Source organism: Actinoplanes sp. NPDC051343, from assembly GCF_044455125.1.
Taxonomy (GTDB): domain Bacteria; phylum Actinomycetota; class Actinomycetes; order Mycobacteriales; family Micromonosporaceae; genus Actinoplanes.
Map to the genome: position 1 here is coordinate 1 of NZ_JBITEL010000018.1, position 57,671 is coordinate 57,671.

35 protein-coding genes (1 of these 35 running past the window's edge) are annotated in these 57,671 nt (G+C 72.3%); 18 read left to right on the forward strand and 17 right to left on the reverse strand.

What is annotated here, in order from left to right; translation table 11 throughout:
- Window positions 1-110: 110 nt before the first annotated feature.
- From ACIA5C_RS42030 to ACIA5C_RS42040, 3 genes are read right to left on the reverse strand one after another with little or no spacing between them, the layout of a single operon-like run.
- On the reverse strand, window positions 111-1,103 hold the full coding sequence (locus tag ACIA5C_RS42030) for an SDR family NAD(P)-dependent oxidoreductase (RefSeq protein WP_396065616.1): 993 nt from the start codon (window positions 1,101-1,103) through the stop codon (window positions 111-113).
- A complete protein-coding gene (locus ACIA5C_RS42035) occupies window positions 1,100-1,837 on the reverse strand; it encodes a VC0807 family protein (RefSeq protein WP_396065618.1) in 738 nt (245 codons plus the stop codon). Before ACIA5C_RS42035 ends, ACIA5C_RS42030 begins: the two co-directional genes overlap by 4 nt.
- 1 nt (window position 1,838) lies before the next feature.
- On the reverse strand, window positions 1,839-2,438 hold the full coding sequence (locus tag ACIA5C_RS42040) for a TetR/AcrR family transcriptional regulator (protein WP_396065620.1): 600 nt from the start codon (window positions 2,436-2,438) through the stop codon (window positions 1,839-1,841).
- Window positions 2,439-2,629: 191 nt separating this feature from the next.
- On the opposite strand from ACIA5C_RS42040, the gene ACIA5C_RS42045 reads away from it, so the two are divergent.
- Window positions 2,630-3,922 (forward strand): ammonium transporter, encoded by a 1,293-nt coding sequence (locus ACIA5C_RS42045; protein ID WP_396065622.1) that lies wholly within the window; start codon window positions 2,630-2,632, stop codon window positions 3,920-3,922.
- A 34-nt stretch (window positions 3,923-3,956) separates the two neighbouring features.
- On the opposite strand, the gene ACIA5C_RS42050 is transcribed toward ACIA5C_RS42045, so the two are convergent.
- The gene (locus ACIA5C_RS42050) at window positions 3,957-5,006 is read right to left on the reverse strand and encodes an iron-siderophore ABC transporter substrate-binding protein (RefSeq protein WP_396065624.1); all 1,050 of its coding nucleotides are present in this window, start codon (window positions 5,004-5,006) and stop codon (window positions 3,957-3,959) included.
- 88 nt (window positions 5,007-5,094) lie between these two features.
- On the opposite strand from ACIA5C_RS42050, the gene ACIA5C_RS42055 reads away from it, so the two are divergent.
- Genes ACIA5C_RS42055 through ACIA5C_RS42075 form a run of 5 tightly spaced genes read left to right on the forward strand, consistent with a single transcriptional unit; the run spans window position 5,095 to window position 11,281 of the window.
- Window positions 5,095-6,126, forward strand: a complete 1,032-nt coding sequence (locus ACIA5C_RS42055) for a FecCD family ABC transporter permease (RefSeq protein ID WP_396065626.1) — start codon at window positions 5,095-5,097, stop codon at window positions 6,124-6,126.
- Entirely contained in the window at window positions 6,123-7,148 is a 1,026-nt protein-coding gene (locus ACIA5C_RS42060) for a FecCD family ABC transporter permease (RefSeq protein ID WP_396065628.1), read from the forward strand. The genes ACIA5C_RS42055 and ACIA5C_RS42060 overlap by 4 nt, the downstream gene beginning before the upstream one ends.
- Complete coding sequence (locus tag ACIA5C_RS42065) at window positions 7,145-7,951, forward strand: ABC transporter ATP-binding protein (RefSeq protein ID WP_396065630.1); 807 nt, start codon at window positions 7,145-7,147, stop codon at window positions 7,949-7,951. Before ACIA5C_RS42060 ends, ACIA5C_RS42065 begins: the two co-directional genes overlap by 4 nt.
- A complete protein-coding gene (locus ACIA5C_RS42070; protein WP_396065632.1) occupies window positions 7,935-9,548 on the forward strand; it encodes an ABC transporter ATP-binding protein in 1,614 nt (537 codons plus the stop codon). The genes ACIA5C_RS42065 and ACIA5C_RS42070 overlap by 17 nt, the downstream gene beginning before the upstream one ends.
- Window positions 9,545-11,281, forward strand: a complete 1,737-nt coding sequence (locus tag ACIA5C_RS42075; RefSeq protein ID WP_396065634.1) for an ABC transporter ATP-binding protein — start codon at window positions 9,545-9,547, stop codon at window positions 11,279-11,281. Before ACIA5C_RS42070 ends, ACIA5C_RS42075 begins: the two co-directional genes overlap by 4 nt.
- Here ACIA5C_RS42075 and ACIA5C_RS42080 read toward each other — a convergent pair.
- The 10 genes from ACIA5C_RS42080 to ACIA5C_RS42125 form a co-directional block, all read right to left on the reverse strand.
- Window positions 11,262-11,360 carry a hypothetical protein gene (locus ACIA5C_RS42080; RefSeq protein WP_396065636.1) on the reverse strand — a complete coding sequence of 33 codons (99 nt, stop codon included), beginning with the start codon at window positions 11,358-11,360 and terminating at the stop codon, window positions 11,262-11,264. The two genes, ACIA5C_RS42075 and ACIA5C_RS42080, sit on opposite strands and share 20 nt — an antisense overlap.
- Window positions 11,361-11,458: 98 nt before the next feature.
- On the reverse strand, window positions 11,459-12,190 hold the full coding sequence (locus ACIA5C_RS42085; protein WP_396065638.1) for a hypothetical protein: 732 nt from the start codon (window positions 12,188-12,190) through the stop codon (window positions 11,459-11,461).
- The gene (locus ACIA5C_RS42090; RefSeq protein ID WP_396065640.1) at window positions 12,187-14,124 is read right to left on the reverse strand and encodes a M48 family metalloprotease; all 1,938 of its coding nucleotides are present in this window, start codon (window positions 14,122-14,124) and stop codon (window positions 12,187-12,189) included. Before ACIA5C_RS42090 ends, ACIA5C_RS42085 begins: the two co-directional genes overlap by 4 nt.
- On the reverse strand, window positions 14,121-14,561 hold the full coding sequence (locus ACIA5C_RS42095) for a hypothetical protein (protein ID WP_396065642.1): 441 nt from the start codon (window positions 14,559-14,561) through the stop codon (window positions 14,121-14,123). The genes ACIA5C_RS42090 and ACIA5C_RS42095 overlap by 4 nt, the downstream gene beginning before the upstream one ends.
- 206 nt (window positions 14,562-14,767) lie before the next feature.
- Complete coding sequence (locus tag ACIA5C_RS42100; protein ID WP_396065644.1) at window positions 14,768-15,127, reverse strand: MmcQ/YjbR family DNA-binding protein; 360 nt, start codon at window positions 15,125-15,127, stop codon at window positions 14,768-14,770.
- 40 nt (window positions 15,128-15,167) lie between these two features.
- Window positions 15,168-15,377, reverse strand: coding sequence for an MbtH family protein (locus tag ACIA5C_RS42105; RefSeq protein WP_396065646.1), 210 nt, complete (start codon window positions 15,375-15,377; stop codon window positions 15,168-15,170).
- Window positions 15,374-25,867: an amino acid adenylation domain-containing protein gene (locus tag ACIA5C_RS42110; protein ID WP_396065648.1), complete on the reverse strand. Its 10,494-nt coding sequence runs from the start codon at window positions 25,865-25,867 to the stop codon at window positions 15,374-15,376. The genes ACIA5C_RS42105 and ACIA5C_RS42110 overlap by 4 nt, the downstream gene beginning before the upstream one ends.
- Window positions 25,864-36,186 carry an amino acid adenylation domain-containing protein gene (locus tag ACIA5C_RS42115; RefSeq protein ID WP_396065650.1) on the reverse strand — a complete coding sequence of 3,441 codons (10,323 nt, stop codon included), beginning with the start codon at window positions 36,184-36,186 and terminating at the stop codon, window positions 25,864-25,866. Before ACIA5C_RS42115 ends, ACIA5C_RS42110 begins: the two co-directional genes overlap by 4 nt.
- The gene (locus ACIA5C_RS42120; protein ID WP_396065652.1) at window positions 36,183-40,355 is read right to left on the reverse strand and encodes an amino acid adenylation domain-containing protein; all 4,173 of its coding nucleotides are present in this window, start codon (window positions 40,353-40,355) and stop codon (window positions 36,183-36,185) included. Before ACIA5C_RS42120 ends, ACIA5C_RS42115 begins: the two co-directional genes overlap by 4 nt.
- Before the next feature lie 26 nt (window positions 40,356-40,381).
- The gene (locus ACIA5C_RS42125) at window positions 40,382-41,335 is read right to left on the reverse strand and encodes a methionyl-tRNA formyltransferase (protein ID WP_396065654.1); all 954 of its coding nucleotides are present in this window, start codon (window positions 41,333-41,335) and stop codon (window positions 40,382-40,384) included.
- Window positions 41,336-41,419: 84 nt separating this feature from the next.
- Here ACIA5C_RS42125 and ACIA5C_RS42130 point away from each other — a divergent pair, with 84 nt between their 5' ends.
- Window positions 41,420-42,691: a lysine N(6)-hydroxylase/L-ornithine N(5)-oxygenase family protein gene (locus tag ACIA5C_RS42130; protein ID WP_396065656.1), complete on the forward strand. Its 1,272-nt coding sequence runs from the start codon at window positions 41,420-41,422 to the stop codon at window positions 42,689-42,691.
- A gap of 32 nt (window positions 42,692-42,723) precedes the next feature.
- Entirely contained in the window at window positions 42,724-43,449 is a 726-nt protein-coding gene (locus ACIA5C_RS42135; protein ID WP_396065658.1) for a helix-turn-helix domain-containing protein, read from the forward strand.
- A gap of 28 nt (window positions 43,450-43,477) precedes the next feature.
- Here ACIA5C_RS42135 and rfbD read toward each other — a convergent pair whose 3' ends face one another.
- Together rfbD and rfbB are read right to left on the reverse strand one after the other, a co-directional pair.
- On the reverse strand, window positions 43,478-44,311 hold the full coding sequence (rfbD, locus tag ACIA5C_RS42140; RefSeq protein ID WP_396065877.1) for a dTDP-4-dehydrorhamnose reductase: 834 nt from the start codon (window positions 44,309-44,311) through the stop codon (window positions 43,478-43,480).
- The gene (gene rfbB, locus ACIA5C_RS42145; RefSeq protein ID WP_396065660.1) at window positions 44,311-45,288 is read right to left on the reverse strand and encodes a dTDP-glucose 4,6-dehydratase; all 978 of its coding nucleotides are present in this window, start codon (window positions 45,286-45,288) and stop codon (window positions 44,311-44,313) included. Before rfbB ends, rfbD begins: the two co-directional genes overlap by 1 nt.
- Window positions 45,289-45,334: 46 nt before the next feature.
- Between rfbB and rfbA the strand changes: the two genes are divergently transcribed.
- The 6 genes from rfbA (at window position 45,335) to ACIA5C_RS42175 (ending at window position 52,361) form a co-directional block, all read left to right on the forward strand.
- Window positions 45,335-46,219, forward strand: a complete 885-nt coding sequence (gene rfbA, locus ACIA5C_RS42150; RefSeq protein ID WP_396065662.1) for a glucose-1-phosphate thymidylyltransferase RfbA — start codon at window positions 45,335-45,337, stop codon at window positions 46,217-46,219.
- Window positions 46,216-46,830 (forward strand): dTDP-4-dehydrorhamnose 3,5-epimerase, encoded by a 615-nt coding sequence (rfbC, locus tag ACIA5C_RS42155; protein ID WP_396065664.1) that lies wholly within the window; start codon window positions 46,216-46,218, stop codon window positions 46,828-46,830. Before rfbA ends, rfbC begins: the two co-directional genes overlap by 4 nt.
- A gap of 392 nt (window positions 46,831-47,222) precedes the next feature.
- Complete coding sequence (locus ACIA5C_RS42160) at window positions 47,223-48,650, forward strand: sugar transferase (RefSeq protein WP_396065879.1); 1,428 nt, start codon at window positions 47,223-47,225, stop codon at window positions 48,648-48,650.
- Between the two features lie 140 nt (window positions 48,651-48,790).
- Window positions 48,791-49,828 carry an NAD-dependent epimerase/dehydratase family protein gene (locus ACIA5C_RS42165; protein ID WP_396065666.1) on the forward strand — a complete coding sequence of 346 codons (1,038 nt, stop codon included), beginning with the start codon at window positions 48,791-48,793 and terminating at the stop codon, window positions 49,826-49,828.
- The gene (locus ACIA5C_RS42170; RefSeq protein WP_396065668.1) at window positions 49,828-50,871 is read left to right on the forward strand and encodes a hypothetical protein; all 1,044 of its coding nucleotides are present in this window, start codon (window positions 49,828-49,830) and stop codon (window positions 50,869-50,871) included. The genes ACIA5C_RS42165 and ACIA5C_RS42170 overlap by 1 nt, the downstream gene beginning before the upstream one ends.
- Complete coding sequence (locus tag ACIA5C_RS42175) at window positions 50,868-52,361, forward strand: oligosaccharide flippase family protein (RefSeq protein WP_396065670.1); 1,494 nt, start codon at window positions 50,868-50,870, stop codon at window positions 52,359-52,361. Before ACIA5C_RS42170 ends, ACIA5C_RS42175 begins: the two co-directional genes overlap by 4 nt.
- Before the next feature lie 537 nt (window positions 52,362-52,898).
- Here ACIA5C_RS42175 and ACIA5C_RS42180 read toward each other — a convergent pair.
- On the reverse strand, window positions 52,899-54,284 hold the full coding sequence (locus tag ACIA5C_RS42180) for an O-antigen ligase family protein (protein ID WP_396065672.1): 1,386 nt from the start codon (window positions 54,282-54,284) through the stop codon (window positions 52,899-52,901).
- Between the two features lie 293 nt (window positions 54,285-54,577).
- On the opposite strand from ACIA5C_RS42180, the gene ACIA5C_RS42185 reads away from it, so the two are divergent.
- The 4 genes in view from ACIA5C_RS42185 to ACIA5C_RS42200 are tightly spaced (at most 16 nt apart) and all read left to right on the forward strand, a layout consistent with a single transcriptional unit that may run on beyond the window.
- Window positions 54,578-55,252: a polysaccharide deacetylase family protein gene (locus tag ACIA5C_RS42185; protein ID WP_396065674.1), complete on the forward strand. Its 675-nt coding sequence runs from the start codon at window positions 54,578-54,580 to the stop codon at window positions 55,250-55,252.
- 16 nt (window positions 55,253-55,268) lie between these two features.
- Window positions 55,269-56,192 (forward strand): glycosyltransferase family 2 protein, encoded by a 924-nt coding sequence (locus ACIA5C_RS42190; protein WP_396065676.1) that lies wholly within the window; start codon window positions 55,269-55,271, stop codon window positions 56,190-56,192.
- Window positions 56,189-57,241 carry a GNAT family N-acetyltransferase gene (locus ACIA5C_RS42195; RefSeq protein ID WP_396065678.1) on the forward strand — a complete coding sequence of 351 codons (1,053 nt, stop codon included), beginning with the start codon at window positions 56,189-56,191 and terminating at the stop codon, window positions 57,239-57,241. The genes ACIA5C_RS42190 and ACIA5C_RS42195 overlap by 4 nt, the downstream gene beginning before the upstream one ends.
- A gap of 11 nt (window positions 57,242-57,252) precedes the next feature.
- On the forward strand, window positions 57,253-57,671 hold the 5' end (the start) of the coding sequence (locus ACIA5C_RS42200) for a nucleotide sugar dehydrogenase (protein WP_396065680.1). It continues 898 nt past the right edge of the window; only the first 419 of its 1,317 coding nucleotides appear in the window; it begins with the start codon at window positions 57,253-57,255; its stop codon lies off the right edge, out of view.

Here is a 57,671-nt window from a genome sequence, read left to right on the forward strand (position 1 = left end):
CAGCTCAGCAGACTCGACGACGGGTTACCGAGACGATCACCCGCAAGCGTCACAGTGGATCTGCGCCAGACCCCCAACCCGAAAGGTGTCTAGACACTCGCCGACCTGTTTCATCGACCCGGCAGTTCCACCTCGGGCAGTTCGGTCGGGCGCGCCGGCTCGCCCGCCTGAACCGTCCACGCCAGGCCGGTGCGGTCGTCGGCCAGCACGACTTCGACCGCGTCGGCCACCTCGGCGGGGTCGGCCAGCCGGAAGCCGTGGGCGCGGAGGGCCGGCGCGAGCGCGGCCAGCGCCGGAGTGTCCACCAGGCCGGGGCAGAGGGCGTTGATGCGAATACCGTCGGCCGCGAGCGCGGGAGCGGCCGAGCGGACCAGGCCGATCAGCGCGTGCTTGCTTGTCGCGTAGAAGACGTCCGGCGAACCGGTCAGGCCGGCGATGCTGGCGGTGACGATCACCGAGCCGTGGCCGCGCAGGTGGGGCCGGCAGGCGTGCAGGCCGTAGACGACGCCGTCGAGGTTGGTGCCCATGGTGGCCCGGTAGCCGTCGACGGTGAAGTCGCCGAGGCCGCAGCGACCGGGGATGCCGGCATTGAGGACGGCCAGATCCAGGCGACCGAAGTGGGCCACGGTCGCGGCTACCGCGGCCAGATTCGCGTGCGGATCCGAGACGTCGGCCCGGAAGACGAACGCGGGGCCCACCGGCTCGGCCGGGCCGGGCTCGGCGCGGTTCCCGGACTGGCCGGGCTGACCCCGGGCAGCGAGCACGTCACGCTCGTCGGGGTCCGCGAACAGGTCGGGCTCGGCGCGGGCCGCGAACAGGTCGGGCTCGGCGCGGGCCGCGAACAGGTCGCGCTCGGCGCGGGCCGCGAACAGGTCGGGCTCGGCGCGGGTCGCGCGCAGAGGCGACTCGGGGCCGCTCGCCCACTGGCCGGGCTCCCCTTGGGCCGCGGGGCGGGCGGAGGGCGGAGGCGGCTTGCGGGCGTCGGGGGTGGGGTGGGTGCGGTCGACTGCGGCGACTCGGTAGCCGCGGGCTGTGAGCCGGGCGGCGATGGCGGCGCCGATGCCGCTGGCGGCGCCGGTTACCAGCGCTACCGGGGCGGTCATGGGCGCGGTCCGGCGGAGTCAGGGCGGGGCCGGGCGGGCGGTGGGGTGCCGGTGCGGGCGGGCGGTGGGGTGCCGGTGCGGGCGAGGGGTGGCGGGGTAGAAGGGCGGTCCTGTGGGTACGGCTCCAGGACTACGCCGCGGAGGCGGAGGCCGTGGCGGTTCAGGTAGGCGCGGCCGAAAGTGCGCTGGATCAGCATCAGCAGGATCAGCGTCACGACGAGAAGGGCCGCGTCGAGGGCCGGCACGCTGTCGACCGGCAGAGTCAGGGCGAGGGTCAGCCGGATCGCCGCGTCGAGCAGGCAGCCGGCCGCCCACACCGTACCGAGCAGGCTCAGCACGCGGCGGAACGGTGGGTGGCGGTCCCAGTTGTCCTGCCAGATCCGCTGCTTGTCGGGCGGGAGGACGGTGTGGGCGGCGGTGTACAGGAAAGAGCGCCTCGTGAGCAGGAGGAAGACGCCGAGGGCGGCCATCAGCACGGCGCTGCGGACCAGCAGGGCGCGTGGGCTGCCGGTGATCAGCGAGGCCGCGACGGTCGAGGCCATCACGGCCAGGACGAAGAGGCGTACGCCGTCGGGCCGTCGCCGGGCGGCCAGGTCGCGCGCCGCGCCGGCGAGCGGGAGGACCGCCCCGGCCACCAGGGCGGCCAGCGGGGAGGCGCCGGCCGCTCGGAGGCCGTAGAAGACGGCGAGCGGGGCCACCACGTCGAGCAGCAGGGTGCGGCTGAGACGGTTCACGTCAGGCCTCCCGGCGGGTCGCGAGGACGAAGGTTGTGACGACCTCCCCCGCGTACGCGGGGAAGCTGAAGCCGGGCTCCTCGCGCAACCGGCGCGCCGCGCCGTCGATCGCCCCGCGGATGATGACCGCCATCGAGCGGACGTCGAAGTCGCGGAACTCGCCTCTGGTCTGGCCCTCGGACAGCAGTTTCTCGAGCGGGGCCACGCTGACCTCCTGGGCGCCGGTCGAGGTGTAGGGCCGGCCGGTTCCGGTACGCAGGTGCGGGCCGATCTCGGTGAGCGTGGCGATGTCGGCCGGGTGGTCGCGCAGGAACTCCAGGTTGGCCTCGAGATAGGCCCGCAGCTTCCCGGACACTGTCGAGGCGGCCGCCATCCGCTCGGCCATGTACGCCGCGCCGGCCGTGAAGACGTGCACCACGATCTCGTGGATCAGTTCGTCCTTGTTCGCGAAGTGGTACGAGATCAGCCGCGGGCTGCTCAGCCCGGCCCGCTCGGTGATTTTCGCGAACGACGCCTTCGCGTACCCGATGTCGGCGATCGTGTCGATCGCGGCCTGCACGATCTGGGCCCGCCGGGCCTGGTTGGTGAAAGTCCGATCCATCGCTCCCCCGATTTATTCAGCCAGATAAATTCCACTATGGCTGAATAAGGAGCCGGAGCGCAACCCGAGTCCGGCGGGTCACCGCCGTAACGCGCCGGAAACAAGGGCTTCGCGGGAGCGAAACGAGGGTTGGTGAGGCTGGGGTCCGCGGCAGCGCGGCCGGCCATCCCGTACCGAGAAGAGGAGGCCGCATGTCGGCTGGTGATACCGCCTGGCTGCTGGTCAGCGCCGCACTGGTGCTGCTGATGGTGCCGGGGCTGGCGCTCTTCTACGGCGGCATGGTGCGGGTCAAGAGCACGCTCAACATGCTGATGATGAGCTTCATCTGCCTGGCCGTGGTGACGCTGGTCTGGGTGCTGTACGGCTATTCGCTGGCGTTCGGGCCGGACGCCGGCGGCGGGCTGATCGGCACGCTGAAGTTCGCCGGGATGGCCGGGATCGGGCCGCAGAGCCTGACCGGGTCGGTGCCGACGCTCGTGTTCGCCGGGTTCCAGCTGATGTTCGCGATCATCACCGCGGCGCTGCTCAGCGGCGCGATCGCCGACCGGGCCAAGTTCGGCACGTGGGTGGCGTTCGTGGTGATCTGGGTGACCGTGGTCTACGCGCCGATCGCCCACTGGGTGTTCACGGCGCACGGCTGGATCGCCGCCCACCTGCATATCCTCGACCTGGCCGGCGGCACCGTTGTCGAGATCAACTCGGGGTCGGCCGGGCTGGCGCTGGCGCTCGTGCTCGGGCCGCGGCTCGGGTTCCGGTCCGACCCGATGCGGCCACACAGCATGCCGCTGGTCGTGCTCGGGGCGGGGCTGCTCTGGTTCGGCTGGTTCGGGTTCAACGCCGGGTCGGCGCTGGCCGCCAACGGGTCGGCCGGGGTCGCGTTCTTCAACACGCAGGTGGCGGGCGCGGCCGCGGTGGCCGGCTGGCTGCTCGTCGAGCGGATCCGGGACGGCAAGGCGACCACGCTCGGCGCGGCCTCGGGCGCGGTGGCCGGACTGGTCGCGATCACGCCGTCCTGCGGGTCGGTGAACCCGCTCGGGGCGATGCTGATCGGGGTGATCGCGGGAGTGGTCTGCGGTTACACGGTCGGTCTCAAGCACCGGCTGGGCTACGACGACTCGCTCGACGTGGCGGGGGTGCACGGGGTCGGCGGGTTCGTCGGGACGGTGCTGATCGGGCTGCTGGCCACGGCGTCGGTGACCGGCGGGCCGCGAGGGCTGCTGTTCGGCGGCGGGGCGGGGCTGCTCGGGCGGCAGGCGCTCGCGGCGGTCACGGTCGCGGCGTACTCGTTCACGCTGACCTGGGTGATCGCGACGGTGCTGACGAAGACGGTCGGGTTCCGGGTCGACCGGGACGAGGAGCACGGCGGCCTCGACCTGGCGGTGCACGGCGAGACGGCGTACGACCTGGTGCCGCACGTGGTCGGCGGCGGCGGCCGGACCGCGGGTCAGCACCAGCCCGGCCGGATCCCCGCGGCCCAAGGCTGAGGGCGCGGGGTCCGGCCGGGGCTCATCGGCCCGGTCAGGAGGCGCGCTGCACCTCGGTGGCCGGGTTGCCGTCGACCGCCGCCGCCATCTGCGGCACCAGCTTGTCGAGCAGGTACGGCAGGCTGAGCGCGGTCACGAACGAGGTCGCCGACCCTTCGAGCTCGGTGTTCGTGAGGTAGATGTCGCGGCCGGCGGTCTTCACCGCCAGCTTCGCGTAGAGCGGGTCGGCCTGGACCTTCGCCTTGTCCTTGGCGTAGTCGTCGACCAGCCAGACGAGGACGTCGGTGTTCAGCATGTCGGTGCGTTCCCGGCTCAGGTTGGCCCCGAAGTCCTTGCCGGTGACCGCGGCCAGCCCGTCCGGCAGCGTGAAGCCGAGGTCGGTCAGCAGCCGGCCGCGGGCGTCCTCCGGGCCGTAGACGTAGTAGCCCTCGTACGTCGTCGCCATCAGCGCGGTCCGGCCGACGAACTCGGGATGGGCGGTCCTCACCGCCGCGAGCTTCGCCTGCACGTCACCGACCACCTGATCGGCCTGGGCCGAACGACCGACCGCCTTGCCGACGGTGCGGGTCACGTCCTGCCACGAGGCACCGAAGTCGAGGGCGCCCGGCGGCTGCGCGACGGTCGGCGCGATCTTCGACAGGGTCTTGTAGTCCTGGTCGGTGAGTCCGGAGTAGAGGCCCAGGATGAGGTCGGGCCGCAGCGCCGCGACCTTCTCGAACTGGATGCCGTCGGTGTTGGTGAGCACGGCCGGCTTGGCGGCGCCGCCGAGCTTGCCGGCGGCCCAGGGCCAGATCGCGCCCGGCTGCTCGCCGAACCACTCGGTCGTGCCGGCCGGGACCACGCCGACCGAGAGCAGGGCGTCCTGTTCGACGAGGCCGACGACGACGATCCGCTTCGGCTCCGACTTGATCGTGGTGCTGCCGAACTTGTGGTCGATGGTGACCGGGAACGCCGCCTCGGCCGCCGGACCGTTGCTCCCGGCGGCGGCCGGCGTCCGGTCGTCGTTGCTGCCGCAGGCGGCGAGCAGGAGCACGACTCCCGCTGCCGCGGCGAGGGCGCTGCGCCGGAGGGTGGATAGCCGCACGGCTGGTCCTTTCGGAGGTCGTATAGGTTAGGCTCACCTAACCACACGAGGCCTACCTAAGCACATCCACCCCATCGGAGAAGTAGACGTGACCGCTGGCACCGTCGTACGACAGCAGCTGCCGATCGAGAAGGCGTCTCGCTGGACCGGCCTGGTCATAGTGGCGGCCGCCCTGATCGTCGCGGCCGCGCTGAGCATCGCCGTCGGCAGCCGCACGATCGGCCCCGGCAAGGTCTGGCACGTGCTCTGGCACGACGACGGCTCGCCCAGCGCGGTGATCGTCCACCAGTTGCGCCTACCGAGAACGGTGCTCGGCATCGCGGTCGGCGCCGCGCTCGGCCTGGCCGGCACGCTGATGCAGGCCCTCACCCGCAACCCACTGGCCGAGCCGGGGCTGCTCGGCGTCAGTCTCGGCGCCTCGACCGGCGTGGTGCTGGCGATCGCGTTCCTCGGCGTCACCAGCGCCACCGGCTACGTCTGGTTCGCCTTCATCGGCGCCGCGCTCACCTCGCTGGCCGTCTTCTTCCTCGGCGGCGCCGGCAAGGCACCGACCCCGGAACGCCAGGTGCTCGCGGGCATCTCGTTCACCTCGGTGCTCGGCGCGATCGTCTGGGCGGTCCTGGTCACCAATCGGGAGATCTTCGACCGCTACCGGCACTGGGACGTCGGCTCGCTCGCCGACCGGGACAACTCGACCATCGTTCAGGTCCTGCCGTTCATCGCCGCCGGGGTGCTGCTCGCGCTGGCGCTCGGCCGGCAGCTGAACGCGCTCGGCCTGGGCGACGAATCGGCCACCTCGATGGGCGCCCGGCCGACCCGGATCCGGCTGCTCGGCATGCTCGCGATCACCCTGCTGTGCGGGGCCGCGACCGCCGCGGCCGGGCCGATCGGCTTCCTCGGGCTGGCCGTCCCGTACGCCGCCCGCCTCTTCACCGGCTCCGACCACCGCTGGATCCTGGCCTACTCGGTGGTCCTCGGTCCGGCCCTGCTGCTCGCCTCGGACGTGCTCGGCCGGGTGCTGGTCGCGCCGGCCGAACTGCCGGTCGGGGTGGTCACGGCGTTCCTCGGCGCGCCGCTGTTCATCGCGATCTGCCGCCGGCGCCGACTGAGTGCCCTGTGAGTTATCTGGTCTCCCGGCGCGGCCGCTTCTCGGTGCGCGTCCACGTGCGCACGCTGATCGCCTCCTGTGCCCTGCTTCTCGCCGCCGCCGTGGTGGCCGTGGTCAACCTGTCCAGTGGCGACTTCCCCGTCCCGGTCGCCGATGTGCTGAAAAGCCTTGCCGGGCAGGGCGATGCGGGAACCGACTTCATCGTCTACGACCTGCGGTTGCCCCGGGTGCTCATCACCCTGTTCGTCGGCGCCGCTCTTGGCGTCAGCGGCGCCACCTTCCAGGGGTTGACGCGGAACCCGTTGGGCAGTCCCGATTTCGTCGGCCTCACGGTCGGCGCGTCGTCCGGCGCTCTCGTCGTCATCCTGCTGCTCGGCGGCAGCGGCCTGGCGATCGGCGCCGGGGCGCTCATCGGGTGCCTGGGTACCTCGATCACGATCTATCTGCTGGCGTTCCGGCGCGGCGTCCAGCCGTTCCGGCTCGTGCTGATCGGCATCGGGGTGTCGGCGCTGCTCGACGCGTTCAACTCGTTGTTCGTCTACCGGGCCCGGCTCGACGAGGCGGTCGAGGCGCAGGTGTGGCTGATCGGCAGCGTCAACGGGCACGGCTGGACCGAGGTGGCGGTGGTCGGGATCCTGCTGGCCGTGCTGCTTCCGGTGGCGCTCTACTTCGGACGGCACCTCGACCTGCTGGCGCTGGGCGACGAGACCGCGGTGCTGCAGGGCGTACGCGTGGAGCGCAGCCGGGCGTTCCTGGCCCTCGCCGGCGTGGGCCTGGCCGCCGGGGCGACCGCCGCGGCCGGCCCGATCTCCTTCGTCGCCCTCGCCGCCGGCCCGCTCGCCGCCCGCCTCACCCGCTCGCCGCGCGCCGGGCTGCTGCCCGCCACGCTGATGGGCGCCGCCCTGCTGGTGGCGAGCGACTGGCTCGCCCAGCGGGTGCTGCCGGGCAACGACGTCCCGGTCGGTGTCGTCACCGCCGCTCTCGGCGGCATCTATCTGACCTGGCTGCTGGCCGGACAAGGAGCCAAGCGATGAACGACGGGCGACTGCGCGGCGACGCGCTCACGCTGGCCTACGACCGCCGGGTGGTGGTCAAGGACCTCGACGTACGCATCACCGACGGCTCCTTCACCGTGATCGTCGGCCCCAACGCGTGCGGCAAATCGACGATGCTGCGGTCGCTGGCGCGCGTGCTGAGGCCGCAGTCGGGGTCGGTTTACCTGGATGGGCAGGCGATCGCCTCGTACCCGTCGAAATACGTCGCCAAGCAACTCGGCATGCTGCCGCAGTCGCCGATCGTGCCGGCCGGCATCGTGGTCGAGGAACTGGTCGCCCGCGGCCGTTTCGCGCACCAGCGCCTGCTTCGCCAGTGGTCGGGCGAGGACGAGGCGGCCGTGAAGGACGCGATGCGGCAGACCGAGGTCACCGATCTGGCCGACCGGTTCGTCGACGAGCTGTCCGGCGGCCAGCGGCAGCGGGTGTGGCTCGCGATGGCGCTGGCCCAGCAGACGCCACTGCTGCTGCTCGACGAGCCCACCACGTTTCTCGACCTGTCCCATCAGTTCGAGGTGCTCGATCTGTGTGCCGAGCTTCACGAGCAGGGCCGCACGGTCGTCGCGGTGCTGCACGACCTCAACCACGCGTGCCGCTACGCGACCGAGCTCATCGTGATGAAGGCCGGCTCGATCCTGGCACAGGGGCCGCCCTCGTCGGTGATGACCCCGGCCCTGGTCGAGGAGGTCTTCTCGATGCCGTGCCGGGTGATGGACGACCCGGAGACCGGCACCCCGATGATCGTTCCGGCGAGTCGTGCGCGGCGGCATGCGCTCGCTTCGTGAACAGCGCCGGTGGATCGCCCTGAGCACGGTCTTCATCGCGCTGTGGCAGGCCGGTGAGGTCGCGGTCCCGGTGCTCATCGGCGTCGTCATCGACCGGGCGCGGCACGGCGGGCTCGTTCCCTGGCTCGCCCTGCTCGCCAATGTCTACATCGGACTGTCGTACAGCTTCCGTTACGGCGAGCGGTTCGGGGAGCGCGCGTCCGAGCAGGCCGCCCACTCCCTGCGCCTGCGCGTCACCCGGCGCGCCCTGGACGACCGCGGCGGCGCCGAATCCCTTCCCGGCGCCCTGGTCTCGATCGCCACCAGCGACGCCGCCCGGGTGGGTGCGGTCGCCGTCGCCCTCTCGTCCGGGGTGGCCGCGCTGGTCGCACTCGTGCTGGCCGCCGCCTTCCTGCTCGGGATCTCCGTGCCGCTCGGGCTGCTCGTGCTCCTCGGCACCCCTCCCCTGCTCTGGCTGACCCACCGGCTCGGCGGCCCGCTGGAGGAACGCAGCGAGGAGGAACAGGAACACGCCGCCCAGGCGTCGGGCATCGCGGCCGACCTGGTCGCCGGACTCCGCGTCGTGAAAGGCCTGCGGGCCGAGGACGCCGCCGTCTCCCGCTACCGGCGCCGCAGCCGGGCCGCTTTACGGGCAACCGTCCGGTCCGCCCGCGCCGAGGCCGCCTACCAGGGCGTCGTGGCGACGCTGAGCGGATTTTTCCTCGCCGTCGTCGCGGTGGTCGGCGGCCTGCTGGCGCTGCACGGCCACCTCAGCGTCGGCCAGCTCGTATCGTCGGTCGGCCTCGCCCAATTCCTGGTCGGGCCGATGTCCACGTTCGGCTGGGTCGGCTCGGATCTGGCTCAGGGCCGGGCCTCGGCCCGGCGCATCGCCGCGGTCCTGCAGGCGCCGCCGGCGGTCACCGGAGGCGATTCGGCGCCGGCATTCCCGGTCGTCGGGCAGATTTCCGTACGCGACGTGACCGCCTCGCCCCTGCAGGAGCTGACCCTCGAGGTCGCCGGAGGTTCGATGGTCGGCATAGTCACCCCCGACCCGGCCTCGGCCCGCGAACTGGTCCGGCTGCTGGGCCGCGCCCACGACCCGTCCTCGGGCTCGCTGCACCTGGACGGGATCCCCTTGACATCGCTGGCGCCGGACGCCCTCCGGGCGGCGATCCTGGCCGTCGACCACCACACCGAACTCTTCGCCGGCCCGCTCCGCGACGGCATCCCGGACGCCGCGCTGGCCGCGGCCGCCGCGGACGAGGTGGCCCGCGCCCTGCCGGACGGCCTCGGCACCGTGCTCGACGACGGCGCCCGCACCCTCTCCGGCGGCCAGCGCCAGCGGGTGGCCCTCGCCCGGGCACTCGCCTCGGACGCGCCGGTGCTGGTCCTGCACGACCCGACCACGGCCGTCGACACCGTCACCGAGGCCCGGATCGCCTCCGGCCTCCGCGACCTGCGCGCCGGCCGGACCACCGTCCTGGTCACCACCAGCCCGGCCCTGCTCGCCGTCACCGACCGCGTCATCGTGCTCGGCTCGGGGGCGGTCCGCGCCGAGGGCACCCACACCGATCTGATCGCCACCGATCCGGCCTACCGGGAGACCGTCCTCTCATGACGACGCAGCCGCTGCCGACCGCCACTCCGCGCCGCACCCTCGGCCACCTGCGGATCCTCGCCCGGGCCCACCGCGGCGGCCTGACCGGTGCGCTGCTCCTGCTCGTGGCCGGTACCGCGGCCGGGCTGATCACGCCGCCGCTGCTCGGCCACATCGTCGACCTGGCCGGCACCCACGGCAGCACCGCCGCGATCGTCCGGTCGGGCGCCGGGCTCCTCGCCGGAGCAGTCGCCGAGGCCGCCCTGGCCGGGGCCGGCGCGGCGCTGCTCGCCCAGGCCGGCGAGAGCATGCTGGCCCGGCTGCGGGAACGCTTCGTCCGCTCGGCCCTGCACCTGCCCCTGGAACAGGTCGAGCGGGCCGGGGCCGGCGACCTCACCTCCCGGGTCACCAACGACGTCACGGTCGTCGCCGAGGCCGCCCGCAGCGCCCTGCCCTCGTTCGTCCGGGCGGTGCTCACCATCGCGCTGACGCTCGGCGGCCTGGCCGTGCTCGACTGGCGGTTCCTGCTCGCCGCGCTGATCGCCGTGCCGGTCCAGCTCCACACCGTCCGCTGGTACGCCCGGCGCGCCGTCCCCCTCTACGCCGAGCAGCGCGTCGCGGTGGCCGGCCAGCAGCAGCATCTGCTCGCCACCATCAACGGCGCCTCGACGATCCGCGCCTTCCGCAGCGCCGGCGAGCACCGCAACCGGGTCGCCGCCCAGTCCCAGCGGGCGGTCGACCTGCTGCTGCGCGGCGTCGCCCTGCAGACCCGCTTCTACGCCCGGCTGCACGTGGCCGAGTTCGCCGGCCTGGCCGCGGTGCTGGCCACCGGCTTCTATCTGGTCCGCGCCGACCTGGTGACGATCGGCACGGCGACCGCGGCCGCCCTCTACTTCCACGGCCTGTTCGAGCCGATCAACGTCGCCCTGGCCCTGGTCGACGACGCCCAGGCCGCCGCCTCGGGCCTCGACCGCCTGGTCGGGGTGGCCGAACTCGACCCGCCCGCGCGCGCCGCAGCGACCGCCACCACGGCCGGGAACGCCGTCGTCGTCAGCGGCCTCGGCTACGCCTATCACGCGGACCGGCCGGTGCTGCACGGGATCGATCTGACGATCGCGCCGGGCGAACGCGTCGCCGTGGTCGGCTCCAGCGGCGCCGGCAAGACCACGCTGGCCAAGGTGATCGCCGGCGTCCACCCGCCGTCCACGGGCACGGTGGCCGTACCGGCCGGCGAAGTCGCCCTGATCACCCAGGAGGTGCACGTCTTCGCCGGCACCCTGGCCGACGACCTCCGGCTGGCGCGGCCGGACGCCACCGACGACGAGATCCGGTCCGCGATGGCAGCGGTCGACGCGCTCGCCTGGGCGGAAGGCCTACCGGACGGCCTCGGCACCGAGGTCGGGGCGGGCGGCCACACGCTGACCGCCGCCCAGGCCCAGCAGCTCGCCTTCGCCCGCGTGATCCTGACCGATCCCCCGGTGGCCGTCCTCGACGAGGCGACGGCCGAGGCCGGGAGCGCCGGTGCCCGCCTGCTGGAGCGGGCCGCGGCCGCCGCGCTCGCCGGCCGTACGGCGCTGATCGTCGCCCACCGGCTGACCCAGGCCGTCGCGGCCGACCGCGTGCTGGTCATGGAGAACGGCCGCATCGTCGACTCGGGCACCCACGCCGAGCTGGCCGGGCGCGCGGGCCCGTACGCCACCCTGTGGCAGGCCTGGTCCGACCAGCGACCGGCGGTCACCCGGGATTGTCGATGAACCTCTGGTTGCTGCCGCCGTTCCACGGCCACGCGTCGATGGCCCCGCCCTGCGTGCGGCTGCCGCCGTAGACGTCCATGTACAGACCGCTGGCCGGGCTGTGCAGCGAGAAGGTGAGGGTCGCCGTTGTCGGTGATGCCGGCGCACCGGATCAACCGTCCTCATAGGGCGATCGGCCTAGCCCTTGTAGTACTCGTCCTTGGCGTAGCTGTCGCCGTCGAGCAGCAACGTGTGTATGGCTTCGCCGTAGACCTCCGTGCCTTCGACGCTCCAGCTGCGGGCCTTGATGAACACGCGGCCGTCATTGGCGTACAGCGTGATCTTCTGGCCGGCCACCCGGCTGTAGCCGGCGAAATGGATGTTGGTCTGGCGGTTCTCCATGGTGAATTTGCCGGAGGCGGTGAAGGTGTACCAGAACGCGTCGTTCGCGCCGCCCTGCCACCGGCCGACGAGGGCGGACGGCGTCCGGGTCGGCGGCAGCGCCGCCACCGTCTTCTTGGGGGACGGAGGCGGGGTCGTCCGGTGCGTCGCAGGGGCGGTTGTCGCCGGAGCCTTGCCGTCGCCGGTGCAGCGCGCGGTCAGCGTACGCACGCCGCTGGTCATCCTGGTCTGGTCCTTCTTGAGGTAGCCGTCACCCAGGTCGACCACACCGCGCATGAGGTCCAGATCCTGGCTGACGCCGGCGCTGTCGGACATCGTGTTGATGAGGGCCTGCCGCTGCTGGTCGCTGAGCGAGGCGTAGTTGGTGCGGAAGTTGCCGAAGTCGGTGCACGTCCGGGCGACCGGGTCGGCGTTCACCGTCGGGGTGGCCGGGCCGGGTGCCGGGTCGTGCGAGGTGGTGCAGGCGACCGAGAGCAGCGCGACCGCCGCGAGTTCGGCGGCGACGACGGCCCGGGTGGGGGTTCTCATGGGTACTCCCGATTGATGATCGGCGACGCGGACGGTCCGCGCCGCACCAGATGGGCCAGCCCGATGCCGGGCAGGGCGAGGAGCACGGCGGCAAGACCGCCTTCGAGGACGGTCCAGCGGAGTACGAGTTCGACGTACGCGCGGTCCAGATCCCAGGCGCACGGGCCGGGCCGCAGGCTCATCGCGGGAATGCAACCGCCGAGCGGGATCGCGGCCAGTTGCGCACCGGCCGCGAGCAGCCCGGTGACGAACGCGGCCAGGACGGCCGGGGCGACCCGGCGGGTCCGGGCCGCGACCACGGCCGCGACCAGCGCCTGCGCGGCGACCGCGAGCATCGTCTCCAGGTAGGCGAACGCGAGCGCGAACTGCGGTCCGTTGCGGACGGCGGCCGGCCGGTTCGTGTGCAGGTTCAGCCGCCAGACGACCAGCGCGGCAGCGAAACCGGCGCCGCCGGCTGCAGCGGCGAACAGCGCGAACCGCACCCGGGCCCCGGCCAGCAGCGGGAAGAGCCAGGCCGCGACGAACAGCGGCGGCAGCACGCCGGTCCAGATCAGCTGCAGGGCCAGGCTGTGCCCGGAGAGCAGCCAGATCGCGTACGGGCCGACCGGCAGCCCACCCGACGCGAGCGCCCGATAGTCGGTGCGCGCCTGATCGGCCAGCGTGGCGAGCATCGGGTGCAGGTCGTGCAGCAGGAACCAGTAGCCGACGAGCACCGTCGCCGCGTACCCGCACAGCAGCGCGCCCCACCACCCGGCCGCACCGGTCCGCCGGCCCGAGTCCCGCCAGGCTTTCGCCGTCGCGGCCGCCCAGGCGACCAGCGCGGCCGCACCGGCCACGGGCAGGACGATCAGCACCGTCAGCTCGGCCGGCCCCGGCGTGCCGAGGGCGCCGAACGGCCCGGTCTGCGCGGCCGGCAACGACAGCGGGTACGCGGCGAGCACCCCAGCCGCGAATCCGGCCGCCACGCCCGTGAGCGCCCGGAATCCGGCCCGCCGGGCGAGGACCGAGCGCCACACCGTGATCCCGAGAACCGCCCCGCCGACCGACGCGAACGGCGCCGACGCCACCCAGCGCACCATCAGCGGGTCGGCCCAGCCCGACTGCACGAGCAGGGTGACGACGTCGTTGACCGGCAGCACGCAGATCAGGCCGGTCGCGGCGGCCTCGGCCGCACTGGGCACCGCGAGCAGGCCCGGGTCGGCGGCGACGGCGGCCCGGCGGGCGTGCGAGGGGTGGGTCCAGCTGAACCGGCTCCTGGTTGCGGGCGGGGCGCTGCGGGCGGTGGCGTCCGCCTCGAGTTCGCGCGTGCGCAGGACGGCGTTGCGGATGAGCAGGACGATCGCGGCGAGCAGGACCGCTCGTACGCCGACCTGTTCAATAGCCGCCAGCGGAAGCAGCGCGACCACCACGAAAGCCCACCAGGTCGCGTTCGTGAACGAGTGCCTGCCGACGTCGCGGTTGGCCAGGTGGGCGAGTTCGTGGCGGACGACCGCCTCGTTCTCGTCCAGTTTCATGAGCAGGCCCCCGTCGAGGCGGACGAACGTGCGGTTGCGCCGCCCGAACGCGCCGGCCGAGACGTCGCGGCGGCTGCTGGCCAGGAAGGTGGGCGGCCGGGCCAGCCCGGACTCGCGGACCAGCCGGTCAAGCATCGCCACATTGCCGTCGAGCGGTTCCCAGCTGCCCCGCCGGATCATCCACATAGGAGTGGCGAGGTGAATGGCGCCGGCAAGGCCGAGGAGGAGAACCGGGCCACCGATCATCCAGAGCACCGCCGCTTTCCCGTACGGCGCGAGACACGGTTCCGCGGTCACACACGGCGACCCGGCGGCGGCGAGATTCACGTACAGGTAGTCGTACACGAAAATGGTGATGCCGACGGCCGCCGCGATCAACAGCGTGAACCGGCCGGTGGTGGCCGACGGAAGGGAAGTCACCGCGGATCTTTCGCGGTGAGGGCGATAACCGCGTCCGCGATCGCCCGCGCCTTTGCTTTGCTGATCTTCAGCCTCAGCCCCTCCTGCTCGATCCGCTCGTGCAGCGCGTCCAGAGCCGCGGCGTCGAGCACGATCGGTTCACGCTGGGCCGGGCCGACGCGGAAGAGCGCACGCAGCTTCGCCACGGTCGCCTTGGCGGTGTGTTTGGTGCCGTCGGCGGCCAGGTCACCGAGCATTCCGGTGACCACCGGCAGGACCACCGCGGTCAGCAGCTCGACGCTCTCCTGCCCGCCGTAGTCGAGCCCGCCGGACCGGCGGCGCCCGGTGAAATAGGCTTTCGCGGAAGCGCTGAAGAACAGCAGTTCACCGGGCGCGACGTCCCGGATCACCTCCCGCGCGACATCGGCGACAAGATCATTGTCAATGGTTTTTACCATTCGCTTTCGTCTCCCCCTGAGCACTTACGGGTAAGTACGCAGCAAGGAAGATCAGCGATCAGCCATCGACAATTTATATATTCACCCGAAAGGCGGACTCCATTCCGGCTGATTGCCGCCGAACGGACCCATTGTCACGCCGAGCGGCCGAGGAGTTCGCGGGCGAGTTCCGGATCCAGGTCGACGTAGTACCAGATCCGGAAAGTTCAGAGGGTGTCGGCCAGTTCGTCGGGTACGCGCATGCGCCAGGCGTCGGTGACCAGTTCGGCCAGGCGGACGACCGAGACCTTCGCCAGTCGGACCATCACCAGCGGCAGACCGTCGTAGCCCGGCGTGGTGAAGAACAGGTCGGGTTCGCCGAGGACCAGCGCCTGCTTCTCGCCCTCGTCGCCGACGTAGAGAACGGCGATGTCGGTGCGGATCACCCGTCGCTGCCCGGGGTTGCGCTCCGGGTACGACCAGACGAAACCCTTGTTGAGCACCCGGAAGTCGAAGCCGTCGCTGTCGATCTCCACCACCTGCGGGAGGGAGAGCGCGAGGCGGCGTACGTCGTCGGCGTCGGCCATGGGCCGAGGCTACCCCGCGGCGGGGTAGCCCCGGCACCGCTCAGCGGTCGGCGTCGATCAGGGACTGCGGGCGCATGTCGGTCCAGTTCTCCTCGACGTAGTCGAGGCACGCCGGCTTCGGGGCCGGGCCGAAGACGGTACGCCAGCCGGCCGGGACCTCGGCGAAGACCGGCCACAGGCTGTGCTGGTTCTCGTCGTTGACCAGGACGGTGAAGGTGCCCTCGGCGTTGTCGAACGGGTTGGTGCTCAACGGGTGCTCCTCGTGTCGATGTGGGTGACCAGCGATTGCAGGGCTGCGAACCAGGCGGAGGCCAGCGCCTCGACCGATTCCGGCGGGAAGAGGGCGGCCGGCCAGGCCCAGGTGGCCACCAGGTAGGGGCCGGTCGGGCGGTCCTCGGTCTGGGCGTTGAGCACCAGGGCGTACGTCTCCGGCATGGCGTCGTCGGCGCCGTTCTCGGCGGCTTCGGCTTCGGGGGCGTAGTCCCAGTCGGCGGCGTCCGGGAAGTCGAAGCGGCCCATGTAGTTGAACTGGATCGGCGGGTGCGGCAACGCGGCCAGCACCGGCGCGGTGTCCGGGTTCAGGTACCGGAGCAGGCCGTACCCCATGCCGTTGTCGGGCAGGGCCGTCAGCTGACCGCGGACCCTCGCCACCGCCGCGGCGACGGCCGGGCCGCCGGAGGCGAGGTCGATGCCCGCGGTGTCGAGGCAGACCGGGAAGACGTTGGTGAACCAGCCGACCGTGCCGGACAGGTCGGCGCCGTCGACGAGATGCTCCTCGCGCCCGTGCCCCTCCAGGGAGACCAGAACCGCGTCGCCGGACCCGCGCCAGCGGGCCACGGCGACGCCGAGGGCTCCCAGCAGTACGTCGTTGATGCTCGCGCCGAGCCCGGCCGGCACCCGGGTCAGCAGGGCCTCCGTGACGGTCGGCGGCAGGATCAGGGTGACGTCGAGCAGCGTGGCGGCGACGTCGACGGCCGGATCGAGCGGCCGCCGGACGGGCAGCGGGCCGGCGCCGCGGGAGAGGATGTCCGTCCACATCGGTAGCTCGGCGAGCCGGGCCGGGTCCGTTGCGGCGGCGGCGAGCCCGGTAGCCCAGCGGCGGAACGAGGTGCCGGGGAGAAGCAGCGGCCCGCCGGCCACCGCGGCCTTGATGGCCGGCAGCAGCACCCGCCACGAGACGCCGTCGACCGCGAGATGGTGGACGAGCAGCAGCAGCCGGCCGGGCCGGGCCGGGCCCGCGTCCAGCCAGACCGCCCGGATCATGGCCCCGGCGCCGGGATCCAGAGCGGCCTGTGCGGTGCGGGCCTGGGCGGCGACCACGTCCCCGAGTTCGTCGAGGCCGCCGACGTCGACCCGTGTGGTCCAGTCCTCGGCGCGGGAGGATCCGCGCGGCGGCACGACCATGTGCCAGCCGGCGGTCCGGTCCAGGCGCGCCCGCAGGAGGTCGTGCTGATCGACGATGGTCTGCAGTGCGGACAGCAGGCGGTCCCAGCCGAGGCCGGCCGGCACCTGGACGACGGCCGACTGGTTGAAACCTTCGATCGGGCCCTCGACCTCGCTCAGCCAGCGCATGACCGGCGTGAGCGGGAACGGCCCGACGCCGTCCGCCGGGCCGGGTCCCGCCGAAGGCGCGAGCGCGGTTGCCCTCTCGGCCAGGGCGGCGACCGTCCGCGCCGCGAAGACCTGGCGGGGAGTGAGGCGCAGGCCGGCCGCCCGGGCCCGGCCGACCAGGTGCATCGCGACGATGCTGTCGCCGCCGAGCGCGAAGAAGTCGGCGTCGGCACCGACCGACGGGAGGCCGAGGGAGGCGGCGACGAGGCCCGCGATGATCCGCTCGCGTTCGGTGGCCGGTGCCCGCCCGGCTGCCGCCTCGAGCGCCGGGGCCGGCAGAGCGGTCTTGTCCAGCTTGCCGTTGGCGAGCAGAGGCAGCCGGTCGAGCTCGACCAGGGCCGACGGAATCATGTAGCCGGGCAGCTCGAGCTGAAGGACGGCCGGGTCGGCGGGTGCGCCGACCGTGTAGCCGACCAGACGGCGGAAGCCGGGCCGGTCCTCGCGGGCGACGACCGCGGCCCCGGTCACACCGGGCTGGGCCGCCAGCATCGCCTCGATCTCGCCCAGTTCGACCCGGAAGCCCCGGATCTTCACCTGCTCGTCGACCCGGCCCAGGTATTCGACGCTGCCGTCCTCGGTGCGGCGCACCAGGTCGCCGGTCCGGTACATGCGCGCGCCGGGTGGCCCGAACGGGTCCGCCACGAAGCGGTCCGCGGTCCGGCCGGGCCGGCGCAGGTAGCCGCGGGCCAGTCCGGCCCCGGCGACGTAGAGCTCGCCGGCGATCCCGGCCGGCACCGGGCGCAGGGCGTTGTCGAGCACATAGGCGCGCGCCCCGGCCACCGGATGCCCGATCACCGGCGACGGGGTGTCGGCGATGCGGGCGCTCAGGGCGTCCACGGTCGTCTCGGTCGGCCCGTACAGGTTGAACGCGGCCGTGCCCGGCAGCGAGCCGAGGCGTTCCCACAAGGCCGGTGAGACCGCTTCGCCGCCGACCCCGACCACCGCGAGCGGGCAGACGCCGTCGCGGATCAGGCCGGCGTCGGCGACCTGGGCGAGGTGCGACGGGGTCAGCTCGATGAAGTCGATGCCCTCGCGCCGGATCAGTTCGGCGAGCTGGGCCGGGTCGCGCTGCGCCTGTTCGGTGACGATGTGCAGGGCGTGCCCGTCGAGCAGCCACAGTTGCGGCTGCCAGGAGGCGTCGAACGCGAACGACCACGCGTGTGCGACCCGCAGGCGGCGGCGCCCGGTGGCTTCCCGGGCCGGCCGGTGCAGCTGGGCGTGGTGGCTGCGGAACAGGTTGACCAGGTTCCGGTGGGTGACCACGACGCCCTTCGGGCGGCCGGTCGAGCCGGAGGTGTAGATGACGTAGGCCGGGTGGTCGGGTCCCGGCGGGATGACCGGTTGCCCGGGGAAATCGTTGGTGGGCAGGGCATCCAGCACGAGCTTCGGTCGCGCGTCGTCGATCATCGCGGCCCGGCGGGCCGCCGGGTAGGCGGGGTCGATCGGCAGATAGGCCGCGCCGCTTTTCAGTACGCCCAGAATGGCGACGATCGCATCGGGGGTGCGGGGCAGCGAGATCGCCACGATGTCGTCGGTGCCGACGTCGTGGGCGGCCAGATAGCGGGCGAGCCGGTCCGATCGCTCGTCGAGTTCGCCGAAGGTCCACCGGGTGCCCTCGCCGACGACCGCTGTCGCGTCGGGAGACTCGGCCACCTGGGCTTCGAAGAGGGTGACCGCGGTGGTGTCCTCCCGGGGTGGCACGTCGGCGATCGGGTGCACGGCGGGCATCAGATCGAGTTGCCCGACCCGGCTTCCGGGGTTGGCCGCGAAGGACGTCAGGACGGCGGTCATGGCCTCGAGAATCCGGCCGGCGACCGGCGCCGCGAACAGGTCGGTGCGAAACTCCAGGCCGATCCGCAGCCGCTCGCCCGGGTCGACGACCCAGGTCAGCGGGTAGTGGGTCGCGTCCCGGCCGCCGGCGTCCACGGCGTTGAGCAGCGTGCCCTCGTCGTCGCCCCGGTCGGGGTAGTTCTCGACGATCAGCAAGGTGTCGAACAGGTCGCCCACCCCGGCGAGGCGCTGGATGTCGGCCAGTCCGAGGTGCTGATGGTCGAGCAGGGCGGACTGGGAATCCTGCACCCTCGTCAGGAACTCGGGCACGGTCTCCCAGGGATCGATGCGCACCCGCACCGGGATCGTGTTGATGAACAGGCCGATCATCGACTCGACGCCCGCAAGCGCGGCCGGCCGGCCGGAGACGGTCGCGCCGAACACCACGTCGGTCCGGCCGGTGAGGCGGCCCAGCACCACGCCCCAGGCGGCCCGGATCAAGGTGTTCAGGGTCAGGCCGAGCCGCCGGGCGAGCCCGGTCAGCGCGGTGGTCGTGCCGAGGCTCAGCTCGTGCCCGGTCAGCGACGGAACGACCGGTTCGCGTTGCGGATCCGCCGGGGCGAGCCGGGTGGCGTCGCCGACGCCGGCCAGCGCTTCGGCCCAGGCCCGGCCGGCGGCCGCGCGGTCCTGCCGCCCGAGCCACCCGAGGAAGTCGCGGAACGACGGCGTCCCGGCATCCGGCGACGGTGTGGCGCCGCTGCTTCCGGCGTAGAGCTCGGCCAACTGCGCCATCAGCGGGCCGCGGGACCAGCCGTCCATCAGGAGGTGCTGGTGGGTGAGAACCATGCGGTAGCCGCCGCCGGCCTGGGCCAGCAGGACCCGCAGCAGCGGCGCGACCGACGGGTCGAAGCGCCGCCCCTCCTCGGCCAGGCAGCGCCGCCACGCCTCCTCGAAGGCGTCGCCGTCCAGCCCGGACAGGTCGACCTCGGCCCACGGCAGCGCGACCGAGCGGGCGGCGACCGCGACCGCCCGGCCGGAGCCGAGCTGATGGAACGACGCCCGCAGGTTCGCGTGCCGCCGCAGCAGGGCCTGGCCGGCCGCGCGCAGCCGGGCCGGTTCGACCGTGCCGGGCAGATCGAACACCATCTGCACGGTGTAGAGGTCGACGCCCTCGTCGTGGAAGGCCGAATGGAACAGCAGTCCGGCCTGCAGCGGCGTCAACGGAAGGACCTCGTCGACGTCGAGGCCGAGCGCGGCGATCTCGGCGGTCTCGGCCTCGGTCGGATCGACCAGGGCGCCGCCCTCCGGCACCGCGGTGGAGGTCGCGCCGGCCGCCTCGGCCAGCGCGGCGGGCGTACGGAGTTGGAAGACCTGCCGCAACGACAAGGCGAGTCCGGCCGCCCGGGCCCGCCCGACCAGCGCGATGGAGACGATGCTGTCGCCGCCGAGCCGGAAGAAGTCGTCCCCGGCACCGGCCGGGACCCCGAGCACCTCGGCGAACAGCTCGCAGAGCAGCTGTTCCCGCGGGGTGCGGGCCGGCGCGCCGGTGCCCGCGGCGGCGAGGTCGGGGGCGGGCAGCGCGGCCCGGTCGAGCTTCCCGTTCACCGACACCGGCAGCCGGTCGAGCACCACGAAGGCGGTCGGCACCAGGTGCGCCGGCAGTTCGGCGGCCAGGGCCGTCCGGAGCGGTTCCTCGGCGTACGCGTCCTCGACCGTGAGGTAGGCGATCAGATGGGCGGCACCGGGTTTGTCCTCCCGGAGGAGGACGACGGCCGAGCCGATCCCGGGCTGCCGGGCGATCGCCGCCTCGATCTCGCCCGGTTCGACCCGCAGGCCCCGGATCTTCAGCTGCCCGTCGCCGCGGCCGAGGAACTCCAGGACGCCCGGCTCGATCCACCGGACCTGATCGCCGGTGCGGTACATACGCTCGCCCGGAGGGCCGAACGGATCGGCCACGAAACGCTCCGCGGTCATCGCCTGGCGGCCGCGGTAGCCGCGGGCCAGCTGAACGCCGGACAGATAGAGCTCGCCCGGCACACCGGCCGGAACCGGCCGCAGGCAGCCGTCGAGCACGGTCACCCGGGTGTTCGCGAGGGGACCGCCGATCGGGACGGTGCCGGAGCCGGTCCCCCGCGCGGCCGGCCAGGCGGTGACGTCGACCGAGGCTTCGGTGGGTCCGTAGAGGTTGTGCAGGGCGGCGTCCGGGAGCAGGCCGCGGCAGCGCCCGGCGAGAGCGGCCGGCAGAGCCTCGCCGCTGCAGATGATCCGGCGCAGCGTGGCGCACGCTCGGCCCTCGGGCAGGAACGCCGTGAGCATCGACGGCACGAAGTGGACAGTCGTGATCCGCTCGCGCCGGATCAGCTCCGCGAGGTAGGCCGGATCGCGATGGCCGTCGGGGCGGGCGATGACGAGGGTCGCGCCTACGGTGAGCGGCCAGAAGAACTCCCACACCGAGACGTCGAAGCCGGCCGGTGTCTTCTGGAGCACCCGGTCGGCGCCGGTCAGGGCGTACGCGTCCTGCATCCAGCGCAGGCGGTTCACGATGCCGGCGTGCTCGACCGCGACGCCCTTGGGTGTCCCGGTCGAGCCCGAGGTGTAGATGACATAGGCCGGGTTCCGCGGTCCCGGCCTTTCGAGGAGCACATCGGGGTCGCCGAGGGGCCGGTCGAGCACGATGGTGTTGCCCTCGAGTCGTGCTGCCGCGGCGGCATGCGTGAGGACGGCGACCGGGCGGGCATCCCGCAGCATGGCCGTGATGCGGGCGTCCGGGTGGTCGAGGTCGAGCGGCAGATAGGCCGCTCCCGCCCGCACCACCGCGTGGATCGCGACCACGAGGTCGATCGAGCGTGGGAGGGCGAGGGCGACCACCTTCTCCGGCCCGGCGCCGGCGGCGGCGAGCACCCGGGCGAGTCGGTCGACGCGGTCGCCGAGCTCGCCGTAGGTGAGCGCCTCCCCCTCCGGTCCGAGCAGCGCGAGGGCCTCGGGGGTGGCCCGGATCTGAGACTGGACGAGCTCGGGAAGCGCGGTCGCGGGAAGGTCGCGCCGCTCGCCGGTGCCGTCGGCCAGCATCGTGGCTTCCTCGCCGGGAGTGAGCAGCCCGATCCGGCCGACGGTCGAATGCCGATCGAGGGCGGCCAGCAATGCGTCAACGACCGTCGCCAGCGCGGCCACGATCGCGGACGCCCAGGAGCGCTCGATGGCGCCGGGGCGGAATTCCAGGGCCAGGCGCAGAGCGGACGGGCCCGGCTCGGCGATCAGGGTCAGCGGGTAGTGCGTGGCGTCCTGGCCGTCGGTGCCGACGACGGGCAGGCCGCCGGGCTCGGCCAGGTCGTCGCCGGGATAGTTCTCGAAGACCAGCAGGCTGTCGAAGAGTTCGCCGTGTCCGGCCAGGCGCTGGATGTCGGCCAGCCCCAGGTGCTGGTGTTCGATCAGGGCGGCCTGTTCATCCTGCAGACGGGCCAGGAGGACCGGCACCGGCTCGTCCGGATCCAGGCGCACCCGGACCGGCACGGTGTTGATGAACAGGCCGATCATCGACTCGACGCCCGGCAGGTGCGGCGGGCGGCCCGCGACCGTGGCCCCGAAGACCACGTCCGAAACGCCGGTCAGGCGCGACAACATCAGGCCCCACGCCGCCTGCACCACGGTGTTGAGGGTCAGGCCGTGCGAGCGGGCCACGGCCAGGCGCGAAGCCGGCACCGCGACCTCGACCACCGAAAGCGCAGCGGCGGCCGGCCCGGAGGCAGCCACCCGGGTCGGCCCCGGCAGGCCGGCCAGCGCCGACGACCAGGCCGCGGAGGCGACGGCCCGGTCCTGCGCGGTCAGCCAGGCCAGGTAGTCGCGGAACGGGCGGATCGCCGGCGGCGCTGCGGCATCGCGGTACAGGGCCGACAACTCGGCCAGCAGCGGGCCCCGCGACCACCCGTCGAGCAGCAGATGGTGATGGGTCACCACGAGCCGGTGCCGCGACCGGCCGTCATGCACCAGCGCGAAGTGCATGAGGGGTCCGGTGCCGGGGGAGAATCGGCGCGGGGACTCGGGCGGGCCGTCGGTTTCGGTCCACGGCACCGCAACCGAGGCCGGGACGACGCTCACCGCCGCACCCGACGACAGATGATGGAACGACGCCCGCAGGTTGTCGTGCCGGTCGAGCAACGCTTGACAGGCCTGCCGGAGGCGGTCGCCGTCGACCGGACCGTCCAGCAGGAGCTCCATGCGGACGGTGTAGACGTCCGGCCCGGCGTCCTCGAGCATCGAGTGGAACAGCAACCCCGCCTGCAGCGGGGAGAGCGGAAGGACTTCCCGTACGTCGTACCCGAGCGCGGCGATCTCGCGGCGATCGGCGTCGGTGAGAGTGACGAGCGAAAGGCTCGCCGGTACGGCGTCTGCGCCGGTGGCCGTTCCGGCGACCGCGACCAGCCGGCCCGGGGTGCGGTGCTGGAACACCTGCCGGGGCGTGAGCACCAGCCCCGCCGCGCGGGCCCGCCCGACCAGCTGCATCGACATGATGCTGTCGCCGCCGAGGGCGAAGAAGTCGTCGTCCACCCCGGCGCCGGCCACGCCGAGCACGCCGGCGAAGACGTCGCAGAGCAGCTTCTCGCGGGGCGTGCGCGGCGTGCGCGAGGCGGATCCGGCGGTGAACGAGGGCGCGGGCAGGGCGGCCCGGTCGAGTTTGCCGTTCACCGACACCGGCAGGGCGTCCAGCGCCACGAAGGCCGCCGGCACCATGTGGTCCGGCAGGAGCGCGGCCACGTCGGCGCGCAGGCGCGTGGGGTCGGCGCCGCCCACGACGTACGCGATCAGCCGCCTGGCCCCGCCGTCCTCCCGGACCACCACCGCCGCCCGGCGGACGCCCGCCTGGCGGGCGATGACCGCCTCGACCTCGCCCGGCTCGACCCGGAAGCCGCGGATCTTGACCTGGTGGTCGGTGCGGCCGAGGAACTCGAGGGCGCCGGAGGCGTTGCGGCGAACCAGGTCCCCGGTGCGGTACATGCGCGATCCGGCCGGGCCGAACGGGTCGGCCAGGAAGCGGTCGGCGGTGAGGCCGGGCCGCCCGAGATAGCCGCGGGCGAGGCCGAGGCCCCCGAGGTAGAGCTCACCGGCGACGCCGGGCGGGACCGGGTTGAGACCGTTGTCCAGCACGTGGGCGGTCTGCCCGGGGTCCGGGAAACCGATCGGGACGCTGCCGGCGGCGGTCGGCGAGCACTCCCCGAGGGTTGCGTTCACGCTGGTCTCGGTCGGCCCGTACGCGTTGAACATCCGCCGCCCGGCCGCGAACCGCGCGGTCAGCCGGGCCGGCACCTCCTCGGTGCCGGCGAGCAGCGTGACCCCGAGGGGCAGATCGGCGTCGAGGGGCAGCGCGCCGAGCACCGACGGCGGCAGGGCCATCTGGGTGACCTCGTGCTTGACGATGTATTCGACCAGCGGGCGGCCCGGCGCGCGCAACTCGGCCGGCACGACGACCAGCGCACCGCCGGACAGCAGCGCCTGGCCGATCTCCCAGTACGCGAGGTCGAAGCTGGGTGACGCGTACTGCAGGACGCGGCTGTGCTCGTCGATGCCGAGCCGGATCTGCTGGGTGGCAACCAGTTTGGCGACGCCCTCGTGGGTCATGACGACGCCCTTGGGCTGCCCGGTCGATCCGGAGGTGTAGATGACGTAGGCCCCGTCCAGAACGCCGGGGCGCCGCGGCGCGGCCGGCCCGGACGCGGTCACGTCGACGACCGGGAGCCCGCCCGGCAGCACGTCCCGCGCGATCGCGGCCGACGGGCGGGCGTCCTCGATCATGTAGCGCAGCCGGTCGGCCGGGTAGTCCAGGTCGAGCGCCAGGTAGGCGGCGCCCGAGCGGAGCACGCCGACCAGCGCGGTGATGAGGTCGGCCGAGCGGGGCAGGGCAACCGCGACGACGTGTCCGGGGCCGATCCCGCGGGCCGCGAGCGCGCCCGCCAGCCGGGCCGTACGGGCGTCCAGTTCGGCGTAGCTGATCTGCTCGTCCGCGCAGATCACCGCGGTGCGGTCAGCGAAGGCGGCCGCCGTCACGGCGAAGCGCGCCGGGAACGTGGTCGGCGTGATGCCTTCGACGCTGCCGCTGCCAATGCCGGCAGCACCGGCCAGCCCGAAACGGCCGACCGGCGTACCCGGTTCATCGGCGAACCGGGTCAGCAGCGCGACGAAACGGTCCATCAAAGCGTCGGCCGCGTCGCCGACCCGATGCCGGATCTCGAGGTGGATGCGCTCGCCCGGCTCGGCGATCAGCACGACCGGATAGTGGGTGGCGTCGTCGTCCTGGACCGTGGTGACCGTCAGGCCGGGCACCGGCCGGCCTTCGCCGGACGGGTAGGACTCGAAAACGGTCAGCGTGTCGAACAGTTCACCGTGCCCGGCGAGGCGCTGGATGTCGGCCAGACCGAGGTACTGGTGGTCCATCAGAGCGGCCTGCTCGTCCTGCAGGCGGACGAGCAGGCCGGTCACCGGTTCGGCCGGGTCGAGCCGCACCCGAACCGGGATCGTGGTGATGAACAGGCCGATCATCGACTCGACACCCGGCAGGTCCGGCGGCCGGCCGGCCACGGTCGCCCCGAAGACGACGTCGTCGCGGCCGGTCGTGCGGGCCAGCAACAGGCCCCACGCCGCCTGGACCACGGTGTTGAGGGTCAGGCCGTTGGTCCGGGCCAGGTCGCCCAGCCGCGCGCTGAGGTCCGCGTCCAGAGCCCTTTCGATGCCGGCCGCCGGAGCTTCGGGAGCAGCCAGGCGGGTCGGGCCGTCCAGGCCGTCCAGGGCCTGCTGCCAGGCCGACACGGCCGCCTCCCGGTCCCAGCGGGACAGCCAGGAAAGGTACGCCTTGTAGGGCGCGACCGGCGGCAGGGACCTCCCCGCGTACAGGTCGAACAGGTCCCGCACCAGCAGAGGGGCCGACCAGCCGTCCAACAGGATGTGGTGATGGGTGATGGTCAGGCGATGGCGCTCGGGGGCCAGCCGGACCAGCGTCATCCGGAGCAGCGGCGGCTTCGCCATGTCGAAGCCCGCGGCCCGGTCCGCGGCGGCCGCCTCCGGCCACGCCGCCGGATCGGCCGCGCTCAGGTCGTGGAAGGACCAGGGCAGGCGCACCCGGGACGGGATGGCGGCGACGGTGCCGCCGCCGGCCGTACGCCGGAAGGCCGCCCGCAGGTTCGCGTGCCGGTCGAGCAGCGCCTGCCCGGCCGCCCGCAGGCGCGAACCGTCGAGCGGCCCAGCCAGTTCCAGCGTCGTGGAGACGGTGTAGACGTCGGTGGCGCCCTCGTCGTACAGGGCGTGGAACAGCAGGCCCTCCTGCAGCGGCGACAGCGGCAGGACGTCCTCGAGCCCGGTCTTCTTGGTCACTGCGTCTCCCACTCGGACTCCAGATCGGCGAACTCCGCCTCGAAGCCGTCGATGTCGTCCTGGCTCAGCTCGACCAGGTTCAGGTCGGACGGGGTGTAGCCGCCGCCGGTCTGCCCGGCCAGCGAGCGCAACGCGGCCAGCCAGCGGTCGGCCAGGTCGCGCACCTGCCCGGCGTCGAGCAGGCGGCGCGGCCAGGTGAAGGTGGCGCTCAGGCGGGGCCCGTCGGCGCCGTCCTCGGTGACGGCGTTGATTTCCAGCAGGTAGTCGGCCGGCATCTCGCCGTCGGCGCCGCCGCCCCAGCCCTCCCCCGCGGGTTCCCACGGCCGCTCGCCGGCGTCCCCGGCCGCGAACCGGCCGAGGTAGTTGAAGCCGATCGTGGGTCGTCTCCTCAGCGCGGGCGCGGTCGTCGGATCGAGGTGACGGAGCAGCCCGTACCCGATGCCGTTGGTGGGCACCGCCCGCAGCCGTTCCTTGACGACCCGCAACGCCTCGTCCGGCGCCTCGGCGCCGAGGTCGAGCCGCACCGGGTACTCGCTGGTGAACCATCCGACCGTCCGCGACAGGTCGGCGCCCGGCACGAGTTCCTCCTCGCGGCCGTGCCCTTCCACCATCACGACCGGGCCGAGCCCGGCCGGCCACTCGCGCATCGCCATCGCGAGCGCCGTCAGCAGCACGTGGTCGACCGGCGCACGGAATGCGGCCGGCACGCTGGTGAGCAGCGGCCGCGTCTCCTCCGGCGGCAGCGACACCTCGTGCTCGTCGCAGGAGGAGACCGGGTCGAGGCGGCGGCCTTCCGGCACGCCGGTCATCACCTCTTCCCAGTACGCCGCCTGCCGCGTGACCGTCTCGTCCCGGGCGAGCCGGTCGAGCTCGCGCGCCCAGCGCCGGAACGAGGTGCCGGCCGGGGGCAGCGTGACCGGCCGCCCGGCCCGATAATCGGCCCAGGCCGCGGCGAGGTCGGGCAGCAGGATGCGCCACGAGACACCGTCGACGACCAGGTGATGGACGACGAGCAGCACGTGCCGTTCCTGCCGGACCGCCCGGAACATCACGCCGCCGGCCGGGTCGAGCGGCCGGTCGAGGGGGCCGATCGGCGTTCCCGGCGCGGGAATCTCGATGCCGTCCGGCGTCACCCGGGCCCGCAGCATGTCGTGCCGGTCGGCCAGCGCCTGCAGGATCGCCGTCAGCGCCTCGTCGGTGAGGCCGGGCGCGGCGTGCAGCAGCATCGACTGGCGGTAGTTGCCGGTCGGGCCGTCCACTTCGGAGAGCCAGCGCATCACCGGCGTGAGCGGGGCCCGGCCCCACGCCTCGCCCGGATCCTCCCGGCGGACCACGTCGTCCGGCACCGCCGCGGCCAGCCCGGCCGGGGTCTTGTGCCGGAACACGTCCCGCGGGCCGATCGCCAGGCCGGCCGCGCGGGCCCGGCTCACCAGCTGGATCGAGACGATGCTGTCGCCGCCGAGCGCGAAGAAGTCGTCGTCGGCGCCGACTCCCGGCCGCCCGAGCACCTCCGCGAAGAGGTCGCACAGCAGCCGCTCGCGGTCGGACCCGGCGGCCCGGCCGGTGGTCGTGAACTCCGGCTCGGGAAGTGCTGCCACGTCGAGCTTCCCGGCCGTCGTCCTCGGCAGCGCGTCCACCTCGACGACCGCCGCCGGAATCATGTAATCGGGAATTTTGCTTCGCAGGTCGGTGCGGTCCGGGCCGACGACGTACGCGATGAGCCGCCCGTCCCGCACGACCACCGCGCCGGGCTGGCCGAGCGCGGCCTCGACCTCGCCCAGCTCGACGCGGAACCCGCGGACCTTCACCTGCCCGTCGGCCCGCCCGGCGAGGCGCAGCGTTCCCCACCTGTCGCGGCGACCCAGGTCGCCGGTCCGGTACATCCGGCTGCCCGGCGGGCCGTAGGGGTTCGCCACGAAGCGGTCGGCCGTCAGCCCGGTGCGGCGCAGATAGCCGTGCGCGAGGCCCTCGCCGGCCACGTAGAGCTCGCCCAGCACGCCGGCCGGGACCGGCAGCAGCGCGTTGTCCAGCAGGTAAGTCCCGACGTGGCTCAGTTCGTAGGCGTCCCGCTCCGGCCCCGTCCAGCCGTAGGCGTCCACGGAAGCCTCGGTCGGGCCGTACAGGTCGATGACCCGCAGGCCGGGCGTGGCCGCGATGCGTGACCACAGTTCCTGGTCGGTGGCCTCGCCACCGACCAGTAGGGTCGACAGGCCGGCCTCGAGGATCCCGGCCCGGATCAGCTCGCGGAGGTAGGTCGGGGTGACGTCGAGGACGTCGAGGCGGTGCTGCCGGACGTAGCCGACGAGGGCCGCGTCGTCGCGGTATTCGTCGTCGTCGAGGACGTGCAGGGTATGACCGTCCAGCAGCCAGATCAGCGGCTCCCAGGAGCCGTCGAAGGTGAACGACGCGACGTGGGCGACCTGCTTCTTCCCGCCCGGCATGAGCCGTTCGCGGTGGGCGGCGAAGAGGTTGACGATGCCGCGGTGCGGGACGACGACGCCCTTCGGCCGGCCGGTCGAGCCGGAGGTGTAGATCACGTACGCCGGATCGCCGGGTTGAACCCTCCCGCGGAGGGCGGACCATGCGGCGCCATCCGCACCAGGATCACCGTCGGCGGACACGAGCAAGCGCGGGCCGGTCCAGGGCACATCCACGCCGTCGGCCGTGACCAGCACCGCCGGGGCAGCGTCGTCGAGCATCGCGGCCACCCGCGCGGCGGGCTGGTGGACGTCCAGGGGCAGATAGGCGGCACCGCTGGCCAGAACGCCGAGGATGCCGGGCACGGTCAGCGGGCGAGGCAGCGCCAGCGCCACCAGGTCACCGCGGCCCAGACCCCGGCTGCGCAACGCCGACGCCACTGTCGAGGCCCACTGCGCCAACGCGGCGAAGGTCCAGGAGCGCCCGCTGGAGACCAGGGCGACCGCGTCCGGTGTAGCCGCGGCCTGCGCGGCGAACAGGTCGACGATCGAACCCTGCGCCCCGGCGAAGGTCCGGCCTCCGGCCCCTTCACCGGGCAGGAGCACGTCGACCCGGCTCACCACGGCCGTGGGATCCGAGACGACGGCGGACAACACCCGCTGCAGTCGCTCGACCAGCGCCGCGGCGGACGACGGGCGGTAGAGGTCGGTGGCGAACTCCAGCACGCCTTCGATCCCCCGGCCGTCCGCGGCATCCGCGAAGTCGAACGACAGGTCGAACATCGCCCCGCGATGCCCCACCGGCTCCGGGCGTCCGGTCAGCTCGGCGAGCCGCCACTCGCCTCCGGAGGCCGGCAGGTAGGAAACCATCGTCTGGAACAGCGGATGCCGTCCCAGTGACCGCTGGGGGTTGAGCGCCTCGACCAGATGCTCGAACGGCACCTCCTGCCGATCGAACGCCGCCAGGTCGGCCTCCCGCACCCGCGCCAGCAACTCCCGGAAGGTCGGGTCGCCGGAGACATCGGTCCGGAGCACGAGCGTGTTGACGAAGAACCCGACCAGGTCGTCCAGGGCCGAGTCGGGCCGTCCGGCGACCGGGGACCCGAGCGGGACGTCGGTTCCCGCGCCGAGCCGCGACAACAGCACCGCGACCGCCGCCTGCACGACCATGAACAGGCTCGTGCCGGTGGCGCGGGCGAGCGCCCGCAGCGACGAGGCCACGTCCTCCGGAAGCACGAACGGGACGACCCCGCCCTCGTAACCGGCTTCGGCCGGGCGCGGCCGGTCGACCGGCAGGTCCAGCTCGGCCGGCAGCCCGTCCAGGGCCTCCCGCCACGCTTCGACGAGCGGAGCGAGAGACGCCGATCCGGCACGCTGCCACAGGGCGAAATCGGCGTACTGCACGGGAAGCGGCGGGAACTCCGGGGCGCGCCGGGCGCGCCGGCTGGCGTACGCCGTTGCCAGATCCGACTTCAGCGGCTCCTCCGACCATTCGTCGCCCGCGATGTGGTGCAGCAGCAGGAGCAGGACGTGCTCGTCCTGTCCGACCGAGAACACGTGCACCCGCAGCGGCACCTCCCGGTCCAGCTGGAAGGCGTGCGCGGCCGCCTCGGCGAGCCGGCCGGCGACATCGGTCCCGGCCACGCCGGCAAACGTGACCGGGACCGCGTCCGGGCCGAGCAGCTGCTGACCCGGCGTGCCGCCGACCGACGGGAACACGGTCCGCAGCGTCTCGTGGCGTTCCACGACGTCCCGGACCGCGGCGGTCAGCGCGTCCTGGTCGAGCGGTCCGTGCAGCCGCCACGCCATCGGCATGTTGTAGGTCGGGCTCGGCCCTTCCAGCCGGTAGAGGAACCAGAGCCGCTGCTGGGCGAAGGAGAGCGGCACCCGTTCCGGCCGTTCCCCGGCCACGAGCGGTGCTCGCGTCGAGCCGGTCAGCCGCGGCAGAAGCGCGGCCACCGTGGGCGTGTCGAACACCGCCCGCACCGGAACCTCGACGCCGAGCACCGCGCGCACCCGGCTCGCGAGACGCATCACCAGCAGCGAATGGCCACCCAGCGCGAAGAAGTCGTCGTCGATCCCGACCACCGGCACACCCAGCACCTCGGCGAACAGGTCGCACAACCGCTGCTCCCGCGAGCTGCGCGCGGTTCTTCCACCGGTAGCCGAAGGCGAAGGTGGCGGCAACGCGGCCACGTCCAGCTTGCCCGCCGCAGTCCGCGGCAGCGCCTCCACCTCGACGATCGCCGACGGAATCATGTAGCCGGGAAGCTTGCCACGCAGATCGGTCCGGTCCCGCCCGACCACGTACGCGATCAGCCGCCCGTCCCGCACCACCACCGCACCCGGCTGCCCGAGCGCCGCCTCGACCTCGCCCGGCTCGATCCGGAAACCGCGGACCTTCACCTGCCGGTCCGCCCGCCCCGCGAAGCGCAGCGTCCCGTCGCGGTCGCGCCGGGCCAGGTCGCCGGTCCGGTACATCCGGCTGCCCGGCGCCCCGAACGGGTCGGCCACGAAACGGGCGGCGGTCAGCGAGGTCCGGTTCAGATAGCCGTGTGCCAGGCCGGCTCCGGCGACGTAGAGCTCGCCGAGCACTCCGGCGGGCACCGGCTGCATCGCCGCGTCCAGCAGATAGGTACGCACATTGCTCAGCTCGTACGCGTTCCGCTCCGGTCCCGTCCAGCCGTAGGCATCCACGGACGCCTCGGTCGGGCCGTACAGGTCAACCACCCGCAGGCCGGGAGTGGCGCCGATGCGCGACCAGAGTTCCTGGTCGGTGGCCTCGCCACCGACCAGCAGGGTCGACAGGCCGGCCTCGAGGATCCCGGCCGGGATCAGCTCGCGGAGATAGGTCGGGGTGACGTCGAGAACCTCGATGCCGGCCGCCTTCACCCGCGCGACCAGGCGGTGCGGGTCGCGGTATTCGTCGTCGTCGAGGACGTGCACGGTATGACCGTCCAGCAGCCAGATCAGCGGCTCCCAGGAGCCGTCGAAGGTGAACGACGCGACGTGGGCGACGTTTTTCCGGCCGCCCGGCATGAGCCGTTCGCGGTGGGCGGCGAAGAGGTTGGCGATGCCGCGGTGCGGGACGAGGACGCCCTTCGGCCGGCCGGTCGAGCCCGACGTGTAGATCACGTACGCCGGATCAGCCGGCGAGATCCTTCGGTCGCCGGTGGAGGTGGGCGCCGGGTCGAGAGGCAGCAGCAGGCGAGGGCCCGTCCACGGCACGTCGACCCCGGCGGCGGTGACCAGCACCGCCGGCGAGGCATCGGCGAGCACGCCCGCGATCCGGGCCGACGGCTGATCGGGATCCAGGGGCAGGTAGGCAGCTCCGCTCGCCAGAACCCCGAACAGGGCCGGCACGGTCAGCGGCCGCGGCAACGCCAGCGCAACCAGATCGCCGGGCCCCACACCACGCTGCGCGAGAACGCCGGCCAACCCGGACGCCCACGATGACAGCTCGGCGAAGGTCCACTCCCGGCCACCCGAAACCAGCGCAACGGCGTCCGGCGTCCGGGCCACCTGCTCGGCCAGCAGACCGACGATCGAACCGTCCGGCGGTACGACGGTCGGGCCGGCGATCCCTTCACCGGGCAGGAGCACGCCGATGCGGCTCACCACGGCGGCCGGATCGGCGGCGACGGCGGCCAGGACCAGGAGCAGCCGCTCGACCAGCAGCAACGCCGAGGAGCGGTCGAAGCGGCCGGTGGCGAACTCGAGCTCGCCCCGCACCCCGTCCCGCGCCTCGACGAAGTCGAACGACAGGTCGAACATGGCGACCTGCTGCCGCACCCGCTCGGTCTCGACCCGCAGCGATCCCAGATGCCAGGTGCGGTCGGCCTCGCCGAGGTAGGACACCATCGTCTGGAACAGCGGGTGCCGTCCGAGCACCCGTCGCGGGTTGAGCGCCTCGACGAGGTGCTCGAAGGGGACGTCCTGCCGGTCGTAGGCGCCCAGGTCGGCCTCGCGCACCCGGCCGAGCAGTTCGCGGAACGTCGGATCGCCGGCGAGATCGGTCCGCAGGACCAGGGTGTTGACGAAAAATCCGACCAGGTCGTCGAGCGCCGAGTCGGGCCGGCCGGCGACCGGCGACCCCAGCGGGATGTCGGTTCCCGCCCCGAGTCTCGACAGCAGCGCCGCCACCGCCGCCTGCACGACCATGAACATCGACGTCCCGGTCGAACGGGCCAGCGCGCGCAGCGGCCCGGTCACCCGCTCCGGCAGCCGGAAGGCGACCACGTCACCGTCGCCCGTCCCGGCCGCCCGGGGCCGGTCGGCGGGCAGGTCGAGCTCCTCGGGAAGCCCGTGCAGCGCCTCCCGCCAGCCGTCGAGCGAAGCAGCGAGCGACGACGCCTGGTCATGCTGCCAGACGGCAAAATCGGCATACTGCACCGGCAGGGCCGGGAAGCGCGGCGCCTGCCCGGCGCAGCGCGCGGTGTACGCGGCGACAACGTCCCGCCGCAGCGGCACGTCCGACCATTCGTCGCCGGCGATGTGGTGCAGCAGCAGGAGCAGGACGTGCTCCTCCGGCGCGACCCGGAACAGGTGGGCGCGCAGCGGCGGCTCCCGGTCGAGCTGGAACCCGTACGCGCCCAGCGCGGCCAGCCGATCGCCCAGCGCGACCTCGTCGATGTCCTCGACCAGCACCGCGACCGGCCCGGCGGGGAGCACTGTCTGGAAGGCCTCGCCGTCCTCCTCGCCGAAAACGGTGCGCAGAGTCTCGTGGCGGCCCACCACGTCGCCGACCGCGGCGACGAGCGCGTCGCGGTCGAGCCGGCCGCGCAGCCGCCACGCGATCGGGATGTTGTAGGTCGGGTCCGGCCCTTCGAGCCGGTAGAGGAACCAGAGCCGTTGCTGGGCAAAGGAAAGCGGCACACGCGAGGGTCGCGCCCGCGCCACGAGCGGCGCCCGGGTCGAGCCGGTCAGCCGTGGCAGCAGCGTCGCGACCGTGGGCGCGTCGAACACCGCCCGCACCGCGACCTCGACGCCGAGCACCGCCCGCAGCCGGCTCGCGAGACGCATCACCAGCAGCGAATGACCGCCCAGCGCGAAGAAGTCGTCGTCGATCCCGACCACCGGCACACCCAGCACCTCGGCGAACAGGTCGCACAACCGCTGCTCCCGCGAGCTGCGCGCGGTTCTTCCACCGGTAGCCGAAGGCGAAGGTGGCGGCAACGCGGCCACGTCCAGCTTGCCCGCCGCAGTCCGCGGCAGCGCCTCCACCTCGACGATCGCCGACGGAATCATGTAGCCGGGAAGCTTGCCGCCCAGATCGGTCCGGTCCCGCCCGACCACGTACGCGATCAGCCGCCCGTCCCGCACCACCACCGCACCCGGCTGCCCGAGCGCCGCCTCCACCTCGCCCGGCTCGATCCGGAACCCGCGGACCTTCACCTGCCGGTCCGCCCGCCCCGCGAAGCGCAGCGTCCCGTCGCGGTCGCGCCGGGCCAGGTCGCCGGTCCGGTACATCCGGTCGCCCGGCGCCCCGAAGGGATCGGCGACGAACCGCTCGGCCGTCAGCCCGTGGCGTTTCCGATACCCCTCGGCCAGTCCGGCCCCGGCGACGTAGAGCTCCCCGGTGACACCCGCCGCGACGGGGCGGAGGGCGCCGTCGAGCACGTACGTCCGTACGTTGGTGAGCCGGTAGGCGTCCCGGTTGCCGCCCGTCCAGCCGTACGCGTCCACGGACGCCTCGGTCGGGCCGTACAGGTCGAAGCAGCTCAGCCCCGGCGCCGCACAGGCCTGCGCCCACAGCTGGGGATCGACCGCTTCGCCGCCGACGAGCAGGGTGCCGAGCCCGGATTCGAGGACTCCGGCCGGGATCAGCTCGCGCAGGAAGGTCGGGGTCACGTCGAGCACCCGGACGTCGTGCGCCCTCAGATAGCCGACCAGGGCTGCCGGGTCGTGGTACGTCCCGGCGTCGATCACGTGCAGTTCGTGGCCGTCGAGCAGCCAGAGCAGCGGTTCCCAGGAGCCGTCGAAGGTGAACGACGCGACGTGCGCGACCTTCCGCTTCGGGCCGCCCATGAGGTGTTCCCGGTGGCTGGCGAAGAGGTTCACGATTCCGCGGTGAGGCACGACGACGCCCTTGGGACGCCCGGTCGACCCCGACGTGTAAATCACGTAAGCCGGATCGGCCGGACATCTGGGGTCATCGGCTGTGGATAACAGAGGGGTGTTCTCAGCTTCGGCCGGTTCACTTGTCCCCACCCAGTGCAGGGTGGGGGTGGACCGGGAAGGCGCCGAACCGATCAAGATCGAAAGGCGCCGGGCCGGTCCCGGCACCTCGGCGCCGGGAGCCGCAATCACCACGGCCGGCCCGGCGTCGTCGAGGATCGACCGGATGCGGGCGGACGGCTGATCGAGGTCCAACGGAAGATAGGCGGCCTCGCTCGCCAGCACACCGAAGATCGCCGGCACCATCAGCGACCGCGGCAACGCCAGCGCCACCAGGTCGCCGCGCCCCACGCCCCGGCCACGCAGCGCCGACCCCAGAGCCGAGGCCCATCCGTCCAGCGAGGCGAACGTCCACGAGTCCCCGGCGGTCACCAGCGCGACCGCGGACGGCGTCCGGGCGGCCTGCTCCCGCAGCAACCCGCCGATGCTCGTCGACGGAACCGGTGCGACGGGACCCTGCGCCACCGCGAGCTCCGGCTCCGACAACACCGTGACCGACCCGAGCGGAGCATCCGGTGCCGCGCAGACCTGCTCCAGCACCCGCTCCAGCCGATCGAGCAGCACCGCGGCCGAGGAGGCGCTGAACAGATCCCCGCGATACTCCAGATTCAGGTGCATCCGCTCGCCGGGGCGAGCGGTCAGCGTCAGCGGGTAGTGCGCGCAGTCCCGCACCGAGGCGTCGGTGATCCGTAATGAAGGGCCGAGCGACGGCAACGACGACCCGAGCGGATAGTTCTCGAACACGGTCAGCGAGTCGAACAGCTCGCCGTGCCCGGACAGCCGCTGGATCTCGGCCAGCCCGAGGTGCTGATGGTCGAGCAGCGCCGCCTGACCGTCCTGCAGACCCCGCAACATCCCGGCCACCGACGACGCCGGGTCGAGCCGGATCCGCACCGGCAGCGTGTTGATGAACAGGCCGATCATCGACTCGACGCCCGCCAGGACGGGCGGGCGGCCCGCGACCGTCGCCCCCACCACGACGTCGTCCCGGCCGGTCAGCGCGCCGGCGACGACTCCCCACGCGCCCTGGACCACCGTATTGAGGGTCAGGCCACGGTACCGGCCCAGTGCCACCAGCCGGGCGGTCAGGGCGGCGGGCAGGTCGCGTACGACTCGGAGCGGAACCACCGCGGTGGCCGGTGCCCGTCCCGCCAGGAGGGTGGGCCCGTCGAGGCCGGCGAGGTTTTCCCGCCAGGCCGCGGCGGCGGCCGGGCGGTCCTGCGCCGCGGTCCAGGTGAGATAGGTCCGGAAGCCGGCCGGTGCCGCAAGCGGAGAACCCCGGTAGAGCGCCGCCAGCTCGTCGACCAGCAGCGGCACCGACCATCCGTCCAGGAGCAGGTGGTGGTGCGTGATGACGAGCCGGTGCCGGTCCGGTCCGAGCCGGACCAGCGTCATCCGCAACAGTGGCGCCGTCGCCGGATCGAACCGAAGGCCGAGATCGTCGTCGAGAGCGAGCTGCTCGACCTCCGACCACGGCAACGCCACCTGCCGCGGCACGATCGCGACCGCCTGACCGTTCCTGCGGCGGCGGAAGGCGACCCGCAGGTTGGGGTGCCGGTCGAGCAGCGCCTGCCCGGCCGCCCGCAGCCGGGGACCGTCCAGCGGTCCCGCCAGCAACAGCGACAGCCGGCCGGTGTAGACGTCCGGCCCGTCGAGCTGCGTGTGGAAGAGCAGGCCCTCCTGCAGCGGGGTCAGGGGAAGGATGTCCGAGATACCAGAGCTCACGGGAGCTGCCATTCCGCTTCGAATTCCTCGATCTCCCGCTGGCTGAGCGAGGCGGTCAGGTCCGACGGCGTCAGGCCGCCGGTCGCCGGGCCCCGGGTGTGCGAGACGAGGGCCTCCAGGGCGGCGAACCATCCGGCGGCGAGACTCGCCACCGCGCCGTCGTCGATCAGCTTGCGGGGGTACGCCCAGGTGACGCCCAGTTCGGGGCCGCTGCCCGTGTCCTGGACGTAGGCGTTGACCTCCAGTGTGTACGGCACGACCGGCATGCCGAGGTCGAATCCGCCGGCGAGGATGCCGTGCCCGGCGACCGGCTGCCAATCGCCGTCCCCGGCCGCGAAGCGCCCCAGGTAGTTGAAGCTGATCTGTGGTCCGGGCAGCGCCGCCAGAATCGGCCCGGCTTCCTCGGACAGGTAGCGGAGCATCCCGTACCCGATGCCGTGATCGGGGATGGCCCGCAGCTGTTCCTTGATGCGTTTGAGGGCGATGCCCGCCGCCGGGCCGCCCGCCAGCGCCTCGTCCAGGTCGGCGTCGCCGGGGTCGAGCCGCACCGGGAACACGCTCGTGAACCAGCCGAGCGTCGGCGCGAGGTCGGCGCCGGGCACGACCTGTTCCTCGCGGCCGTGGCCCTCGAGCGCGACGAGCACCGACGATCCGCCCCGCCAGCGGGCGACCGCCAGCGCCAGCGCGGTCAGCAGCACGTCGTTGACGCCGCCGTTGAACGCGGCCGGCACGCTGCCCAGCACCGGCTCGGTCACCGCCGGGCCGAGCCGGACGGTGTACCGCGCAACGGAATCCAGGTCGCCGACGGGCCGCAGCGGCCGCGCGCCGAGAGGCGGGTCGGGCCCGTCCAGAATGCGTTGCCACAGGCCGACCTCCGAGGTTCGCCCGGCCGCCGCCGACGACAGCGCCGAGGCCCAGCGCCGGAACGAGGTCCCCCCGCGCTCCAGAGCGGAGCCGGACGCGGCCGCGGCCATGTCGTCGGTGAGGAGGCGCCAGGAAACCCCGTCCACGATGCTGTGATGCAGCACGAGCAACAGTTGGTCACGGGCGGGGAACCAGACCGCCTGCGCCATGACCCCGTTCGCCGGGTCGAGTCGTGCGGCCGCCGCCTGTTCCTCGGAGTGGACCGAGGATTCGGACTGCCGCAAGGGAATCGGCGCGCCCGGCAGCGATACCGTCAGCACACCGGCCGCGCGGTCGAGCCGGGAACGCAACAGATCGTGCCGCGCCACCAGCGCGTCCAGCAGCACCCGGAGGTCCGCTTCGACGGCGCCCGGCGGTGTGCGGACGACCAGTGACTGGCTGAAGGCGTCGACCGCGCCGCCGGTCTCGTCGAGCCACCGCAGGATCGGCGTGAACGGGATGTCCCCCACCCCGTCGTCGTCCGCGGTGGTGCCGCCCGGGTCGAGTTCGGTGACCACGGTTGCCAGCGCGGCCACCGTCCGCTGCTCGAAGACCTGGCGGGAGGTGCAGACCAGCCCGGCCGCCCGCGCCCGGAGCACCAGCTGGATCGAGACGATGCTGTCGCCGCCGAGGGCGAAGAAGTCGTCTTCGATGCCCACTCCGGGCACACCGAGCAGGTCGGCGTACAGGTCGCGCAGGACCCTCTCGTGCGGCGTACGCGGCGCGGTCCCGGTCGCCAGCACCGCGAAGTCGGGCGCCGGAAGCGCCGCCCGGTCAAGCTTTCCACTGCTCAGCGTGGGCAGCCGGTCGAGCACCACGAACCCGCTGGGCACCAGGTGGGCGGGAAGGCAGGACTCGGCGTGCAGGCGTAGTGCCTTGACGAGTGCGGCCGGACCGGTGCCGGCGGCCGGGATGTTGGCCAGCGGGAACCCGCCACCCGGCCGATAGGCGTCGCGGGGCGGCGATCCCAGCTGGAACACCGCTTCCAGCCGGCCGTCAGGCGAGGAACCAGCCCACGTCACGACGAGCTCGTAGCCGCACGAGGAGGCCAGCGCATGCAGGTCCTCGACGTGCGCCCGCTCATGCGGGATGCCGGTCAGGCGCACCCGGGGCTCACCCCGGGCGAGCACCTCGCGCACGTCGGCGCCCCAGCCGTACGCGGATTCCGGCGGCGCACCGGGCGCCGGCCCCGGGGAGAGCAGCACGTCGTACCGGTATCGGCTCAGCTCGTTGTCGTACCGCCCGCGCTTGACCCGGATGTCGACGCAACCGAACCCCAGCGAGGCGAAGAAATCCGGGTCGAGCAGCAACTCCCGCTCGGCCCGCAGGGCCCGGTCGACGGCGTCCGGCGAATCGTCGCCGCGCGCGGCCTGCGTTGCCGCGACGAGCTCCCGGTGCAGGCGCAGATTCCGTACGTCACCCAGAAAGACCTGACCGCCCGGCGCGAGCCGCGAGGCGGCCGTGCGCAGCACGGACCGCAGGTAGCCGGCGCTCGGAAAGTACTGCGTCACCGAGTTGATGACGACGGTGTCGAAGTAGCCGGCCGGCACCCCCTCGAGGTCGTGAGCCGGTTGCGCCCGCAGGGTGACCCGGTGGGGCGACATCACCGCCCGCAAAGCGGCGATGGCCTCCTCCGACAGGTCGAGAGCCCAGTAGTCGGCGCATTCTCCGGCGAGCCGCGACAGCAGCAGTCCGCTGCCGACGCCGATCTCGAGGATCCGCCGCGGTCCCAGTGACCGGATGAGGGAGACGGTCGCATCCCGCCACGCGCGCATCTCGTCGAGCGGGATCGGAGCGCCGTCGAAGCTGCTGTTCCATCCGGTGAAGTTCTCGTCGGTCCGCTCGGCCCGGCCGGACCGGTAGAGCAGCTCGTGCAGCTCTTTCCACTCCGCGACCTGATCGCCGTCGTGGACGGCGCCTGCGGCCGGCACCACATAGGCGGCCAGCCGTTCGTCGCGGACGACCACCGCGGCCTGCCCGACGCCGGGATGCCGCGTGAGCACCGACTCGATCTCGCCCGGCTCGACGCGGTAGCCGCGCACCTTGACCTGGTCGTCGCTGCGCCCGAGGAAGTCGAGCCGGCCATCCGCACGCCGGCCGGCCAGGTCGCCGGTCCGATACATCCGGCCACCGGCCGGCCCGAACGGGTCGGCCACGAAGCGGTCCGAGGTCAGGCCGGGCCGGTTGAGGTAGCCACGGGCCAGCCCCGGACCGGCCAGGTAGAGCTCGCCGGGCACGTCGTTGGCGACCGGCCGCAGTGAGGCGTCGAGCAGGTAGGCGCTGGTGCCCGGATCGGGCCGTCCGATCGGCACCGACGTCTCGGCCCGCTCGGGGTCGCACTCCCCCAGCGTCGAGTTGACGGTCGCCTCGGTCGGCCCGTACGCGTTGAACATCCGCCGTCCGCGCGCCCACCGGGCCACCAGTTCCGGCGACACCCGCTCGGTTCCGGCGAGCAGGATCCCCGGCGGCAGCTCGCTGTCGGCGGGGAGTGCGGCGAGCAGCGCCGGCGGCAGAATCATGAAGTTGACGCGATGTTTCCAGGCGTACTCGGTGAGGGCCGGGCCGGCGACCCGGCGCTCGCTCGGCACCACGACCAGCCGGCCGCCGGAGAGCAGCGCCAGGCACAGATCCCAGAACGCCACGTCGAAGCTCGGCGAGGCGAACTGCAGCACCCGTACGTCCGGCGTGAGGCCGAATCGCTCGAACTGTGTCGACAGCAGCTTCGCCACCCCGGTGTGGGTGAGCAGAACGCCCTTGGGCCGGCCGGTCGACCCCGAGGTGTAGATGACGTAGGCGGCGTTCTCGACCCGCAGCCCGGGCCGGGCCGGGTCCGTGGCAGGCGCGGCCTCGATGTCGCCCGGGTCGTCGAGAAGCACGTCGGCCCGTGCCAGGACGTCCGATGTGCTGACCAGGCAGACCGGCTGAGCGTCGGACAGCAGGAAGGCCAGACGTTCGCCCGGATCGGCCGGGTCGAGCGGCAGATAGGCGCCGCCCGCCTTCAGCACGGCCAGTTCGGCCACGATCAGGTCGATCGAGCGGGGCAGCGCGAGCCCGACCACCCGGTCGGGCCCGACGCCGCGCGCCTGCAGCACGTGGGCCAGCCGGTTGGCCCGCACGTCGAGTTCGGAGTACGAGAGTTCGGTGTCCTCGAAGACCAGCGCGACCGCGTCCGGGTCCCGGCGGACCACCTCCGCGAACAGATCCGGCAGAACGGCCGGGGCCACCGTGAGCGGTCCCCCGCTGGTTACTACTCCGTCGGTCGGCATGTGGCCGACTATAAGGTAAGGCTTACCTAATTTGGAACAGGGTGGCTCGTGAGATATCCGCCCATGGTCCTGAAGTACGACGCCGCGGGCAGTTCGGTGCCGTCGTCGAGCCGGACGCGTTCCAGAGCGAGGCCGCGACTCTTCCCATAGCGGGCCCCGGCGCCGGCGACGATCACGACCGCGTCGCCCTCGCTGATGAAGATGCGGCCGGGCGTGCCGCCGTACGTACCCTCGGAAACCGAGGCACCCACGATGCGCAAGCGGGTCCCGCGGTGGAAGGCGAAAGCGTTCGGATAGGGGTCGGACTGCGCGCGGATCAGCCGGTCCAGTTCCTCGGCCGTCCAGGTCCAGTCGATGCGACTGTCCTCTTCGGACCGCTTGTGGAAGAAGCTGGCCTTCGACCGGTCCTGCGGCGCCCACCCGGTCTTCCCGGCGGCGATGAGCGCCAAGCCGTCGACCGTGATGGGCCCGAACAGAGCGAGGGTCTTGTGGAACAGGTCGGTCGTCGTGTCGCGGGGCCCGACCGGCACCGGGCGCTGCAGCACGATGTCGCCGGCGTCCAGTTCGGCGTCCATCATGTGGGCGGTCACACCGACCTCCGGCTCGCCGTTGATGAGGGCCCAGATCAAGGGCGAGAAGCCCGCGTACGCCGGAAGCAGCGAGTCGTGCACGTTGAGCGTGCCGAGCCGGGGCAGTTCGTAGATCTCCGGCGGGATCCACGTGCGCCAGTTGGTCGCGACGATCACGTCCGGGGCGGCCGCCTTCAGCGCGCCGAGCAGGCTGTCGTCCGGCCGGTCGCGGACCTCGACCGGGATGCCGCGCCCGGCGGCCAGATCGGCGACCGAGTCGCTCCAGATCCGCTCGTACGCGTGGTCGCTCGGCGGATGGGTGACCACCAGCGTGACCTCGTGCTCCGAGTCGATCAGCGCCTGCAGCGTCCGATGACCCCACGTCTGGTACCCGAACATGACAACTCGCACAGCGCCTCCTGGCTCATCCATCGCGAAAAGTTAGGTTAGTCTAACCTTGCCCGAGGCGCCCTCGATCTTGCTGGGAGACTGCCGATGTCAGCGATGTACGACCTGGTCGGAGTGGGTTTCGGCCCGTCCAATCTGGCCTTGGCCGCAGCCCTGCGGGACCACGACGCCCCGGTAACGGCGGCCTTCTTCGAGCAGCAGCCCCGGTTCGGCTGGCACCGCGGGATGCTGCTCGACGACGCCACGATGCAGGTGTCGTTCCTCAAGGACCTGGTGACCCTTCGCAACCCGAGCAGCGAGTTCAGCTTTCTCTGCTATCTCAAGCAGCGGGACCGGTTGATCGACTTCATCAATCACAAGAATCTCTTCCCGCTCCGCGTCGAGTTCCACGACTACCTCGAGTGGGCGGCGGCCAAGGTGGACGATCTCGTCTCGTACGGCCATGCGGTCACCGGCGTCGCCCCCGTCGTCCGGGACGGCGTCCTCGAGGCCTTCGACGTCGAGGTGGCCGGCGCCGGAGTCCGCCGGGCCCGCAACCTCGTCGTCGCCACCGGGCTGCGCCCGCTGCTGCCGGGCGGCGTCACCGCTTCGGACCGCATCTGGCACAGCCGCGACCTGCTCACCAACATCGGCTCGGTGCCGCCGGACGCCCGCCGCTTCGTCGTGGTCGGCGCCGGGCAGAGCGCCGCCGAGATCACCGCTTATCTGCACGAACGCTTCCCGGCCGCCGAGGTGTGCGCGGTCTTCTCCCGCTACGGCTACAGCCCGGCCGACGACAGCCCGTTCGCCAACCGCATCTTCGATCCGGCCGCCGTCGACGACTTCTTCGCCGCCCCCGACGCGGTCAAGGAGATGCTGATCGACTACCACGGCAACACGAACTACTCGGTCGTCGACGCCGGCCTCATCGAGGCCCTCTACCGCCGCGCCTACCGCGAGAAGGTCACCGGCGAGCGCCGCCTGCGCCTGCTCAACGTCTCCCGGCTCGCGTCGGCCCGAGATCTGGGCGACCGGGTCGCGGTTTCCGTCCGTACGCTCACCACCGGCGAGACGACCACGCTGGACGCCGATGTCCTGGTGTGCGCGACCGGCTACCAGCCGGTCGACCCGTTCCCGCTGCTGGGCGCGGCCGCCGGCTTCTTCGAGCGCGACGAACTGGGCCGCCCGCTCGTCGAGCGCGACTACCGCCTGCGCTCCCGCGCCCCGATGACGGCCGGCGTCTACCTGCAGGGCGGCACCGAGCACACCCACGGCATCACCGCGTCCCTGCTCTCCAACGCGGCCGTCCGCGCCGGCGACATCCTGGAGTCCATCACCGCCCACCGCACCAGCCCCGCCACGATCGGTGCCCCTGTTTGATCTCCCTACCCGGTGCGCCCAGAATGTCTGCCATGACAGGCGACGTGCGTGACCGGATCCTCAGCCTTCTCCGCGCGGGCCCGGCCACCGTGGCCCGCCTCTCGGCCGGGCTGGGCGTCGCCGGCGGCGTCGTCAGCTACGAACTCAAGCTCCTGGAACGCGACGGCCTCGTCCGCGTCGGCACCAGCCGCCGCGAGCACGGCGTACCCACCCCGGTCTACGTCAGCACGGCGGCGGCTGCTCCCCCGGCCCTGCCCGCGCCGGCCCCGATCCCCGGCCTCACCTGGCTCGCCGGCGAGCCGTACCCGACGCCGCTCTGGACCGTCCCCCGGCCGCCGGACCCGCCGTCACGCGCCGCCGGCTCCACGGAAGATCCCGGCGCCGGCCCGGTGGCGCGGCCCGCGGACGAGTCACTGCCGGAGGCTGTCCCGGCCGAGCCCACCGAAGGCGCCGACGCCGCGCCGCGGGAGCGCACCGCGGACCGGAGCCCGGGCGAATCCCCCGAGGTGTCCACGCCGCCGTCACACGCACCCGCCCCGCGGCCACGTCGGTCCCCCGGCCTCGAGTCCCCGCGTGGCCCGCGGCTGCAGGACATCCGCCGGGTGCCGATGGACGACGCGACCTTCTACGAGTTCGCCGAGCGGCTCGACGCGCTGTCCCGCGAGTTCGCCGCCCGCGCCACCCCGGGCGCAGCCGCGGCCGAGCTGACGATCCGGCTGGACCGCCCCGGCGACGAATCCGTCGGTTACGGCTCCTGACCGTCGGCGGCGGCCGCCGCCGCGGCTCTCACGGCCTGAGGACCGGCATCGCCTCGTGCAGCATCGATCGCCAGGACGGCAGCGGGGCCACGCCCGTCTCGGCCCACCGGTCGTGCCCGAGCACGCTGTAGGCCGGCCGGGGCGCCGGGCGCACGAACTTGTCGCTCGTCGTCGGCCGCACCCGCTCCGGGGCGAGCCCGGCCTCCTCGAACACGGCCCGCGCCAGCCCGAACCACGACGTCGACCCGCTCGCGGTGCCGTGATAGACGCCGGGTTGCGCGCCGGAACGGGCCAGCGCCACGATCTGCCCGGCCAGCGCGAACGACCACGTCGGCGGCCCGACCTGGTCGTCGACCACGTCCACGGTGTCGCGCGCGGCCGCCAGACGCAGCATCGTGCGCACGAAGTTGGGCCCGTGCTCGCCGTACAGCCAGGCGGTGCGCACCACGAAGCCGCCGGCCGACAACGCGGCCTGCTCCCCGATGGCCTTGCCCCGGCCGTAGGCGTTGATCGGCGCCCGCGGCGCCTCCTCGGCGTAGGGCACGGCCGCCGCACCGTCGAAAACATAGTCGGTGGAGACCTGGATGAGCCGCTTCCCGGCCGTTTCGGCCAGATGCCGTACGGCGTGGCCGTTGACCGCCGACGCGGCCTGCTCGTCCGTTTCCGCCCCGTCGACGTTGGTCCACGCCGCCGCGTTGACCACCACGTCGGCGCCGTCGGCCGCCGCCCGGACCGCGTCCGCGTCGGTGATGTCGAGGTCGGCCCGGCCGGCCGCGACCACGTCGGTCTCCCCCGCCGCGGCCAGCACAGCGCACAGATCCCGGCCGAGCATGCCGCCGGCTCCGGTGATCAGCCACCGCATCAGATGGCCGCCCGCGCCTTCAGCGGCTCCCACCAGTCGCGGTTCTCCCGGTACCACCTGACCGTGGCGGCGAGACCCTCGTCGAGGGTGACCTGCGGGGCGTACCCGAGCTCGTCGCTGATCTTCGTGATGTCGAGCGAGTAGCGGCGGTCGTGGCCCTTACGGTCCTCGACCCGGCGCACCATGTCCCAGCCGGCGCCGCAGGCCTCGAGCAGCCGCCCGGTCAGCTCCTTGTTGCTGAGCTCGGTGCCGCCGCCGATGTTGTAGACCTCGCCGGCCCGGCCCTTCTCGAGCGCCAGCTGGATGCCCCGGCAGTGGTCGCTGACGTGCAGCCAGTCGCGGATGTTGCCGCCGTCGCCGTAGAGCGGCACCTGCTTGCCGTCGAGCAGGTTGGTGACGAACAGCGGGATGACCTTTTCCGGGAACTGGTGATGCCCGTAGTTGTTGGAGCACCGGGTGACCACCACGTCCATGCCGTGTGTGCGGTGGGCGGCGAGCGCCATCAGGTCGGAGCCGGCCTTGGAGGCGGCGTACGGCGAGTTGGGTGCGAGCGGCCAGTCCTCGGTCCACGAGCCTTCGGCGATCGAGCCGTACACCTCGTCGGTGGACACGTGCAGGAAGCGCCCGACGCCGGCGGCCCGCGCGGCGTCGAGCAGTGCCTGCGTGCCGAGCACGTTGGTCTGCACGAACGGCAGTGCGCCGGAGATGGACCGGTCCACATGGGATTCGGCCGCGAAATGGACGATCACGTCGTGACCGGGCACCAACTCCCGCAGGAGCGCCGAATCCGATATGTCGCCCTGGACGAAGCGCAATCGGGAATCCGTCAGCGGAAGGTTCGCGCGATTACCGGAATAGGACAACAGGTCCAGAACCGTCACGGACGCCCCAGCCGCACCGGCGTATTCATCCTGCAAGAGGGCCCGGACATAGGCCGATCCGATGAAACCGGCACCGCCGGTCACGAAAATCTGCACGACTGGGCACTCTACCTGCTTTGCCGCCCCTGTTTAGTCTTCCCCGGTGCGCGGAATCCTGCTCGCCGGTGGCACCGGCTCCCGGCTCTGGCCGATAACCCTGGCCATGTCGAAGCAACTCATGCCCATTTTCGACAAGCCGATGATCTATTACCCGCTGACCACCCTCGTGTCGGCCGGGATCCGCGAGGTCCTGGTGATCACCACGCCGGAGGATCAGCCCCACTTCGAGCGGCTGCTGGGCGACGGGAGCCGGTTCGGGCTCTCACTGAGTTACGCCGAGCAGCCGAAACCGGACGGAATCGCCCAGGCGTTCCGTATCGGCGCCGATTTCATCGGCGACCAGCCGGTCGCCCTGATCCTCGGCGACAACATCTTCCACGGCGTCGGCCTGGGCCGGCAGCTGGGCGCGTTCCAGCAGCCGGCGGGCGGGCGCATCTTCGCCTACCCGGTGGCCGACCCGGAGCGTTACGGCGTGGTCGAGTTCGACGAGCACGGCAAGGTGCTCTCGATCGAGGAGAAGCCGGCCCGCCCGAAGTCGACGTACGTCGTGCCGGGCCTCTACTTCTACGACGCCGACGTGGTGCGCATCGCCGAGAAGCTGGAGCCCAGCGAGCGCGGCGAGCTCGAGATCACCGCGGTCAACGAGGAGTACCGCAAGCAGGGGCGCCTCGACGTGACCCCGCTCGACCGGGGCACGGTCTGGCTCGACACCGGCACCTTCCAGTCGATGGTGCAGGCCTCGGAGTACGTCCGGGTCATCGAGGAGCGCCAGGGTCTCAAGATCGGGTGCGTCGAGGAGGCCGCGTGGCGTAACGGCTTCATCACCGACGACGAGTTGCTCGAGCTCGCGCAGCCACTCCTGAAAAGTGGATACGGCGGATACCTCGCGAGGCTGCTGACCACCGGAGAGTACGGTGTTGCGCGATGAAGATCCGCCCGCTCGCCATCCAGGGTGCCTTCGAGGTGACCCCGGTGCAGCACCGTGACCCGCGTGGCGCCTTCATGGAGTGGTACCGGTTCGACGCGCTCGCGGCCGCGGTGGGCCATCCGCTCGATCTGGCCCAGGCCAACCTCTCGACCTCGGCCAAGGACGTCGTCCGCGGCATCCACTTCGCCGACGTGCCGCCCGGTCAGGCGAAATACATCACGTGCGTGTCCGGCGCCGTACTCGACGTGATCGTCGACATCCGTGTCGGTTCGCCGACGTTCGGCACCTGGGAGGCGGTCCGGCTGGATGACGAGGACCGCCGAGCGGTCTACCTTGCCGAGGGCCTCGGCCACGGGTTCTGCGCGCTGTCCGAGGGCGCCACGGTGACCTACCTCTGCTCCAGCACCTATCGCCCGGGGCACGAGCACGGCATCGACCCGCTCGATCCGGAACTCGACATTGCCTGGCCTGTAACCGTCCCACTACTGTCCATGAAGGACGCGGAAGCGCCCTCGCTCGCCGAGGCGCGCGACAGCGGCCTGCTCCCGAAATACGAAACCTGCCTCACGTTCACCGAAGACCCGGCCCAGAAAAAGAACGGTCGGATTTAATACATTCCCGTTCATCCATGACCGATTGACCGCCGCAGTTCGGTGGAGTATGGGTGCGCCGCTCCCGGCGGCAATTCCCATACGTTGTGCTCCGAAGTACGCGGTGCACGGCGTTCGCCCGAATTGAACACCTTGCACCAGCTTGTGAATTGGCATCCTCCGATTCGTCACCCGAGTCGAACGGAAGGATGTAGCGCGAACGAGGGACTATTCAGCAGTATTCCCCGGGTGAGGTCTACCGGCTCGCCGAGGAGACCCTTCCCAACCAGCAGTCGAAGACCCTGGTTGGCCGCAGTCGATGACGGAGGCTAGGCGTGCAGACGATCGAGTCAGGGTCGACCGTCGATATCAACCAGAAGAAGCGGCAGCTCAACACTCTTGGGGAAGACGAGCTGCCCACTACACCGGCCCGCTCCGACTGGCGCGGCAAGTACGCGCTTGGTCTGATCTTCATCGACTGGATCGTGGGTCTGGCCGCCGCGTCGGCCGCACTCGCCCTTCGATTCCGCGGATCAAACACGGATACGTTCCTGCTGGACTACCGACTGTTGACGTTGGTATTTCCACTGCCCTGGATCGCGGTGCTCGCGCTCAATCGAGCCTATGAGTCGCGCCACCTTTTCGTCGGCACCGACGAATACGCCCGGGTGGTCCGTTCCGGGCTCGGCCTGACCGCCGTCCTGGCCATTATTTCCTTCTCGTTCGACCTCCGTCTGGCTCGCGGCTACGTCATCATCGCCGTTCCGATGGCCACGGTCGTCGACGTGGCGGCACGATACGTGTTCCGTCAGTTACTGCACCGCTCCTGGTCGCGGGGCGATCGATTGCATCGGGTGATCCTGGTCGGTCACGCGAAGGCGGTCGCCGAGATGAGCCGGCGCATGCGGCACGAGAGCCATCACGGTCTCGGCATCGTCGGCGCCTGCCTGCCGCCCGGCACCCACAGCGAGCCGGTCAACGGGCTACCACCCATATACGGCAACTTCGACCAGGTCGCGGCCGCGGTCATCGAAGCCGGGGCCGACACCGTCGTCGTGCTCAGCTGTCCCGAGATCGACGGCGCCGAACTGCGCCGCCTGGCCTGGCAACTGGAACGCGACGAGATCGACCTGATCGTGGCCAGCACGCTTGTCGACGTGGCCGGCGACCGCACCACGATCCGCCCGGTCGACGGCCTGCCCATGCTGCACGTCGAGCACCCGCGCCTGAAAGGCAGCGCCCGCCTGGTCAAGAACGCGTTCGACCGGGTCGGCGCGTTCCTGCTCCTGCTGATGCTCTCGCCGCTGCTGCTCGTGGTGGCACTGCTGGTGCGGTTCGGGGCGGGCGGCCGCGGCCCGGCCATCTTCCGGCAGGAACGGGTGGGCAAGGACGGCCGCCCGTTCGTGCTCTACAAATTCCGCACGATGGTCGTCAACGCCGAGGCCCGGCTGCAGGAACTGCGCAACCTCAACGACAGCGACGGCGAGCTGTTCAAGATGCGGTCCGACCCCCGGGTCACCCCGGTCGGCCGCTGGCTGCGCCGCCTCTCCCTCGACGAACTGCCCCAGCTGATGAACGTGCTCAAGGGCGACATGTCGCTGGTCGGGCCCCGGCCACCGCTGGCCCGCGAAGTCGCCGGCTACCCCGACGACATGCGCCGCCGGCTGGTCGTCAAGCCCGGCCTCACCGGCCTCTGGCAGGTCTCCGGCCGCTCCGACCTGTCGTGGGAGGAGTCGATCCGGCTCGACCTCACGTACGTCGAGAACTGGTCGCTCGCGATGGACGTGGCGATCCTGGCCCGCACGGTCAGCGCCGTGGTGCGGAGCTCCGGAGCGTACTGAAGGAATTTCGGACGCAGTCCAATGACCGAATGTGTGGATGTGCCGACCGGACCCGGCAGAAAGCCAGTACGGGTCCGTCGCGGCAACGGCCACTGCATAAGATCCGTGCGTCTCTGGCGCCCGTACCCTGGAGTTAAGGCATGCGAGTTCTCGTAACCGGCCACGAGGGTTACCTCGGCAGTGTGTTGGTACCCCGTCTCATCGCCGCCGGTCACGAGGTCGTCGGCCTCGACACCGGCCTCTTCGCGGACGGGACGATCGGGCCGGCGCCCGAGGACGTGCCCGCGCTGCGGGTCGACCTGCGCGACGTGACCAGGGACCACCTGGCCGAGGTCGCCCCGGACGCGGTGATGCACCTGGCCGCCCTCTGCAACGACCCGCTCGGCGACCTCGACCCCGACCTGACGTACGAGGTGAACCACCGCTCGACCGTGCGGCTCGCCCAGGCGGCCAAGGACGCCGGCGTCACGCGGTTCCTGTTCTCCTCGTCGTGCAGCCTCTACGGGGCCGGCACCGACGACACGCCGCTCGACGAGAACGCGGCCTTCGCGCCGCTCACCCCGTACGGCGAGTCGAAGATCCTGTCCGAACAGGACCTGGTCAAGCTGGCCGACGACGACTTCTCACCGGTTTTCCTGCGCAACGCCACCGCGTACGGCTTCTCGCCGCGCCTGCGCGGCGACCTGGTGGTCAACGACCTGGTCGGGCACGCGCTGCTGGCCGGCAAGGTCGGCCTGCGCAGCAACGGCATGGCCTGGCGCCCGCTGGTGCACGCCGACGACATCGCGTCGGCGTTCATCGCGCTGCTCGAGGCGCCCCGCGAGACGGTGCACGCCCGGCCGTTCAACGTCGGCCACTCCGACGAGAACTACCTGATCCGCGACGTCGCCCAGCTGGTGCAGGAGATCGTCGGCGGCGAGGTCACCTTCGCCGAGGGGGCCGGCGCCGACGCCCGCAACTACCGGGTGTCCTGCGACCGGATCGCCGCCGAGGTGCCGGGTTTCAAGCCCCAGTGGACCGTGCGCACGGGCATCGAGCAGCTCGCCGAGCAGTACCAGCGCTACGGCCTGCGGCTCGACGACCTCTTCGGTCCGCGCCACCAGCGGCTCAAGAAAATCAACGAGCTGCACGGTGCCGGTCGCATCGGCTCCGACCTGCGATGGACCGAGGAGTCCTGATGACCGCACCGGCCACCAACCCGCTCGTGCTCAAGGTCGGCGACGTCGTCGAGGTCCGCAGCCGGGCCGAGATCCTCGCCACCCTCGACGAGACCGGCGAGCTCGACAACCTCCCGTTCATGCCGGAGATGCTGGAGTACTGCGGCAAGCGGCTGCGCGTCGGCAAGGTCGCGCACAAGTCCTGCGACACGCTCACCCGTGGCGGCATGCGGAAGATGGAAAACGCCGTGCACCTGCTCGGCGTGCGCTGCTCCGGCGGCGCCCACGGCGGCTGCCAGGCGGCCTGCCTGATCTTCTGGAAGCTCGACTGGCTGCGGAAGGTCGCGCCGGACACCCCGGTCGACACCACGCCGGAGGCGGCCGACAACGAGCCGCGGCTGCTGCCGCTGCTGACCATCGCCAGCCGGCGCCCGGACGGCGACGCCGGGCAGCCCCGCTACCGGTGCCAGGCCACCGAGCTGGGCCGCGCCACCCCCCACCAGCTGCCGGTCCGCGAGCTCGCTCAGTACGTCCAGGACGTGCGCAGCGGCAACGTCAGCGCCTTCTGGATGACCCGTTCGACGCTGGTCGGCCTCTACAACCGCATCCAGGACGTCTCGATCCGCAAGCTGCCGCCGAAGCTGCGGGTGAAGGGCGGCAAGCGCTGGGGTGACCTGGTCGGCCGCGTCGAAGGCAAGACGCCGACCGCCGTGCTCGGCCTCCAGCCCGGCGACATCGTCCGCATCAAGTCCCGCGAGGAGATCGAGCAGACCCTCAACCCGGAGCTGCTCAACCGCGGCATGGGCTTCGACGCCGAGATGGCCCGGTTCTGCGGCCAGACCGCCCGCGTGCTGCGCCGCGTCGACCACATCATCGACGAGCACACCGGCGAGATGCTGGTGATGCGGCAGCCGTGCATCGTCCTCGAAGGCATCATCTGCGAGGGTGCGTTCAGCGGCAGCTGCCCGCGCTCGATCACCCCGTACTGGCGGGAGATCTGGCTGGAGAAGGTGGAGTCGCCGACCGTGCCCTCCCGTGACACCGACACGGCAGGAGTGCGATGACCGCCGACTCGGCGATCGACGAACCGCAAGTCGTGGAAACGATCGGCCAGCGGGCCGGGCGCGGCCTGCGCTGGAGCCTGCTGGGTACGTTCATCACCAAGATGGGCTCGTTCGCCATGGGGCTGGCCCTGGCGCACATTCTCGCCCCGGCCGACTTCGGCGTGTACGCGATCGCCATCGCGGCCACCGCCGTGCTCATGCACATCAACGACGTCGGCCTGATCGCCGCCACCGTGCAGTGGCGCGGCAAGCTCGAGGACATGGCGCCGACCGCGGCGTCCCTGGCGATGGCGCTGGCCACCCTCATCTACGGCCTGTTCTGGCTGGCCGCTCCGGCCTTCGCGGCGGCGGCGGGCAACCGCGAGGCGACCGGCGTGGTCCGCCTCCTGGCGCTGATCATCGTGATCGACGGCATCACCGCGGTCCGCAGCGGCGCGCTGATGCGCAACTTCCAGCAGGGCCGGCTGGTCACCGCCAACGCGGTCGGCCTGGTGGCGAACGCGGCGGTCGCCATCGGCCTGGCCCTGCACGGAACCGGGCCGGCCAGCTTCGCCTGGGGCGCGGTCACCGGCGCAGCGGTCACCGGCGTGATGGTCTTCAAGTTCGGCGAGGTGCCGTTCCGGTACGGGCTGGACCGGGCGATCGCCCGCCGGCTCCTGTCCTTCGGCATCCCGCTCGCGGCCAGCCTGGGCGTCGAGGCGTTCGTGACGAACGTGCAGTTCACCATCATCGGCCACCTCACCGGTCCGGTCCTGGTCGGCTTCTACCTGCTGGCCTTCAACGTCTCCAGCTGGGCACAGAACACGCTCGGCCAGGCCATCCGGTACGTTTCGGTGGCCGGCTTCTCCCGCCTGTCGGAGGACAACGACGCGGCCCTGTCCGACGGCGTGCAGCGTTCGCTGCCGCTGCTGGTGATCGTGGTCGCGCCGATCATCGCCCTGACGTCGGCGCTCGCCCGCCCGCTGATCGGCTTCCTGTACGGCGACCGGTGGGAACCGGCCGCCCCGGTGCTGACGATCCTGGTCGCGCTCACGCTCGTCCGCATGGTCACCGGCCTGTGCGTGGACGCCCTGATGGGCGCCGGCGCCACCCGGGCCACCCTGTGGCTCAACCTCGGCTGGGCCGCGGTGCTGTTCCCGTCCCTGTGGGTGGCCACACAGCACGACGGCATCCGCGGCGCGGCCATCGCGCAGGTCGGCGTGGGCTTCGTCGTGGCGATCCCGCTGGCCGCGATCGCCCTGCACCGCAGCAACGTCAAGCTGGGGCCGGTGGCAACCGCCCTGATCCGGCCGATCCTGGCCGCGGTTCTGGCCGGCGTGGCCACCGCGGCCGTGGTCCGCTACGTCGGGTCGATCGAGTTCTTCCAGCTGGCGATCGGCGGCATCGTGGGCGTCGCGGTCTACGTGCCGGCCGCGATCCCCCGCGCCCAGCTGCTCGAATGGATCCAGCTGATCCGCCGCCGCCGGCAGCCGGCGGCCGCGCTCGACTGAGCCCGCGTACGACAGGAGAAGGCGCTCGGCAGGACAACCTGCCGAGCGCTTCTTCTTTGCCCCTGTAAGCCGTTTTGAGGACGTGAACCGGTGCGCCCCGGGTTCGGGGGTGCGGCCCGCCCGGAGCGGCCGTCAGCGCGCCTCTGACCCGGCAGAGGCGCGCTGCCGCGGCACAGCTGGCGCAGGTGGCTGGCTGACGAGGGGCGGGGCGGTGTCGGTGCGGGCGGGCGGCCCGTCACAGGCAGCCCAGCGCACGCAATCCAGCTCAGACCGGCAGGGCCAGCTCAGACCGGCAGGCCAAGGCGGGCTGGCAGGCCAAGGCGGGCTGGCAGGCCAAGGCGGGCTGGCAGGCCAAGGCGGGCCGGCGGCCGCGGGTGGGCCGGCGGCCGCGGTGGGCCGGCGGCGAGCGGGCAGGCAGGCAGGCAGGCAGGGGCCAGCGGGCAGGCCGGCGCGGGCGGGCCGGCGCGGGCGGGCGCGGCTCGCGCGCAAAGCGGCCCGCCCCAACTCACCAGGGGCGGAGCCGATGGGCGGGGCGGCTCAGCGTTCCAGGAGCGGGCGGGTGGCCGAGGTGCGCACCATGCGGGCCGGGTGCGTCAGCCGCCAGACGGTGCCGCACAAGCCGATCGTCAAGCCGAGCGTGGTGGCGTACGTCAGGTAGCCCAGCGAGTCGAATGTCGCCGCGACGATCAGGCCCATGAACTGGGTCGAGATCAGGGCCGCGCACAGATGGCGGACCTCCGGCTCGTTCGAGCGCTTCAGCGCCATCCACGCGACCGTGATGGCCGTGACGTGCAGGGCGAAATAGCCTATCGCGCCGACGAACCCATTGTTGAGCAGGATGTCCAGCCACTGGTTGTCCATGACCTGGTACTGCGGCGAGACCCACGTCCCGGTGCCCCGGCCGAGCCACGGCCGTTCGGCGATGTACTTGAAGGCCATCGGGTAGCGCTCGTAGCGCACCGAGATCGACGAGTTGTCGGTCGGGTTGTCGAACAGGTGGAACAGCGTGTTGAACAACCCCGGCTTGGCGGCCATCCCGGCCGCCAGGACGCCGGCGATCATGATGCCGATGTTGTAGCGCATCCGCCAGGTCCAGACCGGCACCAGGGCCAGGAACATGATGGCGATCGCGACCATGCCGGTGCGGGAGATGGTGGAGGCGATGCCTGAAGCGATGATGACCGCGCACGTGATCGCCACGACGCGTTCGCGGGGCCGCCGGGCGTGGATCGCGAAGTGCAGGGCGAACGGCAGCACCAGGGCCAGGTAGGCGGCGAGCTCGATGTAGTGCCCGGTGGTGCTGGCCACGCGGGCGCCGGCGCCGCGGTCCTCCAGGGTCGGGGTCCAGCCCTTCTCCTGCAGGCCGGGAACGAGCAGCAGATAGCTCAGGTCGCGGTTGAGCGCGTATTCGACGACACCGAACGCGGCGACGAATGTCGCGGTGCCGACCAGCGCTTTGAGCAGGGAGCGCAGGCGCACCCAGTTCTGCAGGCCGTCGGCCGCGGTCAGGACCGCGCCACCGAACACACAGAAATAGAGGATGGTACGGTCGGCGGCATTCGCTTCGATCGATGTCAGACCGCGCAGGAAACCGACCGCATAACCGACCAGCAGCACGGCGAGCCAGCCGAAGAATGCCCACCGGATCGGCTGTGGGCCCTGCATGGCCAGGCTGGTGCTGAAGCGGGTGATGACCCACCACAGGAACAGCGCGAAGCCGACCAGCAGCGAGGGCCGGCCGAGGTCGGTCGCGCCCGGCACGATGAGCCGGGCCGGGAGCACGCCGAGCAGGATGAACATGAAGCTGAGCAGCACCGCGGCGTCCACGTACGTCACCCGGCGACGGGTCGCGTAGGTCCGCTCGTACAGGAGCGTGGGTTCCAGGTCGGCCGGATCGGCCAGCACGCTCGTCGTCAAAGTCATTCACACCCTGTCACGATGGCTGCCGTACACATGCCGGAAGGCCTCGGGTTCCCCCGCGGCACTTCGACGGCCCTACGGTAGCCGTGTCCGGCGCGCGCGGACGAATGCGTCGCAGATATGCCTGGACGGCTGAGTCGGAATGACGACATGCGGTTGGGGAGCGGCCGACCAGCGAACCGACGAAGAGGCATGCGGTTCGCCCGATCTACCGATATGCGTACCCGTTCGGGCGTCTGAGGATGGCTGAGCCAGCGACCCGATTCGAAGGACCACGAGCGCCGGGAGCACTGTTGGTGACCACGCCACCATCGATCGTTACTCTCAATCTGCACGGAATCGGCGCGCCGGTTCGCGAACTGGAGCCCGGAGAGGACGAGGTCTGGATCACGGTCCGGCAGCTCGAGGACGTCCTCGACGCGGTCGCCGGGCGGCCCGACGTCCGTCTGACCTTCGACGACGCGAACGCGTCGGACGTCGAGATCGGACTCCCGCACCTGTTGAAGCGGGGCCTGACCGCGCAGTTCTTCCTCTGTGCCGGCCTGCTCGGCCGCCCCGGGCGGCTTACGCGCGACGGCGTACGGGAACTCGTCGGCTCCGGCATGCCGCTGGGCACCCACGGCTGGACGCACCGTGACTGGCGCCGGCTGACCCAGCCCGAGGTCATCGAGGAGCTGGTGCGGGCGCCGCAGGTGTTGTCCGAGTTCACCGGGCAGCCGGTGACCGAGGCCTCTATTCCCTTCGGGTCGTACGATCGCCACGTGTTGCGCCGGCTTCGGGAGGCCGGTGTCACCCGGGCGTACACAAGCGACGGTGGCCGGGCCGCACCCCGGTCCTGGCTCCAGGCGCGCAACAGCCTGAAACGAACGGTCGACGCCGCCTGGCTCGACCAGGTGCTCGACGGGGCGCCGGCGCTCCCCCGCCGGGCCCGCAACCTGGCCGCCCGCACGGTGAAGCGGTTCCGTGGCTGAGCAGCGAGGAGAAGATGTGAGTGTCGCCGTCGTCATCGTGACGTACAACAGCGGTGCGGTGCTCGAGGGCTGCCTGCGGTCACTGGCCACGCAGACCGGGGTCGACCTGTCCGCGGTCGTGGTCGCCGACAACGCGTCGGAGGACAACTGCGTGGCGATCGCCGAGGCGGCCGCGGACGTGCCGGTGCGGGTGGTGCAGATGGGCCGCAACGCGGGCTACGCCGCCGCCATCAACGCCGCCACGGCCACGCTGGAGCTGCGCAAGCTCGACGCGGTGCTGGTGCTCAATCCGGACTGCCGGCTGCGGCCCGACACCCTGGCCACGCTGGCCCGCGCGCTGCGCGAGCCGGGCCGGGCGGTGGCCGCGCCGAAGCTGCTCAACCCGGACGGCTCGCTGCAGCCCTCGCTGCGCCGCACCCCGACCGTGGGCCGCGCGCTGGTCGAGGCGGTCATCGGGGGCGACCGGGCGGGCCGCATCGGGTCCCTCGGTGAGCTTGTGTTCGATCCCGCGGCGTACGAGAAAGCCGGACCGGTCGCCTGGGTGACCGGCGCCGCCATGCTGGTCTCGGCCGCCGCCGTCCGCGAACTCGGGCCGTGGGACGAATCCTTCATGCTCTACAGCGAGGAAACCGATTACTGCCTGCGGGCCACCGACCGGGGCTGGACGCTCTGGTACGAGCCGGACGCGGTCGTCGAGCACATCGGCGGCGACTCGGCGGTCAACCCGGTGCTGTACGCGCTGATGGTGGCCAACAAGGTGATCCTGTTCCGCCGCCGGCGGGGCGCCACGGCCGGTTTCGCCTACCGCGCCTCGGTCGTGCTCGGCGAGGCGATCCGGGCCGCGGCCGGGCGCCGCACCTCGAAGGCCTCGCTGCGGCCACTGATGAAGCTGTCCCGGCGGGACGACCTGATCGCAACGCTGACTGGAGCCAAGCCGTGACGTTGCGCTACGTGGCGTTCGACGCGCTGACCGACGCCGACCTGGACGCGTGGCATCGGCTGCGGGCGTCCAACCCGGCGCTCGACAGCCCGTACTTCCATCCCGGTTTCTCGGCCGCCGTTCATGCCGGCCGGCCGGTGCAGGTCGCGGTGGTCCGCAACGAGCGCGGTGCGGTGACAGCGCTGCTGCCCGGGCATCGCGAGGGCGCGATGCTGCGTCCGGTGGGCTGGCCGGGCGCCGACTTCCAGGGTCCGATCCGGGCCCCGGGCACGCCGTTCCCGCCCGCCCGGCTGCTGACCGACGGCGTGAAGCGGTTCGCCTTCGACCACCTGCTGGAGCCGGCCGACGAGTTCGCGCCCTGGTTCGAGTCGACCCGGGTGTCGCCGTTCGTCGACACTACCGGCGGCCTCGAGGGCTACCTGGGCCGGGCGTCCAAGAGCGGCAAGGACAACATGGGCCAGGCCCGGCGGCGCACCGCGAAGGCCGAGAAGCAGCTGGGCGCGATCCGGTTCGCCGCCGACGTGGTCGACGAGAAGGCGCTGGCCGAGGTCGTCCGCCTCAAGCGCGGGCAATACGAGGCGACCGGCGCGGCCGACTACTTCGCCGAACCCGACCGGGTCGACCTGCTGACCCGGCTGCTGCACACGCGCGGCACCGAGTTCGCCGGCATCCTCTCCACCGTGCACGCCGGGGAGCGTCTGCTCGCCGCGCACTTCGGCATCCGCTCGGGTGAGGTCCTGCACTGGTGGTTCCCGGTCTACGATCCCGAGTTCTCGTCGCTGGCCCCGGGCTGGATCCTGCTGCGCGAACTGGTGCAGGCGGCACCCGAGCTCGGCGTTGGCCGGATCGACTTCGGCCGGGGCGACGACGAATACAAACGACGGGCCAAGACCGGCGAGATGAGCGTCGCCCAGGGCGTCGTCAGTCGCAGCAGCGCCTATCGCGTCGCCCGGCGCGCACGCAACTCTCTGATCACCGCGGCGAAGTCGTCGGCCATCGCGCCGCAGCTCCGCAGCATCGCGCGCCGGCTGCGCGCCAACAACCGCTAGGGGGGAAGTCCATGAGGATCAGCGTTTTCGGGCTGGGCTACGTCGGCAGTGTGTCGGCGGCGTGCCTGGCCGCGCAGGGACATGAGGTTGTCGGCGTCGACGTCAACCCGACCAAGGTCGAGCTGCTTCAGCGGGGCCAGGCCCCGGTCGTCGAGGAGCGCATCGGCGAGCTCACCGCCGAGGTGGTCGGCTCAGGCGCGCTGCGGGCGACCACCGACGTCACCGAGGCGGTGCTGGGGACCGAGATCTCGCTCGTCTGCGTCGGCACGCCCAGCGCGTCCAACGGCAGCCTCAGCACCGCCTACCTCGAGCGGGTGGCCGAACAGATCGGCGAGGTGCTGGCCGCCCTCGACCGCTGGCACACCGTGGTCTTCCGCAGCACGATGCTGCCGGGCACCTGCACCGACCTGCTGATCCCGATCCTCGAGAA

Bases quoted from the DNA above. Each gene is read 5' to 3' on its own strand.
- ACIA5C_RS42030 (WP_396065616.1), bottom strand. From the start codon at position 1,103: ATGACCGCCCCGGTAGCGCTGGTAACCGGCGCCGCCAGCGGCATCGGC.
- ACIA5C_RS42040 (WP_396065620.1), bottom strand. From the start codon at position 2,438: ATGGATCGGACTTTCACCAACCAGGCCCGGCGGGCCCAGATCGTGCAG.
- ACIA5C_RS42045 (WP_396065622.1), top strand. From the start codon at position 2,630: ATGTCGGCTGGTGATACCGCCTGGCTGCTGGTCAGCGCCGCACTGGTG.
- ACIA5C_RS42065 (WP_396065630.1), top strand. From the start codon at position 7,145: ATGAACGACGGGCGACTGCGCGGCGACGCGCTCACGCTGGCCTACGAC.
- ACIA5C_RS42070 (WP_396065632.1), top strand. From the start codon at position 7,935: ATGCGCTCGCTTCGTGAACAGCGCCGGTGGATCGCCCTGAGCACGGTC.
- ACIA5C_RS42075 (WP_396065634.1), top strand. From the start codon at position 9,545: ATGACGACGCAGCCGCTGCCGACCGCCACTCCGCGCCGCACCCTCGGC.
- ACIA5C_RS42080 (WP_396065636.1), bottom strand. From the start codon at position 11,360: ATGGACGTCTACGGCGGCAGCCGCACGCAGGGCGGGGCCATCGACGCG.
- ACIA5C_RS42085 (WP_396065638.1), bottom strand. From the start codon at position 12,190: ATGAGAACCCCCACCCGGGCCGTCGTCGCCGCCGAACTCGCGGCGGTC.
- ACIA5C_RS42095 (WP_396065642.1), bottom strand. From the start codon at position 14,561: ATGGTAAAAACCATTGACAATGATCTTGTCGCCGATGTCGCGCGGGAG.
- ACIA5C_RS42100 (WP_396065644.1), bottom strand. From the start codon at position 15,127: ATGGCCGACGCCGACGACGTACGCCGCCTCGCGCTCTCCCTCCCGCAG.
- ACIA5C_RS42120 (WP_396065652.1), bottom strand. From the start codon at position 40,355: ATGCCGACCGACGGAGTAGTAACCAGCGGGGGACCGCTCACGGTGGCC.
- ACIA5C_RS42130 (WP_396065656.1), top strand. From the start codon at position 41,420: ATGTCAGCGATGTACGACCTGGTCGGAGTGGGTTTCGGCCCGTCCAAT.
- ACIA5C_RS42135 (WP_396065658.1), top strand. From the start codon at position 42,724: ATGACAGGCGACGTGCGTGACCGGATCCTCAGCCTTCTCCGCGCGGGC.
- rfbD (WP_396065877.1), bottom strand. From the start codon at position 44,311: ATGCGGTGGCTGATCACCGGAGCCGGCGGCATGCTCGGCCGGGATCTG.
- rfbC (WP_396065664.1), top strand. From the start codon at position 46,216: ATGAAGATCCGCCCGCTCGCCATCCAGGGTGCCTTCGAGGTGACCCCG.
- ACIA5C_RS42165 (WP_396065666.1), top strand. From the start codon at position 48,791: ATGCGAGTTCTCGTAACCGGCCACGAGGGTTACCTCGGCAGTGTGTTG.
- ACIA5C_RS42170 (WP_396065668.1), top strand. From the start codon at position 49,828: ATGACCGCACCGGCCACCAACCCGCTCGTGCTCAAGGTCGGCGACGTC.
- ACIA5C_RS42175 (WP_396065670.1), top strand. From the start codon at position 50,868: ATGACCGCCGACTCGGCGATCGACGAACCGCAAGTCGTGGAAACGATC.
- ACIA5C_RS42180 (WP_396065672.1), bottom strand. From the start codon at position 54,284: ATGACTTTGACGACGAGCGTGCTGGCCGATCCGGCCGACCTGGAACCC.